Source organism: Georgenia soli (genome assembly GCF_002563695.1).
Taxonomy (GTDB): Bacteria; Actinomycetota; Actinomycetes; order Actinomycetales; family Actinomycetaceae; genus Georgenia; species Georgenia soli.
The window spans coordinates 572,128-629,239 of record NZ_PDJI01000004.1 but is presented as its reverse complement, the minus strand read 5'-3'; the positions used below and the strand labels follow the sequence as shown (position 1 = coordinate 629,239).

Here is a 57,112-nt window from a genome sequence, read left to right as displayed (position 1 = left end):
GCTCGGCCAGGCCGACCTGCTGCGCCGCGCGATGGGCAAGAAGAAGAAGGCGGAGCTGGACAAGCAGTTCGCCGGCTTCGAGGCGGGCATGCTCGAGCGTGGCTTCTCCAAGGAAGCCGTCAGGACGCTGTGGGACATCCTCCTGCCATTCTCGGACTACGCGTTCAACAAGGCGCACTCCGCGGCGTACGGGGTGGTGTCCTTCTGGACCGCCTACCTCAAGGCGAACTACCCGGTCGAGTACATGGCGGCCCTGCTCACCTCGACGCAGGACAACAAGGACAAGCTGGGGCTCTACCTCGGCGAGTGCCGCCACATGGGGATCACCGTCCTGCCGCCCGACGTGAACACCTCCGCGGCGAACTTCACCCCGGTCGGGAAGGACATCCGCTTCGGCCTGGCCGGTATCCGCAACGTCGGCGCCCACGTCGTCCGGGCGATCATCGAGACCCGCGAGGAGAAGGGCGACTACACGTCCTTCACCGACTTCCTCGACAAGGTGCCCGCGATCGTGTGCAACAAGCGCACCATCGAGTCCCTCATCAAGGCCGGGGCGTTCGACTCGCTGGGCCACACCCGGCGCGCCCTGGTGGCGGCCCATGAGGACGCCATCGACGCGGTCGTGGACGTCAAGCGCAACGAGGCCGTCGGCCAGTTCGACCTCTTCGCCGGCCTGGGCGGCGACGACGGCGCGACGGCCGGCTTCGCGCCGGACATCCCCGACCTGCCCGAGTGGGACAAGAAGGCCAAGCTGACCTTCGAGCGCCAGATGCTCGGCCTGTACGTCTCCGACCACCCGCTCGCCGGCCTGGAGCACGTCCTCCAGCGTGCGGCGGACACCCAGGTGGCCTCCCTGCTCGAGGACGACGCGAAGCCCGACGGCTCCTCGGTCCACGTGGCGGGGCTGGTGACGTCCCTGCAGCGCAAGATGACCAAGAACGGCAACCCGTGGGCGATCGCCACGGTCGAGGACCTCACCGGCTCCATCGAGGTGCTGTTCTTCCCGCAGACCTTCGCGACCGTCTCCACCGCGCTGGCGGAGGACACCATCGTCACCGTGCGGGGCCGGCTCAACCGCCGCGACGACATCCCCACCATCTACGCGCAGGAGATGACCCTCCCGGACGTCTCGAACGCCGAGGACGGGCCGGTCAGCCTCACCCTGCCGGCGAACCGGTGCACCGGGCCGGTGGTCGAGCAGCTGCGCGGCATCCTCACCAACCACCCGGGGCAGTCGGAGGTCCGGCTGCGGCTGACCAGCCCGGGGCGGCACACCGTGATGAAGCTGGCGGACAACCTGCGCGTCCAGCCCACGCCGGCGCTCTTCGGCGACCTCAAGGCGCTGCTCGGGCCGAGCTGCCTGGTGCACTGAAGTGATGAGCTGACGCACGGAGACACCCTTCGCGTTTAACCGTTGCGTTATTTAACGCAACGTGCGAGCATCTGCTTGTGCACGCGATGGACGCGCTGGGTGACCCGGTTCGCCGACGGATCGTCGAGGAGCTGGCCGCCGGGGACCGCCCGGCGGGCGAGCTCGCCCGGGTGGTGGGCCTGGAGTTCGGGATCAGTCAGCCGGCGGTCTCGCGGCACCTGCGGGTCCTCAAGGAAGCCGGCGTGGTGGCGAGCGAGGTCGACGCCCAACGTCGCCGGTACTCCCTGCGCGCCGAGGCGGTCGAGGACCTCATGGCCTGGACCGACGGCCTTGCGCAGTTCTGGAACCAGCGGCTCGACGCCCTCGAGACCGAGATCGTCCGCGGGCGGGCAGCCCGTCGAAAGGGCTCCTCATGACCGGCACGGACCGCCCGATGAGTCCCCTCGCCGTTCTCGTGCCCGACCGCGGCACCGTGCGCGCTGTCGTCGAGCGCAGCTACCGGGCCGGGCGCGAGGAGATGTGGACGGCCCTGACCCGGCCCGAACGACTGTGCGGCTGGCTCGGGGTTCTCACCGGCGAGATGGCACCCGGCGGGACGTACCGGCTGGCGTTCGGCGACGGTGACGACGAGGTGGTCACAGGCACCGTGCTCACGTGCGAGCCACCTGCCCGGTTGGTGGTGACCTGGGTCCTGCCGGACGGGCACGAGACCGAGGTCGAGGTGGCGCTCGAGGAGGATGCCGACGGCACGACACTGCGGCTGGAGCACCGAGGCCTGCCCGGGGAGTCCGCGCACGGGTACGCCGCGGGATGGCACGTGCACCTCGACGACCTCCGGTCCATGCTCGCCGGCGCCGAACCCGCCGGGACCTGGGCCGAACGGTTCGCCGAGCTGTTGCCGGCGTACCGCAACGCCTCGACGTCGTCCGGCACCGCGAGCCGAAGCACGAGCTGACCCGGACCGGCGACGACGACGGCGGCACGTGGGACGGCGAGCCCTCCGGGTCTGGGCGTCAGCCCACCCGGGCGGCGACCCGGCCGGTCGGCAGATCGACCTCGACCAGCACGCCCTTCGCCAGCTGACGGCCGCGCCGGGTCTCCACCTCGCCGTCCACGGTGACCTCGCCATCGGCGATGAGCTCCCGTGCCTCGGCACCGGAGTCCACGAGGTTGGCCAGCTTGAGGAACTGACCCAGCCGGATGGTGCCCTCGGTGGGGACCGTGGGGACGTCGTCGACACTCATGGTCCGATCCTGCCAGGCGCCGCCGCGGGGGCTGCGGACGTGGGGGCTGCAGACGTGGGGGCTGCACGGTGGGGAACGGCCCACGCGTCCCGGCCGCCTCCACGCGAGCGGCTGGACGGCGCGCGCGGCGGCACAGACGTCCCGGCAGGGGGTCCCTGCCGCCCACCTAGACTGGGCACCATGCTCAAGCGCACGGACCTGCGAGGTCAGACCCTCACCGCGGCCGAGCTGGCCGCCACCCTGCCGCGTGCGGCGCTGGACGTGGAGGGGGCGCTGGAGCAGATCCGGCCGGTCCTGAAGGACGTGCGCGAGCGCGGGGCTGCCGCCCTGCGCGACCTCGCCGAGCGGTTCGACGGGGTTCGCCCGGAGCACCTGCGGGTCCCCGCCGACGCGATCGCCGCCGCCCTGGCGGACCTCGACCCGGCGGTGCGCGAGGCTCTCGAGATCTCGATCGCCCACAACCGCGCCGGGCACGCCGCCCAGCTCCCGCGGGACACCACCACGGAGATCACCCACGGCGGCTTCGTGCACCAGCGGTGGGTACCGGTGAGAAGGGTGGGCCTCTACGTCCCCGGCGGCCTCGCGGTCTACCCCTCCAGCGTCGTGATGAACGCGGTGGCGGCGCAGGTGGCCGGCGTCGAGCAGCTCGCCGTCGCGTCCCCGCCCCAGAAGGACCACGACGGCCTGCCGCACCCGGTGATCCTCGCCGCCTGCGCGCTGCTCGGCGTCGAGGAGGTCTACGCCGTCGGCGGGGCCCAGGCGGTCGGCATGTTCGCCTACGGGGCCACGGTCGCGGACGACGTCGACCGTGCCGACCTCGCCGCGGCCGGCGCCGCCGGCGAGCTGCTCTGCGAGCCGGTCGACGTCGTCACCGGCCCGGGCAACATCTACGTCGCCGCGGCGAAGCGGGCGGTGATGGGCACCGTCGGCATCGACGCCGAGGCCGGTACCACCGAGATCGCGGTCCTGGCGGACGCCACCGCAGACCCCGCGCACGTCGCCGTGGACCTCATGTCGCAGGCGGAGCACGACCCGGCCGCCGCGTCCGTGCTCATCACGGACTCCCCGCAGCTCGCGGACGCCGTCGACGCCGAGATCGCACGCCGCGTCCCCCTCGCCCGGCACGCGGACCGGATGCGCACCGCCCTGAGCGGGCCGCAGTCCGGCACGGTCCTGGTGAGCGACCTCGAGCAGGGCGTCGCCGTCGCGGACGCCTACGGCGCGGAGCACCTGGAGATCCAGACCGCCGACGCCGGGGGCGTCGCGCAGCGCATCCGCAACGCGGGAGCGATCTTCGTCGGCCCGTACTCGCCGGTGCCGCTGGGGGACTACCTGGCCGGGTCGAACCACGTGCTGCCCACGGGCGGGACCGCCCGGTTCGCCAGCGGCCTCAACGTCATGGCCTTCATCAAGTCGGTCCAGGTCATCGAGTACGGCGAGACGGCGCTGAAGGAGCTCGCCGCCCCGCTGTCCGCGCTGGCCGAGTCGGAGGATCTGCCGGGGCACGCGGAGGCGGTCACCGCCCGCTTCGAGTGATGCGCCACAACCCGCGCTGCCGCTGCTGCGCGCCCGTCGCCCACGTGCGGACGGTCACATGAACGGCTCCGTCCTGCGCGCGCCGGGCATGCCGCTGCTCCTGGCGATGACCGCCCTGGGGTTCGCGGGCTACGCCGCGCTGCTCCCGGTCGCCCCGCTCTGGGTGGTGCGGGGCGGTGCCGATGCCGCAGGTGCCGGCCTCGTCAACGGCGTGCTCATGCTCTTCACCGTGCTCACCCAGCTCGTCGTCCCCGGTGCCCTGCGCCGCCTCGGCTGGGCGCCGGTGCTCGTGGCCGGCATGGTCCTGCTCGGACTTCCCGGGATCGCGCACGTCCTCACGGACGACCTGGCGCCCACGCTGGTCCTGGCGGCGGTGCGCGGCCTCGGGTTCGGGGTGCTCACGGTCACCGGCAGCGCGCTGGTGGCCGAGCTCGTCGAGCCGGCCCGGCGCGGGCAGGCGATCGGCGCCTACGGGCTCGCCATCGCCGGGCCGCAGGTGCTGCTGGTGGCGGGCGCTCCCTGGATCGCGGAGCGGCTCGGCTTCGGGGTCGTCTTCGCGCTGGCGGGACTACCGGTCCTCGGTGTGGTCCCGGCGATCGGGCTGGCCCGGATGCTCCACCACGTCCCCGAGCCGCAGGAGCGCGCGCCCTACCTGCGGCTGCTGCGCCCGATGCTGCTGCTCCTCGGTGTCACGCTGGCGGGCGGTGCGCTGATCACGTTCATGGCGCAGATGAGCAGCAGCGCGCCCCTGACCGTGCTGGCGCTGCTCGTCATGACCACGATGGCGGCGCTGACCCGCTGGCGGGTGGGGCTGCTCGCGGACCGCTACGGACCCCAGCGGTTCATCTGGCCGCTCGTCGTCAACACGGCGGTGGGGATGACGCTCATCGCCTGGGCCGTGCGCGACCCGGAGGCGACCAGCGCGCCGGCCCTCCTCCTCGGGACGGCCGTGGTCGGCGCCAGCTACGGCGCGCTGCAGAACCTCACGCTGCTGGTGACCTTCGCCTCGGTGAGCCGGCCGCACTACGGCTCGGCGAGCGCCGTGTGGAACATCGGCTTCGACGCCGGGACGGGGCTGGGCTCTGTCGTGGTGGGCATGGTGGCCGCGGCGACGTCCTTCAGTGCCGGGATGCTCGCCGCCGGCGCCCTGGCCCTGCTGACCCTCCCTCTGGCGCTGCGCCGCCCGTCCCGCTGACCCCCGCTGCCGGTCCGGCCGGCACCGAGGTCAGCGCTGGGCCAGCACGAAGGGCAGCACCGCCCGTGCGCCGGCGCGGCGGAGCAGCCGGGCGGCCACCGTCAGGGTCCACCCGGAGTCGGTGAGGTCGTCGACGAGGACCACCGACCGCCCGGGCAGTCCCGCCGCGGCCGGCCCGGAGAGGTTGAGGTGCAGACGCCGGTGGACGCCCGCGAGCCGCTGCGCCGAGTTGACGTCGTGGCGACCGGCCGGGACCTGCGGGTCGGGCGCGACGGAGCCGACGACGGGCACGCCGAGAATGGTCGCCACCCCCTGCGCGAGATGCCGCACGAGGTGGGGGCGGGTCGCCGAGTCGACCACGACGACGCCGTCGACCCGCCCGCCGGCGGCGGTGATCTCCTGCGCCCACGTCGTGAGCACCTCCTGGACCGGCCGGCGCAGCGCGGTCGGCAGCAGCCCGTCGCCGCCGTGGAGGGCCTCGCCCTCGGGACCGGGGGAGCCGCCGGGTGCCCTCCCTCCGGCGTCGTCCGCGCCGTCGACGACGCTCGGTGCCTCGACGGGGCCGCCGCCCTGGTCCGTGCCGGACCCGCGCGCCGGCTCGAAGAGCGTGCGCAGCGGGACGGACCAGCCCAGCCCGTCGAGCCGGGCCACCGCCCGGCCGGCCTCGGCGCGTTCGTCCTCAGGGATCTTGCCCCGCAGGTCCACCCCGAGCGCGTCCATCCCGGTGGGCCACTGCCGCCGCGGCGAGATCTCCAGGCCCGGCCGGTCCAGGGCCGCCCGCACCTGCTCCACCGCGCCGGCGTCGACGCCGGCCTCCAGGGACAGGCCGCCGCACAGGTCGCACCGCCCGCACCGCCAGCCGTCAACCAGGTCCGGGTCGTCGAGCTGCCCGCGCAGGAAGGCCATCCGGCAGGCGTCGGGGCCGAGCCGCTGGTAGTCGACCATCGCCTGCTGCTCCTGCTCCCGGGTGGCCTCCACCCGGGCGTACCGCTCGGCGTCGTAGGCCCACTCGGTGCCGGTGGCCTCCCAGCCGCCGCGCACCCGGCGCACCGCGCCGTCGACGTCGAGGACCTTCAGCATCGTCTCGAGCCTGTTCCGCCGGAGGTCCACCTGCGTCTCGAGCCGCGCGGTCGACATCGTGCCGCCCTCAGCCAGCGCGGCGAGCGTCTCGCGCACCGCGGACTCGGGCGGGAAGCCGAGGGAGCCGAAGTAGTTCCAGATGTCCCGGTCCTCCTGGCCCGGAAGGAGGACGACGTCGGCCCGCGCCACACCGCGGCCCGCACGGCCGACCTGCTGGTAGTAGGCGATGGGGGAGGAGGGGGCACCGAGGTGGACGACGAAGGCCAGGTCTGGCTTGTCGAAGCCCATGCCGAGCGCAGACGTGGCCACGAGGGCCTTGACCCGGTTGGCCTTCAGGTCCGCCTCGAGCTGCTCCCGCTCCGCGGTGTCCGTCTGGCCCGTGTAGGCGGCCACCTCGTGGCCGGCCGCGCGCAGCTGCTCGGCCACGCCCTGGGCTGCCGCCACCGTCAGGGTGTAGACGATGCCGGAGCCGTTCCACCGCCCGAGCTGCTCCCCGAGCCAGGCGACCCGGCTCGAGTGGTCCGGCAGGGACAGGACGCCGAGGTGCAGGGAGGGCCGGTCGAGCGAGCCGCGCAGGACCAGCACGTCATCGTCGTGCCGGCCGACACCGAGCTGCTCGGCGACGTCGCGGCTCACCCGGGCGTTCGCCGTCGCGGTCGTGGCGAGGACGGGGATGCCGTCCGGCAGGTCCGTGAGCAGCGTGCGGATGCGCCGGTAGTCGGGGCGGAAGTCGTGGCCCCAGTCGGAGATGCAGTGCGCCTCGTCCACGACGACCAGCCCGGCGCTCGCCGCCAGGCGGGGCAGGACCTCGTCCCGGAAGGCGGGGTTGTTGAGCCGCTCCGGCGAGCACAGGAGCACGTCGACCTCGCCGGCGGCGATCGCCGCGTGGACGTCGTCCCACTCGGTGACGTTCGAGGAGTTGATCGTGACCGCCCGGATGCCGGCGCGGGAGGCGGCGCCGATCTGGTCGCGCATGAGCGCCAGCAGCGGGGAGACGATGACCGTCGGCCCGGCCGGCGGGCGGCCGGCGGCCCCGGCCCGCAGCAGCGCGGTCGCCACGAAGTACACGGCGGACTTGCCCCAACCGGTCCGCTCCACCACCAGGGCCCGGCGGCGCTGGGCCACCAGCGCCTCGACGGCGGTCCACTGGTCCTCCCGCAGTCGGGCGTCATCCCGGCCCACCAGCGCACGCAGCGCGGCCTCGGCCTGGTCGCGCAGCGACGAGGAGCCGGCGGCGCCGGACGACGCCACGGTGGCGCCGGGCGTCCCCGGTGCCGGCACGCCGCGACTCGCTGCGTGCGGGCCCGCCGTCGTCGCGGCTGCGTTCTCAGTCATCGTGCTCCCTCTCCTCGGCCCCTCCACGCTCTCACGAACGGGCCCACCCTCTCCCGGCCCACCCACAACCGCTGCGCGCTGCACGTTGGACGGCAGGCCTGCGCCTGCACGAGCATGGCGCCATGACGCGGCAGGCCGGCACACGCACCACCTGGGACGCCGACGTCTACGAGCGGTTCGCCGCCCACCGCGCCCGGCCCGTCGCGGACCTGCTCGCAAGGGTGGGCGCGGTCGAACCGGAGCTGGTGGTCGACCTCGGCTGCGGCACCGGCGCCTCGACCAGGCCCCTTGCCGCCCGCTGGCCCCGGGCGCGGATCGTCGGGGTGGACTCGTCGCCGCACATGCTGGAGCGCGCCCGCCGCACGGACACGGAAAGGCGCATCGAGTGGGTCGAGGCGGACATCATCGACTGGCGGCTGCCAGGGCGGCCGGACGTCGTCGTCACGAACGCCGTGCTGCAGTGGGTGCCGGGACACCTCGACCTCCTGGCGGGCTGGGTGTCGAGCCTGGCGGCCGGCGGCTGGTTCGCGCTCCAGGTGCCCGGCAACGCCGAGGCGCCGAACCACACGCTGCTGCGGGACCTCGTGGCCGTGCTTCCCGAGGGCCCCGAGCTGACGAGCCTCCTGCTCGGCAAGGGCGGCGCGGCGGACCCGGCCGGGTACGCGGCGGCACTTCACGCCGCGGGCTGCGAGGTGGACGCCTGGGAGACCACCTACCTGCACCTGCTGGACCCGGCCGGCGAGCTGGACAACCCGGTGCTCGAGTGGATGCGCGGCACCGGGCTGCGACCGCTGCTCGGTCGCCTCGAGCCCGCCCGGGAGGCACAGCTGCTGCACCGCTACGCGAGCGCGCTCGCGGACGCCTACCCCCGCTCCGCCATGGGGGTCCCGATGCCCTTCCGGCGGGTCTTCGCCGTCGGCCGGCGCCGGACCTGACGCGGGACGTCGAAGCGCCACGCCGCGTGACACCGGCCACGGCCGTCTCCCGGGCCGGACCACACGCCGGGCGCCGGGCCGGTGCAGCCTAGACTTCCTCCGTGACCACCCCCGCAGAGACCCCCACCGCGGACGTCCGTCTGCCGCTGCGCCCGGGGCTCGAGGGCCTCGAGCCCTACGGCGCCCCGCAGCTGGACGTGCCGGTCCTGCTCAACGTCAACGAGAACCCCTACCCGCCCTCGGAGGCGGTCGTCGCGGACATCGCGGACGCGGTGGCCAGGGCCGCGCACGGGCTCAACCGCTACCCGGACCGCGACTTCCTCGAGCTGCGCACCGAGCTGGCGGAGTACCTGCGCGTGGAGTCCGGCGTCGACGTCGGCGCCGAGCAGGTCTGGGCGGCGAACGGCTCCAACGAGGTCATGCTTCACCTGCTGCAGGCGTTCGGCGGACCGGGGCGGAACGTGCTGTCCTTCGCGCCGACGTACTCGATGTACCCCGAGTACGCCCGCGACACCCTCACCGCCTGGGTCGCCGGGCGCCGCGAGGCGGACTTCACCCTCGACCTGACGCACGTCCGTGAGCAGATCGCGGAGCACCGGCCCGCCGTCGTCCTTCTCGCCAGCCCGAACAACCCCACCGGCACGGCGCTGCCGCTCGAGACCGTGGAAGCGATCTGCGAGGCGGCCGTCGACGCCGGCCCGACCGGTCCCGACGGCGCCCCCACGGCCGCCGTCGTCGTCGTGGACGAGGCCTACGGCGAGTTCCGCCGGGAGGGGGTGCCCAGCGCTCTCACGCTGCTCGGTCGTCACCCGCACCTCGCGGTGTCGCGGACGATGTCGAAGGCGTTCGGCATGGCCGGGCTGAGGCTGGGCTACCTCGCGGCGACGCCGGCCCTGGTGGACCACCTGCGCGTCGTGCGCCTGCCCTACCACCTCTCGGCGGTGACCCAGGCGGCGGCGCTCGCGGCCCTGCGCCACCGCGGCGAGCTCATGGCGCAGGTCGCCTCGCTGCGCGCCGAGCGCGACGCCCTGGTCGGCTGGCTGCGCGACCACGGGCTGGAGGTGGCCGAGTCGGACGCCAACTTCGTGCTCTTCGGTCTTTTCCCGGACCGGCACGAGGTGTGGAATGGTCTGCTGGAGCGTGGCGTCCTGATCCGTGAGGTCGGACCCGAGGGCTGGTTGCGCGTGTCCGTCGGGACGCCGCAGGAGACGGCCGCCTTCAAGGCGGCCCTGGAGGAGGTGCTGGGCTGGTGACCGAGGTGCTCGCGGGAACGCGGACCGCGCGGGTGACGCGCACGACGTCGGAGTCCGACGTCGTCGTCGAGCTCGACCTGGACGGGACGGGGAGGACCGACATCTCGACGTCGGTGCCGTTCTACGACCACATGCTGACCGCGCTGGGCAAGCACTCGCTCATCGACCTCACCGTCCAGGCCACCGGTGACACCCACATCGACGCCCACCACACCGTCGAGGACGTCGCCATCTGCCTCGGACAGGCCCTGCGCCAGGCCCTCGGCGAGAAGAAGGGCATCGCCCGCTTCGGCGACGCGCTCGTCCCGCTCGACGAGGCGCTCGCCCAGGCCGTCGTGGACGTCTCCGGGCGGCCCTACCTCGTGCACTCCGGCGAGCCCGCGGGGCAGGAGTACCACCTCATCGGCGGTCACTTCACCGGCTCGCTGACCCGGCACGTGTTCGAGTCCCTCGCGCACCACGCGAACATCTGCCTCCACGTGCGCGTGCTGGGCGGCCGCGACCCGCACCACATCGTCGAGGCCCAGTTCAAGGCCCTCGCGCGCGCCCTGCGCGCGGCCGTCGCGGTCGACCCGCGCGTCGAGGGTGTGCCCTCCACGAAGGGAGCGTTGTGACCGAACCCGGTGACCCACGCGGTGACGACACCCCGCTGACGGCGGACGACGTCGAGCGGATGCTGCGCGCCCTCGACGACGTCCCGGAGGCGCCCGAGGCCCCGACCGGTCACGCGACCCGCCGCGCCGACGAGGCCGCTGCCGACGACACGGCCGCGGACGACACCGCCCCCGCGGACGACGCCGCAGCCCCTGCGGGTGCGTCCGGCAGCCCGGCCAAGCTCGCCCTGGTCCTCACCCCCGTCGCGTCGGCGCCCGCCCTGGCGGGGCTGTGCGCGATGGCGGGGATCGACGTCGACGTCGTGCCGTCCTCCTCCGGGGCGGTCGCGGCGCTCGAGATCGCGGCCAAGGCCCCCGTCGACGACTGGGACATCTCCCAGCTCCTCGGCGGCGAGGACGGCGGCTTCCCGCCGGAGGCCGAGGAGGTCGCGAAGAACCTCTCGCGGCTCTCGCGGGCCGGCGTGGTGCTGCTCGTGGCGGACCTCGCCACCGACGTCGGTATCGAGTCCGGGCTGTCCGGCCAGATCAGCGCCCGGCGCTACACCTCCGGCGAGCCGGAGGACGACGTGCCGGCCGGGCTCATCCTCGCCGGAGCCGACCAGGTGATCGAGGACCTCATCCTCGGCCGGACCCGGCCCGACCAGGTCAAGGGGCACCAGCGCTCCGGCACCCTCCCGCGGTGGAAGGCGGCCCGCATGTTCGGGCGCGGCCTCCGCCGGAGGAAGCCGTGAGCCGGCGCGTCGTCGTCCTCGACTACGGCTCGGGGAACGTCCGCTCCGCCGTGCGCGCCCTCGAGCGCGTCGGCGCGGACGTCGAGCTCACGGCCGACCCGAAGGCCGTGGCCGAGGCCGACGGGCTCGTCGTACCCGGCGTGGGCGCCTTCGCCGCCGTCATGGAGCAGCTGCGCGCGGTGCGCGGCGACCAGCTGATCGAGCGCCGCCTCGCGGGCGGACGTCCGGTGCTGGGCATCTGCGTCGGCCTGCAGGTGCTGTTCACGGCCGGCGACGAGCACGGCGTGCGCACCCCCGGCCTGGACCAGTGGCCCGGCGAGGTCACGAAGCTCGACGCGCCGGTCGTGCCCCACATGGGCTGGTCCCCGGTCCGCGCCCCCGAGGGCTCCGTCCTCTTCGACGGCGTGGCCGACGAGCGGTTCTACTTCGTCCACTCCTACGCCGTGCAGAGCGACCCGGCCGCGGACCTGACGAGCGACACCCCGCTCGAGCCGCCCCTGGTCACCTGGGCCGAGCACGGCGTGCCCTTCGTCGCCGCCGTCGAGAACGGGGCGCTGAGCGCCACGCAGTTCCACCCCGAGAAGTCCGGCGACGCAGGCGCCCAGCTGCTGCGCAACTGGGTCACGTCCCTGGGCCGCTGAGAAAGAGAGACACATGAGCGCACCGCGCCTGCAGCTGCTGCCCGCCGTCGACGTCGTGGAGGGGCAGGCCGTCCGCCTCTTCCAGGGCGAGGCCGGCTCCGAGACCACCTACGGCGACCCGGCGGAGGCCGCCGCCGCGTGGGTCGAGGACGGTGCGGAGTGGATCCACCTCGTCGACCTCGACGCCGCCTTCGGGCGCGGCTCGAACCACGAGCTGCTCGCGCGGATCGTCGACGAGCTGGACGTGCAGGTCGAGCTCTCCGGCGGCATCCGCGACGACGCCTCCCTCGAGCGCGCCCTCGACTCGGGCGCCCGCCGCGTCAACCTCGGCACCGCCGCGCTGGAGAACCCGGAGTGGACGTCGAAGGTCATCGCCAGGCACGGCGACCGCGTCGCCGTCGGCCTGGACGTGCGCGGCACCACGCTCGCGGCCCGCGGCTGGACGCAGGAGGGCGGTGACCTCTGGGAGGTGCTCGACCGCCTCGAGGCCGACGGGTGCGCCCGCTACGTCGTCACCGACGTGACCAAGGACGGCACCCTGCGCGGCCCGAACCTCGAGCTGCTCCGGCAGGTCTGCGCCCGTACGAAGGCCCCCGTCGTGGCCTCGGGCGGCGTGGCGAACCTGGCCGACATCGAGGCCCTGCGCGGCCTGACCGACGTCGGGCTCGAGGGAGCCATCGTCGGCAAGGCCCTCTACGCCGGCGCGTTCACCCTCCCGGAGGCCCTCGACGTCGCGGGACGGCCGTGACCACCCACCCGGGCGTCCCGTCCGGCCACGCGCCGCACGGCGGCCACGGACCTCACGAGCACGGCCACGACCTCCCGCTCACCGACTCCGCCGGCCAGCCCTGGGCCGGCCGGATGCTGAGGCCGAACCCCTTCTCCGGCGACGACGGGACGGTCCAGCCCGCCATGGCGGCCGCCCTCGCCCGCGAGGACGACGGCGAACGCGTGGTCGCCGTCGTCGAGGCCATGCGCACGGGCCGGGTCATCGTGCCGGTGGTCGCGCACGAGCACCCCGGCACCGACGCGGACGGCAACGTCGCGCCCCACGCGGCCGAGAAGTTCCGGTCCGGCGACCGCAGCGGCGACGCCATGGCGTCCGCCGCCATGGTCTCCGTGCGCACCCCGGACGGCCGGTCGGCGCTGCCGGTCTTCTCCTCCGTCGCGGCGATGCAGACCTGGAACGCCGGCTCGCGGCCCGTGCCCGTCGAGGCCACCCGCGCCGCCCTCTCCGCCGTCCAGGAGAGCGACTCCCTCCTCGTGCTCGACCCCGGCAACGAGGTCACCGTGCTGGTGCCCCGCCCCGCCGTGTGGGCGCTCGCCCAGCAGCAGCCCTGGACCCCGTCCTGGGCCGACCCCGAGCTTCCCGGCGTCGCGGTGGACGCGCTGCGCGGCATCACGGAGCTCGTCGGCGTCCGGCTCGAGCGGGGCGGCACCGCGGAGCTGCGCGTCGTGGTGGCCGTGCGGGCCGGGCTCGACAAGGACCAGCTGCGCGACGTCGTCGGGCGCACCAGCCGCGCGCTGTCGGACCACCCCGTGCTGCGCGAGCGCGTCGACTCCCTCGAGCTGGCACCGACGCAGGTCGCCTGAGCCCCCGACGAGCGCCCCACCGCCCGGCCCTGCCAGACTCGGGCGCATGACGTCCGAGAGCACCCCCAACTTCCACTCCGCGTACGAGCACGGCTTCCTGAGAGCGGCCGCGGTGACCGTCCCCGTCGCCCTGGCCGACCCCCGGCGCAACGCCGAGATCGTCGTCGAGCAGGCACGCTCCTGTCACGACGACGGTGTCGGGCTCGCGGTCTTCCCCGAGCTGTGCCTGTCCGGCTACAGCGCCGAGGACCTCTTCCTCCAGGACTCGGTGCTCGACGGCGTCGAGGAGGCCGTCGACGTGGTCGCGCGGGCGTCGGCGGACCTGCTCCCGGTGCTCGTGGTCGGCGCGCCGCTGCGCCACCGCAACCGCCTGTACAACACGGCCGTCGTCATCCACCGCGGCGAGGTGCTCGGCGTCGTCCCGAAGTCGCTCGTGCCCACGTACCGCGAGTTCTACGAGCGCCGGCACTTCGCGCCCGGCGACGACGTGCGCGGGCAGACGCTCACCCTCGGCGGCAGGCCGGTGCCCTTCGGCACGGACCTGCTGTTCGAGGCGGTCGACGTGCCGGGGATGGTCGTCCATGTCGAGGTGTGCGAGGACATGTGGGTCCCCATCCCGCCGAGCGCCGAGGCGGCGCTCGCCGGCGCCACCGTGCTGGTGAACCTCTCCGGCAGCCCCATCACGGTCGGGCGTGCCGAGGACCGGCACCTGCTGTGCCGGTCCGCGTCCTCCCGGTGCCTCGCCGCCTACGTCTACGCCGCCGCCGGGCAGGGGGAGTCGAGCAACGACCTGTCCTGGGACGGGCAGACGATGATCTACGAGAACGGCGTCCTGCTCGCCGAGTCCGAGCGTTTCCCCGACGGCCCGCGCGCGTCGGTGGCCGACGTCGACCTGGACCTGCTGCGCCAGGAGCGGCTGCGCATGGGCACCTTCGACGACAACCGCCGCACCCACGCCTTGCGCACCGACTCGTTCCGGACGGTGCGGCTCGCGCTGCAGCCGCCCCGTGAGGACCTCGGGCTGCGCCGCCAGGTCGACCGGTTCCCCTTCGTGCCGGACGACCCCGCCCGGTTGGCCCAGGACTGCTACGAGGCGTTCAACATCCAGGTCTCCGCGCTCGAGCAGCGGATGGCCTACATCGGCGAGCCGAAGCTCGTCATCGGCGTCTCCGGCGGGCTCGACTCCACCCACGCGCTCCTCGTCGCCGCACGCGCGATGGACCGCCTCGGACGCCCGCGCACCGACATCCTCGGCTACACCCTCCCCGGCTTCGCCACCAGCGAGCACACGAAGGCCAACGCCTACGCGCTCGCCGAGGCCCTCGGCATCACGTTCGAGGAGATCGACATCCGGCCCGCCGCGAAGGAGATGCTGGAGAAGATGGGCCACCCCTTCGCCCAGGGGGAGCCGGTCTACGACGTCACCTTCGAGAACGTCCAGGCGGGCCTGCGGACCGACTACCTCTTCCGGCTCGCGAACGCGGCCGGCGGTATCGTCGTCGGCACCGGCGACCTCTCGGAGATGGCGCTGGGGTGGTGCACCTACGGCGTCGGCGACCAGATGTCCCACTACGCCGTGAACACCGGCGTGCCCAAGACGCTCATCCAGCACCTCGTCCGCTGGGTCATCTCCTCCGGCGAGGTGGACGAGCGTGCCGCGCGGGTGCTGCAGTCGGTGCTCGACACGAAGATCAGCCCCGAGCTCGTGCCTGCCGGCGAGGACGAGGAGGTCCAGAGCACCGAGGCCTCGATCGGCCCGTACAACCTCCACGACTTCACGCTGTTCTACGTGCTGCGTCACGGCTTCCGGCCGAGCAAGATCGCGTTCCTCGCCCACCACGCCTGGCGCGACGCCGACGCGGGGGAGTGGCCGCCCGGGTTCCCGGAGGACGCGCACTTCGCCTACGACCTCGACGAGATCCGCCGGTGGCTGGAGGTCTTCGTCAAGCGGTTCTTCGGCTTCAGCCAGTTCAAGCGGTCGGCGCTGCCCAACGGCCCGAAGGTCATGGCCGGCGGCGCCCTGTCCCCGCGGGGGGAGTGGCGGGCGCCGTCGGACAGCAAGGCGCACGTCTGGCTGGAGGAGCTGGAGCGGGCCCTTCCCGCGAGGGTCGAGGTCTGACCGGGGCGCGGGCCGGGGCGCTCGGGCGCCTGTGTCCCGCACCACGGCCGCCCGCACATGCGTGGCGAGCGGTCCGTGCTAGCCTAGACAACTGACCGACCAGGGAGCAGTCCCTGGTGCGCAAGCGGAGATTCTCCCACCTAGGTCTCGACCCGCCGCAAGGCGGAACAGAGGCCGGGTCCTGGTCGCCGAGGGTTCGCCCCCGGCAGTGCCCGCACGGGCCGCTCCGGCGTCCGTGCACGGCACAGACCTCGAGGCCTCCGCGTGCGACCGCACGACGGAGGCCTTCTTCGTTCTACGGCGGTCGCGACAGACGACGTAGAGGAGCACAGCATCAGCGAGCCCCGCATCAACGAGCGGATCCGCGTGCCCGAGGTCCGGCTGGTAGGCCCGGCCGGCGAGCAGGTCGGCGTGGTCCGGGTCGAGGACGCCCTGCGCCTGGCGAAGGAGGCGGACCTGGACCTGGTCGAGGTCGCCCCTGACGCGCGCCCGCCCGTAGCCAAGCTCATGGACTTCGGAAAGTTCAAGTACGAGTCCGCGATGAAGGCGCGCGACGCGCGCCGCAACCAGGCCAACACCGTTCTCAAGGAGATCCGGTTCCGCCTGAAGATCGATGCGCACGACTACGCGACCAAGAAGGGCCACGTCGAGCGCTTCCTCAAGGGCGGCGACAAGGTCAAGGTCATGATCATGTTCCGCGGTCGCGAGCAGTCGCGCCCCGAGATGGGCATGCGCCTGCTGCAGCGGCTCGCGGACGACGTCGCCGAGCTCGGCTCCGTCGAGTCGTCGCCGCGGCTCGACGGCCGCAACATGACGATGGTCATCGGCCCGCACCGGAAGAAGGCCGAGGCCAAGAGCGAGCAGCGTCGCAAGCGCGACGAGGAGCGGGCCACGAAGCGGTCCACCAAGCACGGCCACGCCGGGGACGCCCCGGACGAGGCCGCGCCGGCGGAGACCGCGGGAGAGGCGCCCCAGGGCGGGACCGCCCCCGGAGAGGCCGCTCAGAGCGAGACCGCCTCCTAGGCGGACGACGAACCTGGAGGACGCCCTGGGCCGAATGGTCCAGGGCAGGACACATCTGCGCCGGTCGGCGGTGCGGACGGACAAGGGACGAACATGCCGAAGAACAAGACGCACTCCGGTGCCAAGAAGCGCTTCCGGGTCACCGGCAGCGGGAAGCTCATGCGGGAGCAGGCCAACAAGCGTCACCTGCTCGAGCACAAGCCGAGCAGGCGCACCCGCCGCCTCGCCATGGACCAGGCGGTCGCCCCGGCCGACGTGAAGAAGATCAAGAAGCTGCTCGGCAAGTAACCGCCGCCCCAACTGTTAGGAGACTGACGTGGCACGCGTCAAGCGGGCGGTCAACGCCCAGAAGAAGCGCCGTACGACACTCGAGCTCGCCAGCGGCTACCGCGGCCAGCGCTCGCGCCTCTACCGCAAGGCCAAGGAGCAGGTCACTCACTCGATGACCTACTCCTACCGCGACCGTCGCGCCCGCAAGGGTGACTTCCGGCGGCTGTGGATCCAGCGCATCAACGCTGCGGTCCGTGCGGAGGGCATGACCTACAACCGCTTCGTCCAGGGCCTCAAGGCCGCTGGGGTCGAGGTGGACCGCCGCATGCTCGCCGAGCTGGCCGTGACCGACATCGCCGCGTTCAACGCGCTCGTCGCCACCGCCCGCGAGGCTCTGCCGGCGGACGTCAACGCCCCGGCCGCCTGAGCGGACCCGGCGCGCACCTGCCGCAGCACGGCAGGATGACCGACATGACCGAGCGCCTGGACACCGAGCTGACCAACCCCCGCGCCGAGCGGGTGCGAAGGGTCGGCCGGCTGTCCGGGCGCTCGGCTCGTTCCCGGCACCAGCAGTTCCTCGTCGAGGGGCCCCAGGGGGTGCGCGAGGCCGTCCGGCACGTGCCCGCCCAGGTCCGCGACGTCTACCTCACGCGCGACGCCGCGGCCCGCCACCCGGAGATCGTCGAGGCTGCCCGTGCGGGCGGCCGCTACGTGCACACCGCGAGCCCCGAGGTGCTCCACGCCATGAGCCCGGACGCCCAGGGCGTCCTCGCCGTCCTGGACGAGCGCGGCCCGACGACGACTCCGGCCCTTGCGGACCTCGCCGCCCTGAACGACGGCGCCGGTCCCCGGCTCGTCGCGGTCCTGGCCCGGGTGAACGACCCCGGCAACGCCGGCGCCGTCATCCGCGCGGCCGACGCCGCCGGGGCGGACGCCGTCGTCCTCGCGGCCGGCAGCGTCGAGCTGCTCAACCCCAAGGTGGTCCGCTCGACCGCCGGATCGCTCTTCCACCTCCCCGTCGTGACCGGCCATGACCTGGGTGACGTGCTCTCTGCCCTGCGGAAGATGTCCCGCCCCGTCGTCCTGGCCGCCGACGGCGCGGGGGAGTGGGACCTCGACGACCTCCAGGACCGCTCCGACCTCCCGGGCCTGCCCGCCGACCCCGACGAGCTCACCGCCACCGCTCTCGTCGCCCCCGACCTGACCGGCCCCACCGTCTGGGTGTTCGGCAACGAGGCGCACGGACTTGCCGAGGAGGAGCGGTCCCTGTGCGACGCCGCGGTACGGGTGCCGATCCACGGGCTCGCCGAGTCTCTCAACCTGGCCACCGCCGCGACGGTCTGTCTCTACGCCTCGGCCCGGGCCCAACGCCGCGCATGAACGCGACGACGCTGCTCGCCGGGCCGGACGACGTGTCGGCCCTCGTGGACCGCGTCCACATGGTGCGCCGCCAGGGCGGCCCCGACCGCCGGGGCCGGGCGCTGATCGGCGTGGTCGGCGCCCCAGGCGCGGGCAAGTCGACGCTGACCGCGCTGCTCGCGGCCGCGCTCCAGGAGGCGGGCACCGACGCGGTGGTGGTCGGCATGGACGGGTTCCACCTGGCCCAGGCCGAGCTCGAGCGGCTGGGACGGGCGGACCGCAAGGGAGCGCCCGACACCTTCGACGCAGAGGGGTACGTCTCCCTGGTGCGGCGCGTCCGCGTCCAGCGCGAGGATTCCCCGACGGTCTACGCCCCGCTCTTCGACCGGCACCTCGAGGAGCCCATCGGCAGCGCGGTGCCCGTCCCCGCCGGTACCCCGGTGGTGCTGACCGAGGGCAACTACCTCCTGCTCCCCACCGATCCCTGGCAGCGCCTGCGCCGCCTGCTCGACGAGACCTGGTTCGTGGAGGTCGACGACGACGCACGGCGGTCCCGGCTGCTCGCCCGGCACCTCGCGCACGGGCGTCCGCCGGAGGTTGCGACCGCGTTCGCCGAGGGCTCCGACCAGCGCAACGCCGAGCTGGTGGCGAGCACCCGAGCGCGCGCGGACGTCGTCGTGCGCTGGCACGACGGCTGAGCGGCCCGGTCAGTCCCGCTGCGGGAGCCCGCTGCGGGAGCTGCGGGCGACGACGGCCAGGCACAGCGCGGCGAGCACCGTGAGCGCAGAGAGCATCGCCACGTAGTCGAACCACCCCGCCAGCGCGGCCATCACCGTGGGCAGGAGGAAGCCCAGGTAGCCGAGGGCGTAGAAGATCCCGGTGAGGGCGCCGAGGTCGCGGGGCCCGGCGATGCGCTGGACCTCCTGCAGCCCGGAGACGAGGTTGATGCCGTAGCTGGAACCGAGCACCACCGAGCCCGCCATGCCGATCCAGGGGTTCAGGCTCGCCGCCGTCAGGGTCGTCACGCCCAGGCCGAGGATCACCACGCCGAGGGCCACCAGCAGCGCGCGGGCGCTCCCGGGGTCGTCGAGGCGCCGGGCGAGCGGCTGCACCGCCAGCCCCGCGCCGAAGGTGAGGGCGATCAGCAGGGTGGCGTAGGCGAGGCCGTGCCCGGCGACGGCCGAGGAGAGGACGAGCGGGACGACGGCGATGGAGACCGCGTTGACCCCGAACACCCACGGCGCCGCGGGGGTCACCACGCGCAGGAATCGCGGACGGTGCACCGAGGGCGCGGCCGGCCCGCCGTGGACGCTCCGGCGCGGGCTCAGCCGCGACGGCTCCGGGAGCGCGCGCACGGCCAGCAGGGCGGGCAGCGTGACGGCGAGGTGGAGGAGATAGGGCAGCACCTCCGGAGCCGGGGCCCACTCCGCCATCGCCGAGGTGAGTACCGGACCGAAGCCGAACCCGGCGGTCAGCCCGACCGACGCGCGGCGGGCACCCGCGCCCGCGGCGGCGTGGTCGAACGGCGGGCTGGAGAGCTCCTTGACCCAGCTGGTGGCCGCGGCCATGGCCAGCCCGACGGAGACGCCCGTGATGAACCGGCCGGGGAACAGCAGCCAGGCGCCGAGCGGTGCCGCCGCCATGACGGCCGAGCCGAGGAGGGCGGCGAGCACCGCCCACGTGGTCACCGGCCGCCGCCCGATCCGGTCGGAGGCAGGTCCGCCGAGGAGCAGGGCGGGGATGAGACCGAGCACGTAGACGCCCAGCACGGCGTTGACCGTCACCGAGGACAGCCCGAGCGTGTCGCGGTAGAGCAGCATCAGCGGCGTGAACTGGTTGCCGCCCCAGCCGACGACGGTGAGCACGAGCGTGGCCGGGACCCACGGCGCGACGCCGCGGCGTCCGCGCGACGCAAGGTGCGGCGTCTCCGACGTCGTCGGACCGCCGGGAGAGGTGCTCATGACGGGGACGCTAGTCGCCCGCGCGGAGGCGGCCGACGCGGTCTTGCAGGTCGGCCGCCCAGCCCATCGCGCCGGCGTGCCCGACCGACAGGCTCGCCACCTCGACGCCCCGGGCGAGGGCGTCGGCCCACGCCGCGCCCGAGGCGAGCGCCGCGGTGACTGCGCCGTGCAGCACGTCGCCCGCACCGAGCGTGTCGACGACCTCGACGGCGGGGACCGGCAGCTCGAGGAACGCGCCCTCGTGCAGCACGGACACGGGGGACCCGCCGTGCGACCGGGCGACGAGGCGCGGCCCGCGGCCGGCCACCGCCGTGAGGACCTCGGCGTCGCGCCGCTCGGTGCCCGCGTCGCTGTCGAGCCACGGCGGCAGGAAGTCGGCGGAGAGGACGGCCAGGTCCACGTGCGGCAGCAGGTCGTCCAACCCGTCCTTCCACGAACCGCCGTCCAGCACGACGGTCGTGCCCCGCGCGCGGGCAGCGCCGGCCAGGGCGGTCTGGGCCGCGAGGAGGTGCCCGTCGACGAGGAGGACGGCGGCGCCGTCGAGGACCTCAGGCGCGGGAGTCGCGACCGCGCGCCCGACGGCGTTGGTCGAGACGACGGCACGCTCGCCCGTGCCCCGGGTGACCAGGACGGTGGAGACGGGCGGGTCGCCGTCGTCCGCCAGGTCGACGACGGCCACGCCGGCGGCCACGAGCTCGTCGCGCGCGAGGCCGGCGAGCGGGCCCGACCCCAGGGCCGTCACGAGCGTCGTCGACCTCCCCAGGGTGGCAGCCGTGCGCGCCGCGTTGGCGGCCGGCCCGCCCACCTCCACGGCGAGGGAGTGCGCCACGACCTTCTCGTCGGCCCCGGGCACCCGGTCGACGACCTGGGTGACGTCGAGCGTCGTCAGGCCGCAGCACACCACGCTCGTCGCTCCCACGGGCACGATCGTGCCACGCTCGAGCGCGGCCTCACCTGGCCGCCCGGCGTCAGTACGGTGCCGGACGCCCCTGCTGGACGTAGTCGACGAGCTGGTCCCGCTCGTCCTGGAGCTCGTCCAGCCGCTGCTTGACGATGTCGCCGATGCTGACGATGCCCGCCAGCCGGCCGTCCACGACGACGGGCAGGTGGCGGACGCGCCGGTCGGTCATCGTGCGAGCGAGGCTCTCGGTGTCGTCGTCGGGGCTGCAGACGGTGACCTCGGTCGTCATGATGGCGCCGACCTTCTCGTCCAGGGGCGGGACGGTGGCGCGCCGCAGATGGACGATCACGTCCCGTTCGCTGACGATGCCGTCCACCTGACCGTCCTTGTCGGAGACGACCACCGCTCCGATGCGGTGGCTCACCAGGAGGTCGAGGAGGTCGGCGACCGTCGCGTCGCGGCGGATGGTGACGACGTCGTCACCCTTGCGTCGTAGCACGTCGGAGATTCGCATACCCGACGGTACTGCCTTTCCATGATGTGATCCAGGGCACAGGCGGCCGCCGGCCCAGCGGGCACTCCGCCCTCGTGGCGGGGCTGGGCCGTGCCATCGTGCGCCACCGGTCCGGGCCGCTCGTTGACGCGGCACCGGACCGGGGGGATCATCCGGAGATGAGCGTCGTCCCGGTGCCTCCGCACACCCGCTGGGTCCCCGACCCACGTGGGGGCTGGCGCGGGGTGCGGGTCTCCGCGCACCCGGAGGCCGGCGTCGTCGTCGTGAGCGTGTGGCGGTCGGACGAGTGCGTCGCCACCGCCCGGCTCCGCCCGGGCGAGGCGGCCGACCTCGCCTCGGCGCTGACCGCGTCGCTCGCCGAGCTCGCCGAGGCGGCAGAGACCGCCGAGACCGGGCCGGTCGCCCGCCAACGGGCCGGCTGAGGTCGATGAGGCTCTTCGTCTCCCTGCCCCTGCCTCCGGACGTTCAGGAGCACCTCGATCTGGCGGTGCGCTCGGTGACCGCGCTCGACCCGGTGCCCGCTCCCCGCAGCGGGCGGCCGACGTTGCGCTGGGTGCCCGAGGAGCAGCGGCACATCACCCTCGCCTTCTTCGGCGAGGTCCCCGACGGCGCGGTGGACGACCTCACGACCGACCTGCGCGCCGTGACCGCGGGGTTCCCGCCGCTCCGCCTGCAGCTGCGCGGTGCCGGGGTGTTCTCACGGCAGACGCTGTGGGTCGGTGTCCACGAGGAGGTGCGGGCCGGGGGCGGGCGCTGGCTCTGGGACGAGGCCGGCGGCGAGGGGCAGGGCGGCAGGCTGGTCGAGCTGATGGCCGCCTGCGAGGACGCCGGCGCCCGGTACGCCTCCTTCGAGCGCCGTGACCGGCGCCGCGCGCACGTCACGATCGCTCGTTCGCGGAACCGGCGCCCTGACGACGGCGACCTCTCCGCCCGCGCGCACGCGCTCTCGGTCTACGCCGGTCCGCCCTGGACGGCGACGCACGCGCGGCTGCAGGTCTCCCATCTCGGCGCCGGCAGGAGTGGTACACCCCTGCACGAGTCCCTCGCGGACCTGGCGCTCGCAGCCGGGTAGTCGCGTCCACAACACCTGAGGTGCCTTCTTCGTCCACACCGACCGCCCCGATGTCAGTGGTCGAATGTACGTTCGATACATGGACGGAGACGTTGCACTCATGGAGCGGCCGGCTGGTCGACGACGGCAGCCACCCACCATCACGGTGAGCATGCAGGACGGTGAACCCCTGCTCGCCCTGAGCCTCGAGTACGACGACCACGACACTCCCCAGGCCGACATCGCGGTCGAGGTCGTCGAGCTGGCGAAGGCAGCCCCGTGGATCCTTCCCCAGCCGCACCTCACCACCCCGTCGCCGGAGGAGGCGGAGGAGCCCTCGCCGCACCGGCTCCGCTCGCCCGCCGCCGCGCTGCTCGAGGCGCACCGGCCGGGCCCGGAGCTGGCGCGGAAGCTCGAGCGCACCGCGCTGGCCGACGCGGACGACGCCACGCTCGTCGAGGTGGTCGCGGCATGGGAGCGCGAGGTCGCCTGGGCCGCCGCCCAGCAGGCGCGGGCGATCGCCGAGCTCGGCCGACGGCGGTCGGCAGGTGGACCCAGATCCGCCCGGTCGACGGTTTTCGAGGTGGAGGCACGGCTGAGCGTCACGAGGTACGCGGCGGAGGCACGGGTCACCACCGCGGAGGCGCTGGAGGAGTTCCCCGCGGTCGCGGACGCACTGGCGGCGGGGCGCATCGACCTCCGGAAGGCCAACGTGCTGCTCCTCGAGGAGTGGCTGTCCCCGGACGAGCGTCGCGTGGTGCACGACAAGCTGCTGCCGGACGCTGACCTGTACACCGCCCCACAGCTGCGGGACATGATGCGCCGAGAGGCCCTCACCGCGAACCCTGCGGCCGCTGCGAAGCGGCACGCCAAGGCCTGTGCGGACCGTGAGGTGCGCATCGAGCCGGCGCCGGACTCGATGGCCTGGGTGAGCGCGTACCTGCGGGCGGACGACGCCGAGAGGGTGCGGGTAGTCGTCGATGCGATGGCCCAGGGCGCGAAGGCGCCGGGAGACGGCCGCACGCTCCCGCAGCTGCGGGCCGACGTCTTCAGCGACGTCTTCAGGCGGATGGCGGACAGCGGCAAGGATCTGGCGGGCCGAGACCTACCCAGGCTCCAGAGGCGGAGCCCGCACCTCCAGGTGACCGTCGCGGGCGGCACGCTCCTCGGGATCGACGACGAGCCGGCGATCCTCGGTGGCTACGGGCCGATCCCCGCCGACCTCGCCCGGGAGATCGCTCAGGACGCCACCTGGCGCGCGTTGTTCACGGACGCGGCGACCGGGGAGTTCGTCGCACTGTCGTCCAAGGCGTACCGGCCGGGCGCGGACCTGACCCGCACGATCGTCGCCAGGGACGTCACGTGCGTGTTCCCCGGCTGTCGGATACCGGCATGGGCCTGCGAGATCGACCATATCGACTCCTACGACGAGGCGAGGAAGGAGCTGGTTGCGCAGACCGACAAGCACCGGTGCGACGCCAAGTGCCACGGGCACCACGACGTCAAGACCGTCGGGCTGTGGGACTCCAGCCGCGACCCCACCACCGGAGAAGTGACCTGGACGGCGCCCACCGGGCACCAGTACGTCCGAAAGCCCGTCAGACCGCCGGGGCCACCGCCGCGACCAACCGACAAGGACGACGACCCTCCGCCGTTCTGACAAGACACTCGCCGTGGCGTGCCACCACGCACCCTCGAATGCTGACCGACGGGCGCGTTACGATCGGCAGGTGCCTTCTGCGCTGCTGCTCGTCCGCCGAGCCGGACGATTTACCGGGCCCGCCCTGGGCCTGGTCTGAGCTGCGCCTCGAGACCGATCCGCGCCCGGGCGGGCGTGCCACCTAGACTGTCCCGCTGGCAGCGATGCGCGTCGTCGTCCGCGTCGTCCGCCGGCCCCGATCCGCCCGGAAGGTTAGGCATGACTTTGACCAACGAGTCCCTCCACCCGCTGGACGAGGCCGCAGTCTCGGCCGCGGTCGAAGAGGGACTGGCCGCCGTCGCGGCAGCGTCCACACTCGACGAGCTCAAGGCCGCACGGCTCGCGCACACCGGTGACCGCAGCCCCCTCGCCCTCGCGAACCGCGCCATCGGCGGGCTCGACCCCAAGGACAAGGCCGTCGCTGGCAAGCTCGTGGGCCAGGCGCGCGGGCGCCTGAACAAGGCGATCGCGGCCCGTCAGGCCGAGCTCGAGGCGGAGCGCGACGAGCAGGTGCTCCGCACGGAGACGGTCGACGTCACCCTGCCCAGCGCCCGTACCCCCCGCGGCGCCCGTCACCCCCTCGAGACACTGATGGAGGACGTCTCGGACTTCTTCGTCGCCATGGGGTGGGAGATCGCCGAGGGGCCCGAGGTCGAGCACGAGTGGTTCAACTTCGACGCCCTCAACTTCGGGCCCGACCACCCGGCCCGCCAGATGCAGGACACGTTCTACGTCGAGCCTCCCGCCGGGGCCGGGGGAGACCCGAACCTGGTGCTGCGCACGCACACCTCGCCGGTGCAGTCGCGCACCATGCTCTCGCGCGACGTCCCCATCTACATCGCCTGCCCCGGCAAGGTCTTCCGCACGGACGCCCTCGACGCCACCCACACCCCGGTGTTCCACCAGGTCGAGGGGCTCGCCGTCGACAAGGGCCTCACCATGGCGCACCTGAAGGGCACCCTGGACCACTTCGCCCGGGCGATGTTCGGCCCCGAGGCCCGCACCCGCCTCCGCCCGAGCTTCTTCCCGTTCACCGAGCCCAGCGCCGAGATGGACCTGTGGTTCCCGCAGAAGAAGGGGGGACCGGGCTGGATCGAGTGGGGCGGCTGCGGGATGGTCAACCCGAACGTCCTGATCGCCGCCGGGATCGACCCGGACGTCTACTCCGGCTTCGCCTTCGGAATGGGCATCGAGCGGACGCTCATGCTGCGCCACGGCATCGCCGACATGCACGACATGGTCGAGGGCGACGTGCGTTTCTCCCAGCAGTTCGGCACCACCGGAAGGGGCAACTGACATGCCGCACGTCCCGCTGACCTGGCTCGCCGAGCACGTCGAGGTCCCCGCCGGCACCACCGCGGCCCAGCTCGCCGCCGACCTCGTGCGGGTCGGCCTCGAGGAGGAGTCGATCGTCCCGCCCACCGTCACCGGCCCCCTCGTGGTCGGCAAGGTGCTCTCCGTCTCGAAGGAGGAGCAGAAGAACGGCAAGACGATCAACTACTGCCGCGTCGACGTCGGGGAGCACAACGACGCCCCGGGGACCGGCAAGGAACCCGCGGACGTGCCCAGCCGCGGCATCATCTGCGGTGCCCACAACTTCGCCGCGGGCGACCACGTCGTCGTCGCCCTGCCGGGCGCGGTCCTGCCCGGGCCGTTCCCCATCGCCTCGCGCAAGACCTACGGCCACGTCTCCGACGGCATGATCTGCTCCGCCCGTGAGCTCGGGCTCGGCGAGGACCACAGCGGCATCATCGTCCTCGAGGAGTTCCTCAGCGCGGACGCCGTGCCCGCCGCCGGCACGGACGCCGTCGCACTCCTCGGCCTCGGCGCCGAGGTCCTCGAGATCAACGTGACCCCGGACCGCGGGTACTGCTTCTCCATGCGTGGCGTCGCCCGCGAGTACGCCCACTCCACCGGGGCCCGCTTCACCGACCCCGGTCTGCCGGAGAACCTCCCGACGCCGCCCCCGGCCGCGACCGCCGACGGGTTCGCCGTCGAGGTGGACGACCCCACGCCGGTCGACGGACCGGGCTGCGACCGTTTCGTCACCCGCATCGTCCGCGGCATCGACCCCTCGGCCCCCACCCCGGCGTGGATGGTCGAGCGGCTCAGCCAGGCCGGCATGCGGCCGATCTCGCTCGCCGTCGACGTGACCAACTACGTCATGCTCGACCTCGGCCAGCCGCTGCACGCCTACGACCTCGCCACGCTCGCCGCCCCGATCGTCGTGCGGCGCGCCGCGGCAGGGGAGCGGCTGACCACGCTCGACGACGTCGAACGTCGCCTCGACCCCGAGGACCTCCTCATCACCGACTCGCCCGGCGGCGCCCGCGGCAGCCGCATCCTCGGCCTCGCCGGCGTCATGGGAGGGGCGGAGACCGAGGTCGCCGACGCCACCACCGACGTTCTCGTCGAGGCCGCGCACTTCGACCCCGTGTCCGTCGCACGGACGGCGCGCCGCCACAAGCTCCCGAGCGAGGCGGCGAAGCGGTTCGAGCGTGGCGTCGACACGCGTCTGCAAGCGGTCGCCGCGCAGCGGGTGGTCGACCTGCTGGTCGAGCACGGCGGCGGTACCGCCGACGCGGCCGTCAGCGATCTCGACACCACGACGGCGCCCGCGCCCATCGCCTTCGACCCCTCCGCCGCCTCGCGGCTGGTGGGCGTCGACTACCCGCGCGAGCAGGTCCTGGCGATCCTCGAGCAGATCGGCTGCACGGTGAGGCCCGCCGCGGACGCCGAGACCACGGTCGCCGGCGACGGCGCGGACGACGCCGCGCCCGGCGTGGTCGTCACCCCGCCCACGTGGCGGCCGGACCTGGTCGGTCCCGCCCACCTCGTCGAGGAGGTCGCCCGGCTGGCCGGGTACGACGAGATCCCCTCGGTCCTGCCGCCCGCCCCGGCCGGCCGCGGCCTGACCGTCGCGCAGCGCCAGCGCCGCGACGTCGCCCGCGCCCTCGCCGAGCGCGGCCTGACCCAGGTGCTGTCCTACCCGTTCGTGGGGGACGTGCACGACAAGCTCGGCCTGCCCGCCGACGACCCGCGCCGCGCCACCCTGCGGCTGCTCAACCCCATCGCCGACGACGCACCCGCCCTGCGGACCTCTCTCCTGGACACCCTGTTCGACACGGCTCGCCGCAACGTCTCGCGCGGCGCCTCGGAGCTCGGCGTCTTCGAGATCGGCCTCGTCACCAGGCCCGAGGGCGTCCGGGCGGGCGCCGCGCCGGGAACCGACCGCCGGCCCACCGCGGAGGAGATCGCCACGCTGATGGCGGCCGTGCCCGCCCAGCCGCGGCACGTCGCCGGCGTCCTCGCCGGGCAGCTCGTCCCCGACGGCGTGTGGGGACCGGGGCGCCGGGTCGACTGGGCCGACGCCGTCGACGCCGCCCGCACGGTCGCGACGACCGTCGGCACCGAGCTCACCGTCCGGGCCGGGAGCACCGCACCCTGGCACCCCGGCCGCTGCGCCGAGCTCGTCGTGGGTGACGCCGTCGTCGGCCACGCCGGCGAGCTGCACCCCAAGGCGACCGCGGCGCTGGAGCTGCCGCCGCGCACGGTGGCGTTCGAGCTCGACCTCGACGCCGTCCTCGCCGCCAGCCCCGCCGAGCCGGTCCAGGTGGACCCGGTCTCGACCTTCCCGCTCGCGAAGGAGGACGTCGCCCTCGTCGTCGACGACTCGGTGCCCGCCGCCGACGTGCTCGCCGCCGTCGTCGAGGGAGCCGGGGACCTGGCCGAGGAGGTGCGCCTCTTCGACGTCTACACCGGCGACCAGCTGGGCGAGGGCAAGAAGTCCCTCGCGTTCGCCCTGCGGCTGCGTGCCGCGGACCGCACGCTCACCGCGGAGGAGACCGCGGGTGTGCGCAAGCGCATCGTCAAGGTCGCGGGAAAGCGCGTCGGGGCGGTGCTCCGTGCCTGAGACCTCGGCGGGCGGGGCGCAGCTCCCGGCGCGTGACCTGCGGGCCGACGCCACGGCGGCGGCCGTGCCGCCCGCCCGCACGGCGCTCGTGACCGGCGCCTCCCGCGGCATCGGGCGGTCGCTGGCCGTCGGGCTCGCCCGAGCCGGTCTCGACGTCGGCGTGCTCGCCCGCGACGGCGACCGGCTCGCCGAGGTTGCCCGGGAGATCGAGGGCCTCGGTCGCCGAGCCGTGGCCGTGGTCGCCGACGTCACGGACGCCGCGGCGGTGGACACCGCGGTGGCCGACGTCGAGGAGCGGCTCGGCCCGATCGACCTGCTGGTCAACAACGCCGGGCGTATCGACACCGAGGTCCCGCTGTGGGAGGCCGACCGCGAGGAGTGGTGGTCGGTGATGGAGACCAACGTTCGTGGCCCCTTCCTCCTCGCACGCGCCGTCGTCCCGGGCATGCTCGCGCGCGGCGGCGGCCGGGTGGTCAACCTGAACTCCGGGGCCGGAACACGGGACAGCGCCGACGCCACCGCCTACTACGCCTCGAAGACCGCGCTGTTCCGCATCGGTGGGGCGCTGCACGAGGCCGGCTTCGACCGGGGACTGAGGGCGTTCGAGCTCGCCCCGGGCGTCGTCGTCACGGACATGACCCGCTCCATGCGGTCCCACGAGAACCGCACCGAGTGGACCGACGTCGCGGAGGTCGTCGAGCTGGCCGTCATGATCGCGCGCGGCGGGCTCGACGAGCTCTCCGGGCGTTACCTCAGGGCCGGTACGGACACCCCCGCGTCGTTGCGCTTCCAGCTCGGGCTGGGCGAGCCCGACGACGCGGTCAGACGGCTGCGCGTGGCCGACTGGCCCGGGTGACGGTCGCCCGGCCTCACGCCCGCCGGACGGGCCGTTGAAGCCGGCCCCGCCGGGTGACTGACCCGGTCCACCCTCCCCCTCCGGTGCCGTGCCGCTCTATCGTTCGACGATGAGCGTGCACGTGGTGCTCGCGACGCTCGGGAGCGCCGGCGACGTGCTGCCCTTCGTGGCGGTGGGGTCGGAGCTGAGGGCACGCGGGCACCGTGTCTCCGTCCTGGCGACCCCGGCCTTCCGCGATCTGGTGGCGCCCGCAGGCCTTGAGCTGGTGGCGATGGGGACGGTCGCCGACTTCGAGCGCGTGGCCGCGGACCCGCGGCTGTGGAGCCCGACGCGGTCCTTCCGCACGGTCGTCGAGCAGGCCGTGCTCCCGGCGATGCGTCCCGTCCACGAGTTCGTGGCCGGGCTCGACCCCGCCCGCACCGTGGTGGCGGCCTCGGTGCTGGCGCTCGGCGCCCGCATCGCCCACGACAGCCACGGTCACCCGCTCGTCGGCGTGCACCTCCAGCCTGCGGCGTTCCTCAGCGCCTACGACAACGCGGAGCTCGGCCCGGTCCGCGCGCCGTCCTGGCTGCCGCGGCAGGTCCATGCCGCGCGCCTCGCCGCGGTGGACCGCTGGGCGTCCGACCCGTTGCTCGCCCCGCCGGTCAACGCGTTTCGTGCCGGCCTCGGCCTGCCGCCGGTCACCCGCGTCCTCGGCCGGTGGGCGCCGTCCCCGCAGACGAACCTCGGCCTGTTCCCGGACTGGTTCGCGCCCGTGCGCCCGGACTGGCCGGTCAACATTCGGCTGGCCGGGTTCGTCCCCGCCGGCGACGAGGGGAGCGGGGCACCGGGGAGCGGGCTCCCGACGGCGCTCGAGGCGTTCCTCGAAGGGGGCGCACCGCCCGTCGTGGTGACCTTCGGCTCCTCGATGCGTCACGCCCGTCGGCTCTTCGCGGCCGCGGTGGAGGCCGACCGACGACGCGGACGTCGCACCGTGGTGCTCACCCGGTTCCGGGACCAGGTGCCCGACCCGCTCCCTGCGGGCGCCGTCCACGTGGAGTGGGTGGCGATGGCCAGGCTGCTGCCCCGGGTGGCCGCCGTCGTGCACCACGGCGGCATCGGGACCGTCGCGCAGGTGCTCCGGGCCGGGGTGCCGCAGCTTGTGGTGCCCTTCGCGCACGACCAGCCGGACAACGCGAACCGGTTGCTCCGCCTCGGGGTCGCCGAACGGCTCGACCCGAGACGGTTCACCCCGGAGACCGCTGGCGCCGCCCTCGACAGGCTCCTCGGTCCCGGCGTACGGCGCCGGTGCGCGGGCTACGCCGCGCGCACCGACCCCGTGGCCGCCGTCCGCGTCGCCGCCGACGTGATCGAGGCAGCCGCCCCCGCGGGCTGAGGCGGGCTGCCGGCGGGATGCTGACGGGGCGTCCGCATCCGAGGACAAAGGTCCCCCGAACCGTCCGCCCCGCGGCTGCACAGTGGAGCAATGAGGATCCTGGTCGTCGTCGCGTCCAAGCATCAGGCCACCGCGGAGATCGGTGACGCCATCGTCGAGGAGCTGCGTGCCGCCAGGCACGAGGCCAAGAGGGTCACGCCCCAGGACGTGCGCGGCCTGGACGGGGTCGACGCCGTCGTGCTCGGGTCCGCCGTCTACATGACCCAGTGGATGGAGTCGATGCGCAACCTCGTCGGCCGGCTCGGCGACGAGCTCCGCAGACGGCCCGTGTGGGCGTTCTCCTGCGGTCTCGCCGGCGTCGCCGCCTCCGGCCGCGTGCAGGACCCGGTGCGGGCCTCGTCCGTGATCCGTCAGCTCGACCCGATCGGGTACACCACCTTCGCCGGGCGGCTCGACCCCGCGGCGCTCGTGCTGCGTGAGCGCTCCGTCGTCCGCCTCTCGGGGGCTCCCGAGGGCGACTACCGGGACTGGGACGAGATCCGGTCGTGGGCGCGCGGGATCGCCCGTCAGCTCGACGCCCACCTCGCGCAGGCCGGCTGAGCGGTTGCAGGCGCGCTGAGGGTCAGGGGACCAGCAGCACCTTGCCGGTGGTGGCCCGCCCCTCGAGCGCCTCGTGCGCGGCGCGGGCCTCGGCGAGCGGGAAGGTCGCGCCGATCCGCACCTTCAGGGTCCCGGCCGCGGCCGCGGCGAAGATCTCGCCCGCCCGCCACAGCAGCTCCTCGCGGTCGGCCGTGTAGTGGCCCAGCGTCGGCCGGGTGGTGAACAAGGAGCCCGCCCGGTTGAGGCGCTGGAGGTCAAAGGGCGGCACCTGTCCGCTCGCGCCGCCGAAGAGGACGAGCATGCCGCGGCGCCGCACCGACGCGAGCGAGGCGTCGAACGTGTCCTTGCCGACGCCGTCGTACGCCACGTCCACGCCCACGCCGTCGGTCAGGTCCCGCACGATGCGGGGCACCTCCGTCGTGAGGTCGTCGAGCTCGGTGTACCGGATGATCTCGGACGCCCCGGCCTCGCGCGCGAGCGCCTCCTTCTCCGCCGAGCCGACCATCCCGATCACCCGGGCGCCGCGCGCCACGGCGAGCTGGGTCAGCAGGAGCCCGACACCGCCGGCGGCGGCCGTCAGCAGCGCCGTCTGGCCGGGGTGGAGCGGGAACGTCGAGGCGACCAGGTAGTGCGCGGTCATGCCCTGCAGGGGCAGGGCCGCGGCCGTCTGCAGGTCCAGGGCGTCCGGCACGGGCAGCGCGACGTCCGCCGGCACGACCACCCTCTCGGCGTAGGAGCCGGGGGCGTCCGCCCAGGCGATGCGGTCGCCGACGGCAAGGTCGGTCACCCCCTCGCCGACGGCGACGACCGTGCCCGCTCCCTCGGCGCCCGGGACGTGCGGGAAGTCCATCGGGTAGACCCCGCCGCGCTTGTACGTGTCGATGAAGTTGACACCCGCCGCCGCGACCTCGGCGACGACCTCGCCGGGCCCGGCTGCCGGGTCGGCGAGCTCGACGGCGGACAGGACCTCGGGGCCACCGGCCTGGGTGGCGTGGATCGCGCGCATGCGCCCAGCATGGCCGCCGCTCGCCCACGGGACAAAGTTGCCCCGGTTTTATGTCCGGTACCCGCCGGTGCCGGCAACGTGGCGCGCCCGGTCACACTCCCCTGGTACGCGCCGGCCCCGGCGACGCCCCGCGTCCGGGGCAGACTCTCCGGGCGACGGCTGGTCCGACAATCCCACCGGTCCCGGCAACGGTGAGGATTCGGTGCCTGTGCGGCATCGAATCCTCACCATTGTGCGAACGGACGCCCGGTCCCGGTCACGCACAGGCGACGGGCGGCGCGACCGCGGTCCGGATGGCGGGACAGAGGGTGGAACCTGGCGACAACGCATACGGACGTCTGTATGGTTATGCAGGTGTCCTTCTCCGTCGCCGTCGCAGGCGCCTCCGGGTACGCCGGGGGCGAGGTCCTGCGCCTGCTCCTGAACCATCCCGACGCCGAGATCGGCGCCCTGACCGCGCACTCGAGCGCCGGGCAGCGCCTGGGCGCGCACCACCCACACCTGCGGCCGCTCGCCGAGCGGGTCCTGCAGCCCACGTCCGCCGAGGTGCTCGCGGGCCACGACGTCGTCGTCCTGGCCCTGCCGCACGGCGCGTCGGGGGACATCGCGGCCGCGCTCGAGGACGCCGGTTCCGACGCCCTCGTCCTGGACTGCGGGGCCGACCACCGCCTCACCGACGCCGCCGCCTGGCAGCAGTTCTACGGCAGCGACCACGCCGGGTCGTGGCCGTACGGTCTGCCCGAGCTCATCCTGGCCGACGAGGGTGAGCGGCAGCGCGAGAAGCTGCGCGCGGCCCGCCGCGTCGCGGTGCCGGGCTGCAACGTCACCGCCGTGACGCTGGCCCTCCAGCCGGGCGTGGCGACGGGCCTGGTCGACCCGGCCGACGTCGTCGCCGTCCTCGCCGTGGGCTACTCCGGCGCCGGCAAGGCCGCCAAGCCGCACCTGCTCGCGGCCGAGGGCCTCGGCTCGCTCGCCCCCTACGCGGTCGGCGGCACCCACCGGCACGTCCCGGAGATCGAGCAGAACCTCCGTGCCGCCGGCGCGGACACGGTCCGGCTCTCGTTCACCCCGGTCCTCGCGCCCGTCTCGCGGGGCATCCTCGCCACGGTGACGGCGCCGCTCAAGGCCCACGTCACCGCGGAGACCGTCCGGGCGGCCTGGCAGCAGTACTACGGCGACGAGCCGTTCGTGCAGCTGCTGCCCGAGGGGACCTGGCCCACCACCGCGATGGTCACCGGCGCCAACACCGCCCTGGTGCAGGTGGCGGTCGACGAGCGGGCCGGCCGCGTCGTGGCCGTCTGCGCCATCGACAACCTCGTCAAGGGCACCGCCGGCGCCGCCGTGCAGTCGATGAACCTCGCGCTCGGCCTGCCCGAGACCACCGGCCTCACCACCGTGGGGGTCGCGCCGTGAGCATCACCGCACCCGCCGGGTTCCGCGCCGCCGGCGTCACCGCGGGCCTCAAGGCGTCCGGCAGCCCGGACGTCGCCCTTGTGGTCAACGACGGCCCGGACCACGTGGTCGCCGGCGTCTTCACCTCGAACCGGGTCGTGGCGGCGCCCGTGACCTGGTCGCGCACCGTCGTCGGTGACGGCGTCGCCCACGCCGTCGTGCTCAACTCCGGCGGCGCCAACGCCTGCACGGGCCCGGAGGGCTTCGCCGACACCCACCGCACCGCCGAGCACGTCGCCGAGGTCCTCGGGATCTCCGCGGGCGACGTCGTCGTCTGCTCCACCGGCCTGATCGGTGAGCGGCTCGACCTGCCGGCCCTGCTCGGCGGCGTGGACGCCGCGGCCGCCGCGCTCTCCGCCGACGGCGGCCCCGACGCGGCCCGCGCCATCATGACCACCGACACCCGGCCCAAGCAGGCGCTCGTCACGCGCGGGGCCGACCGCGCAGCCGCGGCCGCCGGGACCTGGTCCGTCGGCGGCATGGCCAAGGGCGCCGGCATGCTCGCGCCCGGGCTGGCCACCATGCTCTGCGTCCTCACCACGGACGCCGCCGTCGACGCCGGGGACGCCGACGCCGCCCTGCGGACCGCCACCGCCGTGACGTTCGACCGGGTCGACTCCGACGGGTGCATGTCCACCAACGACACCGTCGTGCTCCTCGCCTCGGGCGCCTCGGGCGTCACCGTCTCACGGGAGGAGCTGGTCGAGGCCGTCACCGCCGTGTGCGCGGACCTCGCACGCCAGCTCGTCGCCGACGCCGAGGGCGCCAGCCACGACATCGCCGTGACCGTCACCGGCGCCACCACCGAGGACGCTGCCGTCGCGGTCGCCCGGGCGGTGACCCGGTCCAACCTCTTCAAGGCGGCCGTCTTCGGCAACGACCCCAACTGGGGCCGGGTGCTCTCCGCCGTCGGCACGGTGCCGGTGGAGGTGGCCCCGTTCGAGGCCGACGCGGTCGACGTGACCATCAACGGCGTCACCGTGTGCCGGGGCGGCGGGGTGGGGGAGGACCGCACCCTGGTCGACCTCGCCGCGGCCCGCGAGGTGAGCGTCGTCGTCGACCTCCACGCGGGCGACGCCACCGCCACCGTCTGGACCAACGACCTCACGCACGACTACGTCCACGAGAACAGCGCGTACTCCACATGAGCGAGCAGACCACCGACTTCCCCGCGGGCCCCGAGGGCCTCGACGTCGAGCACCACCTGTACCCGGTGCACAAGGCCGAGGTGCTCATCCAGGCGCTGCCCTGGCTGCGCCGGTTCTCCGGCGCCCGCGTCGTCGTCAAGTACGGCGGCAACGCCATGGTCGACGAGGAGCTCAAGCGCGCCTTCGCCAAGGACGTGCTCTTCCTCCACCAGGTCGGCCTACGCCCCGTCGTCGTGCACGGCGGAGGTCCCCAGATCTCCACGATGCTCGAGCGCGTCGGCCTGGAGTCGGAGTTCCGCGGCGGGCTGCGCGTCACCACCCCGGACGTCATGGACATCGTCCGCATGGTGCTCACCGGGCACGTCCAGCGCGAGCTGGTCTCCCTGCTCAACGCCGACGTCGCCCACGCAGTGGGCCTGTCCGGCGAGGACGGCCGCCTCCTGCAGGCGGTGCGTCGTCCCGCGCTCGTCGACGGTGAGCCCACGGACGTCGGCCTCGTCGGCGACGTGGTGGCGGTGGACCCCCAGGCCGTGGAGGACCTCCTGGCCGCCGGACGCATCCCGGTCGTCTCCACGGTGGCCGTGGACGCGGACGAGCCGACCCAGGTGCTCAACGTGAATGCCGACACCGCTGCGGCGGCGCTCGCCGTGGCCCTCGGTGCCACGAAGCTGGTAGTGCTCACCGACGTCGAGGGGCTCTACCGCAGCTGGCCGGACCGGTCCTCACTCGTCTCCCACATCGGGGCGTCGGAGCTGGCGGGCATGCTGGGGTCGCTGCAGTCGGGGATGGTGCCCAAGATGGAGGCGTGCCTGCGCGCGGTCCGCGGCGGCGTGCCCCAGGCGCACGTCATCGACGGCCGGCAGCCCCACTCGATGCTGCTGGAGATCTTCACCGACGAGGGCGTGGGCACCCTCGTGGAGCCCGACGAGGAGGACGCATGAGCGAGCGGACGAACACCGAGCCCGGCCCGGCCGGCGCGGGATGGACCGAGCGGTACCGCGGCTCGGTCATGAACACGTTCGGCGACCCCCAGCGCGTGCTCGTGCGCGGCGAGGGCGCGTGGGTGTGGGACGCCGACGGCAACCGCTACCTCGACCTGCTCGGCGGCATCGCCGTCAACGCGCTCGGTCACGCGCACCCGGCCCTGGTGGAGGCGGTCACCGGCCAGCTCGGCAAGCTCGGCCACGTGTCGAACTTCTTCACCACCCCGGCGCAGGTCACGCTCGCCGAGCGTCTGCTCCAGATCGTCACGCCCGGCGGTGCGCCGGCAGGTTCGCGCGTCTTCCTCGCCAACTCCGGCACGGAGGCCAACGAGGCCGCCCTCAAGCTCACCCGGCGCCACGGCGGCCCCGCCCGCCCGCGCGTGCTCGCCCTGGAGGGCGCCTTCCACGGGCGCACCATGGGCGCGCTGTCCCTGACCCACAAGGCCGCCTACCGCGAGCCCTTCGAGCCGCTGCCCGCCGGGGTGGAGTTCCTGCCCTTCGGCGACCTCGCCGCCCTCGAGCAGGCCATGGCCGACGACGTCGCGGCCCTCTTCCTCGAGCCGGTCCAGGGGGAGGCCGGGGTCCGTCCGCTGCCGGACGGCTACCTCGCCGTCGCCCGCCGCCTCACCCGCGACGCCGGTGCCCTCCTCGTCCTCGACGAGGTCCAGTCCGGCATGGGACGCACCGGTGCCTGGATGGCCCACCACCAGCTCGACGGCGGAGCCGTCGTCCCCGACGTCGTCACGCTGGCCAAGGGGCTGGGCGGCGGCATGCCGATCGGCGCCGTCGTCGCCCTCGGCGAGCACGCCGCCACGCTGCTCGGACCCGGCCAGCACGGCACCACGTTCGGCGGGAACCCCGTCGCCGCGGCCGCCGCGCTCGCCGTCATCGGCACCGTCGAGGCCGAGGGACTGCTCGCCCACGTCACCGAGACCGGCGCCGCCTGGCGTGCCGCCCTCGAGTGCGTCGACGGCGTCACCGAGGTGCGCGGCGCCGGGCTTCTCCTCGCCGTCCAGCTCGACGCGCCGGTGGCGAAGGACGCCGCCGCGGCGCTGCTCGCGGCAGGCTTCATCGTCAACCCCGTGCGGGAGGACGCGATCCGGCTCGCTCCGCCGCTGGTCCTGACCGCAGAGCAGGCGGCCACGTTCGTCGACGCGCTGCCGGCGGCGCTGACCGTGGCGCGGCAGGCGGTGTCCGCGTGAGCGCCGAGGAGACCGCCGTCGCACCGACGGACAGCGCCGTCGCGCCGACGAAGGCCGCGCGGCACGCGATGATCGCCCAGATCCTCACCCGCCACGCCGTGCGCTCGCAGTCCGAGCTGCGCGAGGCCCTCGCCGCGCGGGGTGTCCACACGACCCAGGCCACGCTCTCCCGCGACCTCGACGAGCTGCGCGCCCAGAAGGTCCGCGGCCAGGGCGGGGAGCAGGTCTACGCCCTCCCGGTCGAGGGCGGGGCCCGGTCCGCCGTCGCGGCGGAGGACTCCGAGCAGATCGCCGCACGGCTGCAGCGCTGGTGCGCCGAGGTGCTCGTCAGCGCCGACACGACGGCCAACCAGGTGGTGCTGCGTACCCCGCCCGGCGCCGCCCAGCTGCTGGCGTCCGCGATCGACCACTCGGTGCTGCCCGGCGTGCTCGGCTGCATCGCCGGGGACGACACCGTCCTGGTGATCGTCCGGGACACCCCGGGCGCGCAGGCGCTGACCGCCCGGCTGCTCGACCTCGCCACCCGGGGGCGAAGCCGGCCCGGAACCGGACCGGGCCACCCAGACCAGATCTGACCAGCGCGGGGCGCCCCCGCACCACCAGCCACGCGGCACGTCCCGCGACAGAACCACCAGGAGAGACCCATGAGCGAGAACACCACCACCACGTCCGGCAAGGAGCGGATCGTCCTGGCCTACTCGGGCGGGCTCGACACCTCCGTCGCGATCGGCTGGATCGGCGAGCGCACCGGCGCCGAGGTCATCGCCGTCGCCGTGGACGTCGGCCAGGGCGGGGAGGACCTCGAGGTCATCCGCCAGCGCGCCCTCGACTGCGGTGCCGTCGAGGCCTACGTGGCCGACGCCCGCGAGGAGTTCGCCACCGAGTACTGCATGCCGGCGCTCAAGGCGAACGCCATGTACATGGACGCCTACCCGCTGGTCTCGGCGCTCTCCCGCCCCGTGATCGTCAAGCACCTCGTGCGAGCGGCGCGCCAGTTCGGCGCCACCACCGTGGCCCACGGCTGCACCGGCAAGGGCAACGACCAGGTCCGCTTCGAGGTGGGCATCACCTCGCTCGCGCCCGACCTGAAGTGCCTGGCCCCCGTCCGGGACCTCGCGCTGACCCGCGACGTCGCCATCGAGTACGCCGAGACCCACAAGCTGCCCATCGAGACGACGAAGCACAACCCGTTCTCCATCGACCAGAACGTCTGGGGCCGCGCCATCGAGACCGGCTTCCTCGAGGACATCTGGAACGAGCCGACGAAGGACGTCTACAGCTACACGGACGACCCGACGTACCCGCCGCTGCCCGACGAGGTCGTCATCACGTTCAAGGAGGGCGTGCCGGTGGCCATCGACGGTCACGCCGTCACCCCGCTGCAGGCGATCCAGGAGATGAATCGCCGCGCCGGCGCCCAGGGCATCGGCCGCATCGACATCGTCGAGGACCGGCTGGTGGGCATCAAGTCCCGCGAGGTCTACGAGGCCCCCGGCGCGATGGCGCTGCTCGCCGCGCACAAGGAGCTCGAGAACGTCACGGTCGAGCGGGAGCAGGCCCGGTTCAAGCGGGGCGTCGGCCAGCGCTGGACCGAGCTGGTCTACGACGGCCAGTGGTTCTCGCCGCTGAAGCACTCCCTCGACGTCTTCATCGACGACACCCAGCGTTACGTCTCCGGCGACATCCGCATGGTGCTGCACGGCGGCCGCGCCACCGTGACCGGGCGCCGGTCGGAGCAGAGCCTCTACGACTTCAACCTCGCCACCTACGACACCGGCGACGCGTTCGACCAGTCGCACTCCAAGGGCTTCATCGAGATCTACGGCATGACGTCGAAGCTGGCGGCCGCCCGGGACGTCTCCTTCGGCAACGGCGTGGACCTCAGCGCGCCGGCCAACCTCAGCGCCTGAGCGAGGCCGGAAGGGCCTGACGGAGATCCGCGGGATCTGACAGAACCGAGGATCGGGGCGGCGGCACCTCCGGGTGCCGCCGCCCCGATCTGCACGCCCCAGAAGCCCCCTCCCGGTGAGAGGTCAAGTCCTCCGTGAGTTGTCAACTCCTCCCTGAGACGTCACGTTCTCACCTGGACCGGCCAATGACTCGGGTCCAGGCGTCGTCGCGACTCGGCGAGAAGTTGACCTGTCGGGGAGAAGTTGACGTCTCGCGCGCCAGGGAGGGCCGGCGGGTCAGCCCAGGGTGGCGACGAGGACGGCCTTGATCGTGTGCATCCGGTTCTCGGCCTGGTCGAAGACCACGGAGGCCGCCGACTCGAAGACCTCGTCGGTGACCTCGAGCGCGTCCATGCCGGTGCGCTCGTAGATCTCACGGCCGACGGCGGTGCCGAGGTCGTGGAAGGCCGGTAGGCAGTGCATGAACCGGACGTCGGGATTCCCGGTGGCGGCCATGAGGTCGGCGTTGACCTGGTAGTCGCGCAGGAGCGCGATCCGCTCGTCCCAGGCCTCCTTCTTCTCACCCATGGAAACCCACACGTCCGTCGAGACGAAGTCGGCGCCACGGACCCCGGCGGCGACGTCGTCGGTCACCATGATGCGGGCCCCGGTGCGCCCGGCGACGTCCTCCGCCTGCGCCACCACCTGCGGGTCCGGCTGGAGCCCGGCCGGGGCGACCAGCCGCACGTCCATGCCGAGCAGGGCCCCGGACACGAGGATCGAGTGGGCGGTGTTGTTGCGGGCGTCGCCGACGTAGGCGTGCACGATCTCCGTCTCCGGCTTCCTCCGGCCGCCCACGACCGGCGCGTGCTCGCGCATCGTCAGGCCGTCGGCGAGCATCTGCGTGGGGTGCCACTCGTCGGTCAGCCCGTTGAAGACCGGCACGCCGGCGTACTCGGCGAGGGTCTCCACGTCCGCCTGGCGGGAGCCCCGGTACTCGATGCCGTCGAAGAACCGGCCGAGCACGCGGGCGGTGTCCTTGAACGACTCCTTGTGCCCGATCTGCGAGCCCGCGGGGTCCAGGTACGTCACGTGGGCGCCCTGGTCGTGGGCCGCCACCTCGAAGGCGGTGCGCGTCCGCGTCGACGTCTTCTCGAAGATGAGCGCGATGTTGCGGCCGGTCAGCCGCCGGGTCTCCGTGCGGGCCTTCTTCTCGGCCTTGAGCTGCGCGGCGAGGTCGAGCAGGTGACGCCACTCCTCGCTGGTGAGGTCCAGCTCCTTGAGGAAGCTACGTCCGCGCAGGTCGATGGTCACGCACTCACCCTTTCGTCCGGGGGACCGCCCCGCCGCCCGGCTCCGTCCGCGGAACGCCGTCAGATCCCGTCCCGGATCGTAGGGCAGGTCAGGCAGCGGGGGCCGCCGCGTCCGCGACCCAGCTCGGCGCCCGGCATGGTGAGCACCTCGATGCCGGAGTCACGCAGGTAGGTGTTCGACGTCGTCGTGCGGTCGTAGGTGATGACCACCCCGGGCGCGACGGCGAGGGCGTTGCAGCCGTCGTCCCACTGCTCGCGGGCCGCGGAGTGGACGTCCTGCTCGGCGGTCAGGATCCGGACGTCGCCGATCCCGAGGGTGTCGGCGAGGGCGTGGTGCATCCGCTCGGCCGGGTGGTCGGCGATCTGCAGGTCGGTCGGGTCCGCGCCCGGGGTGATCGTGTACGAGGGCAGCATGCCCAGCCCCGCGTACTTGAGGAAGGAGCGTTCGTCCACCATCGTCATGACCGTGTCCAGGTGCATGAAGACGCGCGCCTTGGGCATGGCCAGCGCGAGCACGCGGTCGGCGGACCCGGACGCGAACAGGCGTGTCGCGAGGCGCTCGACGCCCTGCGGGGTGGTCCGCTCGGACATGCCCACCAGGACGGCGCCGTCCCCGAGGACCAGGACGTCGCCCCCCTCGACGGTCGCTGCGCCGTCGTCCAGGCCGTCCGACCACCGGTGGTGGCCGCCGACGGCGAAGCGCGGGTGCCAGCGGTAGATCGCCTCATACGTCACGGACTCCCGCATGCGCACCGGCATGCGCATCGAGTTCACCGCCACCCCGTCGTAGATCCAGCTCGAGGTGTCCCGGGTGAAGAGGTGGTTCGGGAGGGGGGCCAGCACGAGGTCGTCCGCGCCGAACGTGTGCATCACGAGAGAGTGCGGCTCGTCGGTCCGCTCGAGCAGCTCCCGCTTGGTCAGGCCGCCGATCAGCAGCTCCGTGAGGTCGGCGGCGTCGAGCGCCTCGGCGGACGCCCGCAGCAGGGGAGCGGCCGCCGGGCCGTGGACCCGTTCGTCGAAGACGTGGTCCAGCACGTACCCGCGGGCCTCGGGGACGGCGAGGGTCTCGCGAAGCAGGTCCGCCAGCTGCAGCACCTCCGCGCCCGCTCCGGTGAGGAGCGCGCACAGCTCGTCGTGCTCCTCCTGGGCCCGCCGGACCCAGACGAGGTCGTCGAAGAGCAGGTCGTCCATGTTCTCGGGCGTCAGGCGCAGCAGCTCGATGCCGGGGCGGTGCACGATCACCTCGCGGAGACGTCCCACCTCGGAGCCGACGTAGGGCGCGGTCCATCGCTGCATCGGCACACGGTACCGACCGGCGGGCGGACCGGTGTGCATCGCACCGCCGCGGCACGGCAAGATCGCTCCCATGGAGACCACCGCCCCCGACGACGTCACGCCCGAGTCCCACCTCAGCCTGTGGGGCGGCCGTTTCGCGGGCGGACCGGCCGACGCGCTGGCGGCGCTGAGCCGGTCCACCCACTTCGACTGGCGCCTGGCCAGGTACGACGTCGCCGGCTCCCGGGCGCACAGCCGCGTGCTGCACCGCGCCGGGCTCCTCGACGACGACGAGCTCGCCGGCATGCTGGCCGCCCTCGACCGGCTCGACGCCGACGTCGCCTCGGGCGCGTTCGCACCGGGCGCGGACGACGAGGACGTCCACACGGCGCTCGAACGGGGCCTGATCGAGCGCGCCGGCGCCCACCTCGGCGGCAAGCTCCGCGCGGGACGCTCCCGCAACGACCAGATCGCGACGCTCGTGCGCATGTACCTGCGCGACTCCGCCCGCGAGCTCGCGAACGGCGTGCTGGACGTGGTCGACGCCCTGATCACCCAGGCGGCCGACCACCCCGACGCCGTCATGCCCGGGCGCACCCACCTCCAGCACGCGCAGCCGGTGCTGCTGGCGCACCACCTGCTCGCGCACGCCTGGCCGCTCATGCGCGACGTCCAGCGCTGGGTCGACTGGGACAGCCGGGCCGCCGTGTCGCCCTACGGCTCCGGCGCGCTGGCCGGCTCGTCCCTGGGCCTGGACCCCGACGCCGTAGCCGCGGACCTCGGCTTCGACGCGAGCGTGGAGAACTCGATCGACGGCACGGCGTCCCGCGACGTCGTCGCCGAGTTCGCCTTCGTCGTCGCCATGACCGGGGTCGACCTCTCCCGCCTGAGCGAGGAGGTCATCCTCTGGGCCACCAAGGAGTTCGGCTTCGTCCGCCTCGACGACGCCTACTCCACCGGGTCATCGATCATGCCCCAGAAGAAGAATCCCGACGTCGCCGAGCTCGCGCGCGGCAAGGCCGGCCGGCTGATCGGCGACCTGTCGGGCCTCCTCGCCACGCTCAAGGGACTCCCGCTGGCCTACAACCGCGACCTGCAGGAGGACAAGGAGCCCGTCTTCGACGGCGTCGACACCCTCGAGCTGCTGCTGCCCGCCGTGGCGGGCATGGTCGCCACGCTCACCTTCGACACCGGGCGCATGGCGGCGCTCGCCCCGCAGGGCTTCTCCCTGGCCACCGACATCGCGGAGTGGCTGGTGCGCGAGGGGGTGCCATTCCGCGTCGCCCACGAGGTGGCCGGCTCGTGCGTGCGCGTGTGCGAGGAGCAGGGCAAGGAGCTGTGGGACCTGACCGACGACGAGCTCGCCGGCATCAGCGAGCACCTCACCCCCGCGGTGCGCGAGGTGCTCAGCGTGGAGGGCTCCATCGCCTCCCGCGACGGCCACGGCGGCACGGCCCCGGTCCGGGTCGTCGAGCAGCTCGCCCGCGCCGGCGCGCTCTCGGCCGACCTGCGCCGCTGGGCGGAGGGGGATGTGCCCGACGACGGAGCCGAGGACGGCGGCGACGAGGTCCCGGCGGGTCAGGCCGCCGCACCCGCGCGCCCCGACGAGGCCTGACCCGGTGGCCTCCGGCGACGGCGGGGCTCTGCCGCGGGGGCGGACCGGGGCCCCCGCTGCGGCGCCCTGGCACGAGCTGCTCTCCCGTCCCGCGGTGGAGGCCGCCCCGCTCGTCCTCGGGTCCGTGCTCACCGTCCGCACGCCCGACGGCGGGACCGACGTCGCGCCCGGGACCGTCTCGGTCCGTCTCACCGAGGTCGAGGCCTACAGCGGCGAGTCCGACCCCGGCTCCCACGCCTACCGGGGGCTGACCGACCGCACCGCGCCGATGTTCGAGGCGGGCGGACGGCTGTACGTCTACTTCACCTACGGCATGCACTGGTGCGCGAACCTCGTCTGCGGCACCGCCGGCACGGCGTCGGCCCTGCTGCTGCGCGGCGCAGAGGTCGTCTCCGGCGTCGAGGTGGCCCGCTCCAGGCGCCCCGCCGCCCGACTGGACCGCGACCTCGCTCGGGGTCCCGCACGGCTCGCGCAGGCGCTCGGGCTGACGGGGGCTGACAGCGGTCTCGAGCTCGCCGTCGGCGGCCGGGCCGAGCTGGTGCCCGGGGAGCCGGTCGACCCCGCCCTGGTGCGCACCGGCCCCCGGGTCGGCGTGGCCGGCGCGGGAGGTGACGGGGCGCGGTACCCCTGGCGGTTCTGGGTCGACGGCGAACCCACGGTCTCGGTTTACCGGCCGGCCGTGCCCAGGCGGCGCTGACATCCCCCTCACCGGGCTGCCTGGCGCGAGCCCTCAGCCGCCGACGCGGCGGGGCGGGACCTCACGAGACGCGGCGGGGCGGGACCTCACGAGACGCCGCGGGGCGGAACCCCACGAACGGGTGGGTGCGGACAAACTCACGGGCTGCGCCGTCGTCGCGGAGGTCGCCCCAGCCCAGGACGGTCTGGAAGAAGCGCACGCGGTAGGGGTGCTCGAGGCGGAAACGTGCGACGACGGCGAACGCCTCCTCGTCGCTGAGGAAACGGTGCTCCGGCCGGAACGACGCTCGTCCGATCCGGACGTTCACGGCGGGACCCACGCGCAGGTTCCTCACCCAGTCGGTGTCCGGGCCCCAGCCCGCGCAGATGACGGCCTCGCGGGCGGCCCGGTCGATGTGCAGCACCATCGCCACGGTGGCGTAGGGGCGACCTGATCGACGGCCGACATGCGTGAACTGCAGGAACGTGTGGCCGAGGAGCCAGCCGGCATCGTGGCGGTAGGCGTTCAGCGGCATCCGGAAGACGGTGAGCGCGAGCCGACCGGGCTTGCGGCGGAGCCCCAGCAAGGGGCGTCCGGTCGTGCGCCGTCCCGGGGTCGCAGCAGGCGTGACCATGGGGATCGGACCTCCTCCACCCCGGTGCGTCGTTGCGTCACCACCAGGGAACTGCGCCGGGCCCTCGTTCCGCAAGGGGTCCCTGGCGCCGGGGGAACGGGCGTGGCCGCACGGCAGGGGGACGTCTGGTCGGGCCGGCGCTCCGCCGTGGCTGCCCGGCGTGCGGCCGGTGGCGCACAGGCTCCGCCGGGCACGGCACACTGGTACCCGTGCCTGGCGAGGCGTCAGGCCGGAGAACGAGAGGCGGAAGAGTGACGGACATCCTCGACGATCTGAAGTGGCGCGGGCTGCTGGCCCAGTCCACCGACATCGAAGCGCTGCGCGCGGCGCTGTCCGAGGGGCCGGTCACCTATTACTGCGGCTTCGACCCGACGGCGCCGAGCCTTCACCACGGCCACCTCGTGCAGCTGGTCCTCATGCGGCACCTGCAGCTGGCCGGGCACCGTCCCATCGCCCTCGTCGGCGGCGCCACGGGCATGATCGGCGACCCGCGCATGTCGGGGGAGCGCGTGCTCAACAGCAAGGAGACGGTGGCCGGCTGGACCGACCGGCTGCGGGGCCAGATCGAGCGGTTCCTCGACTTCGCGGGCGAGAACGCAGCCCGCATGGTCAACAACCTCGACTGGACCGGCCAGCTGAGCGCGATCGACTTCCTGCGGGACATCGGCAAGCACTTCCGGCTGTCCAACATGCTGGCCAAGGACACGGTCGCCCGACGGCTGGCGAGCGAGGAGGGCATCTCCTTCACCGAGTTCAGCTACCAGATCCTCCAGGGGATGGACTACCTCGAGCTCTTCCGCCGCTACGGCTGCACCTTGCAGACCGGCGGGAACGACCAGTGGGGCAACCTCACCGCCGGTGTCGACCTCATCCGGAAGGCGGAGGGCGCCGGGGTGCACGTCCTGACGACCCCGCTGATCACCAAGGCGGACGGCACGAAGTTCGGCAAGTCCGAGGGCGGGGCCATCTGGCTCGACGGCGAGATGCTGAGCCCGTACGCCTTCTACCAGTTCTGGCTCAACACCGACGACGCCGACGTGGTCCGCTACCTCAAGGTGTTCACCTTCCGTACGAGGGAGGAGATCGCCGAGCTGGGGGAGGCCGTCGCTGAGCGCCCGCAGGCTCGCGAGGCGCAGCGGGCCCTGGCGGAGGACGTCACCACGCTCGTGCACGGCGCCGAGGCGACCGAGCGCGTGCAGCGGGCCTCCCAGGCGCTGTTCGGGCGCGACGATCTTCGGGAACTCGACGGTCGGACGCTCCGGGACGCCGTCGCGGAGCTGCCGCGCGGCGAGGCGACCGTCGGGGAGTCGACGGTCGTCGACCTTCTTCTGGCGAGCGGGCTGGAGAAGGGCCGCTCGGCGGCGAGGCGGACGATCGCGAGCGGCGGCGCCTACCTGAACAACGAGAAGATCGACGACGAGGACCATGTCCTCTCCTCCGGCGATCTGCTCGCCGGTGGGTACGCCCTTCTGCGCAAGGGACGCAAGAACCTCGCCGTCATCGCCACGAACCACGCGTAGCGGGTGGCGGCAGAAGGGCGGGGCACCGGTCGGTGCCCCGCCTTTCGCATATCTGCCCCGTGTCGATGGGCGTTCGCGTCCGCCCGGTCGACAGCGACCAGTTCTGGCCGGGACCGAAGAAGGCCTCCAGGTCGGCCGTAAGCGAGGCGCAGCCATGGACGCAAGGAGACGCGCGTGTGAACCTCTGTGGGTCAGGTCTCAAGAGCTTCCGGCGCCTGCTGAGGAGCGCTGAGGGGGCCGCTCGCCGACAAAACCGCAGGTCAGAGCCCTGACGGGCAAGTCCGGGCACTGTCGAACAACGAAGTTGACGACGCCTGAGGGGGGACGTAATGTACTTCCTGCTGCACCGGCCGGGAGGCGCGGACGAGAGCGACCGAGAGGTGCTCGAGGCCGATCCCCGCGGGGCAGAATCCTTGGACATCGAACCGGTGACACAGTCATCGGCTGCTGATCGTCCCGGGAGGCCAGGAACGACGAGCTGGCCGGCGGAGCGCGGGGAACCGCGCGAAGTTGACAAGCTGGTCGCGAGTGGTTAGGTTTGAGAGGTTGCCCCGGTGGGGGTTCGGGACTGAGGGTTCCGGGTTTCCGCGGTGTGTGTCTGTTCTTTGAGAACTCAACAGTGTGCCAAGTTTTTGATGCCATTTGAATTCTGGGTGTCATGGCTGGTCCGTCGTCTGGCGGGTCTGGTTGTGGTGTCTGGGGTTTTGTTTTGTTTTGGTTTGCGTGCCTGGTCCTGCTCCGTCGGGTCTGGGTGCGTTGGCCTGGATTGGCCCCTTGTCCTGCTTTTTGGGTGGGTGGGGGGTTCTCCGTATGGATTGTCGGGGCGCGCCTTCGGGTGTGGTTCGGCGTTTGTTTTTAACGGAGAGTTTGATCCTGGCTCAGGACGAACGCTGGCGGCGTGCTTAACACATGCAAGTCGAACGATGATGGCCCGGGCTTGCCCGGGTCTGATTAGTGGCGAACGGGTGAGTAACACGTGAGTAACCTGCCCCTGACTTCGGGATAACCGCGAGAAATCGTGGCTAATACCGGATATGACGCCTTGCCGCATGGTGGGGTGTGGAAAGACTGTGTCGGTTGGGGATGGGCTCGCGGCCTATCAGCTTGTTGGTGGGGTGATGGCCTACCAAGGCGACGACGGGTAGCCGGCCTGAGAGGGTGACCGGCCACACTGGGACTGAGACACGGCCCAGACTCCTACGGGAGGCAGCAGTGGGGAATATTGCACAATGGGCGCAAGCCTGATGCAGCGACGCCGCGTGAGGGATGACGGCCTTCGGGTTGTAAACCTCTTTCAGTAGGGAAGAAGCTCTTCGGGGTGACGGTACCTGCAGAAGAAGCGCCGGCTAACTACGTGCCAGCAGCCGCGGTAATACGTAGGGCGCAAGCGTTGTCCGGAATTATTGGGCGTAAAGAGCTCGTAGGCGGTCTGTCGCGTCTGCTGTGAAAACGCGGGGCTCAACCCCGCGCCTGCAGTGGGTACGGGCAGACTAGAGTGCGGTAGGGGAGACTGGAATTCCTGGTGTAGCGGTGGAATGCGCAGATATCAGGAGGAACACCGGTGGCGAAGGCGGGTCTCTGGGCCGTTACTGACGCTGAGGAGCGAAAGCATGGGGAGCGAACAGGATTAGATACCCTGGTAGTCCATGCCGTAAACGTTGGGCACTAGGTGTGGGACCCATTCCACGGGTTCCGTGCCGCAGCTAACGCATTAAGTGCCCCGCCTGGGGAGTACGGCCGCAAGGCTAAAACTCAAAGGAATTGACGGGGGCCCGCACAAGCGGCGGAGCATGCGGATTAATTCGATGCAACGCGAAGAACCTTACCAAGGCTTGACATACACCGGAAACGCCCAGAGATGGGCGCCCCGCAAGGTCGGTGTACAGGTGGTGCATGGTTGTCGTCAGCTCGTGTCGTGAGATGTTGGGTTAAGTCCCGCAACGAGCGCAACCCTTGTCCTGTGTTGCCAGCGGGTTATGCCGGGGACTCATGGGAGACTGCCGGGGTCAACTCGGAGGAAGGTGGGGATGACGTCAAATCATCATGCCCCTTATGTCTTGGGCTTCACGCATGCTACAATGGCCGGTACAAAGGGCTGCGATGCCGTAAGGTGGAGCGAATCCCAAAAAGCCGGTCTCAGTTCGGATTGGGGTCTGCAACTCGACCCCATGAAGTCGGAGTCGCTAGTAATCGCAGATCAGCAACGCTGCGGTGAATACGTTCTCGGGCCTTGTACACACCGCCCGTCACGTCACGAAAGTCGGTAACACCCGAAGCCGGTGGCCCAACCCTTGTGGGGGGAGCCGTCGAAGGTGGGACTGGCGATTGGGACGAAGTCGTAACAAGGTAGCCGTACCGGAAGGTGCGGCTGGATCACCTCCTTTCTAAGGAGCTCACTCACACCGCCCCCTCCTTCGTGGGGATCAGCTGGTGGTGTGCAGGTGGCCGCGCCCGGGCCGAACGTGTCCGGGGTGGTTCGCTCACGGGTGGAACGTCAAGGACTTGTGCATGCTGTTGGGTCCTGAGGGAACAGGCCCCCGCCGCCGGTCTTCGTGCCGGCGGGTCGGGGAACCGGTTCTGCTCTGGTGGCCGCTTCCTGGCCCTCCCGCCGAGTTGTTCGGTGGGGTGGGCGGGAGAGTCGGTGCGTAGCTTGAGAACTGTACAGTGGACGCGAGCATCTTTGATCTTTTGTGGTCAAGTTTTTAAGAGCATTCGGTGGATGCCTTGGCACCAGGAGCCGAAGAAGGACGTTGTAGCCTGCGATAAGCCTCGGGGAGCTGGCAAACGAGCTGTGATCCGAGGGTGTCCGAATGGGGAAACCCGGCCAGAGTCATGTCTGGTTACCCGCGCCTGAATATATAGGGCGTGTGGGGGGAACGCGGGGAAGTGAAACATCTCAGTACCCGCAGGAAGAGATATTCCGTGAGTAGTGGCGAGCGAAAGCGGATGAGGCTAAACCGGGGGTGTGTGATAGCCGGCGGGCGTTGCACCTTCGGGGTCGTGGGACCTGCTGACCAGTTCTGCCGGGCTGGTGAGGAGTGAGAAAGTCGCGGTGTAGTCGAACGGTCTGGGAAGGCCGGGCAGAGTGGGTGAGACCCCCGTAGACGAAACGTCGTGGCCTCCTTGCAGGTATCCCGAGTAGCACGGGGCCCGTGAAATCCCGTGTGAATCTGCCAAGACCACTTGGTAAGCCTAAATACTACCTGGTGACCGATAGCGGACAAGTACCGTGAGGGAAAGGTGAAAAGTACCCCGGGAGGGGAGTGAAATAGTACCTGAAACCGGATGCTTACAATCCGTCGGAGCCTCCACAGCTGGGGTGACGGCGTGCCTTTTGAAGAATGAGCCTGCGAGTTAGTGGCATGTGGCGAGGTTAACCCGGGTGGGGAAGCCGTAGCGAAAGCGAGTCCGAACAGGGCGATTCAGTCGCGTGCTCTAGACCCGAAGCGGAGTGATCTACCCATGGGCAGGTTGAAGCACGTGTAAGAGCGTGTGGAGGACCGAACCCACTTAGGTTGAAAACTGAGGGGATGACCTGTGGGTAGGGGTGAAAGGCCAATCAAACTCCGTGATAGCTGGTTCTCCCCGAAATGCATTTAGGTGCAGCGTCATGTGTTTCTTGCCGGAGGTAGAGCTACTGGATGGCCGATGGGCCCTACAAGGTTACTGACGTCAACCAAACTCCGAATGCCGGTAAGTGAGAGCATGGCAGTGAGACTGCGGGCGATAAGGTTCGTAGTCGAGAGGGAAACAGCCCAGACCACCGGCTAAGGCCCCTAAGCGTGTGCTAAGTGGGAAAGGATGTGGAGTTGCACAGACAACCAGGAGGTTGGCTTAGAAGCAGCCACCCTTGAAAGAGTGCGTAATAGCTCACTGGTCAAGTGATTCTGCGCCGACAATTCAGCGGGGCTCAAGCACACCGCCGAAGCCGTGGCATCCGCGCATACCCCAGCGTCCCCTCGAGGGACGTTCAGGGGCGCGGGTGGGTAGGGGAGCGTCGTGTGGGAGGTGAAGCTGCGGGGTGACCCAGTGGTGGATCCCACACGAGTGAGAATGCAGGCATGAGTAGCGAATGACGGGTGAGAAACCCGTCCGCCGAATGACCAAGGGTTCCAGGGCCAGGTTAATCCGCCCTGGGTAAGTCGGGACCTAAGGCGAGGCCGACAGGCGTAGTCGATGGACAACGGGTTGATATTCCCGTACCGGCGAAGGACCGACCATGCCGAGGCCGGTGATGCTAACCACCCAAACCCGTCCTCCCTCCTTCGGGAGGGATCTCGGGGGCGCGTGGGACCCGATCCGGTAGTAGGTAAGCGTGTTAACAGGGGTGACGCAGACAGGTAGCCACCGCGTGCTTAATGGCAATGCACGTCTAAGGATGCAGGGCGGGGTGCAGGCAAATCCGCACCCCATCAAGCCTCAGGTCCGACAGTGACCCCGTATGGGGGAAGCAGGGTGATCCTATGCTGCCGAGAAAAGCCTCGACGCGAGGGACTAGCCGCCCGTACCCGAAACCGACTCAGGTGGTCAGGTAGAGAATACCAAGGCGATCGAGAGAATCGTGGTTAAGGAACTCGGCAAAATGCCCCCGTAACTTCGGGAGAAGGGGGGCCTGAGAGGTGAGGCCACTTGCTGGCTAGCCTTTTCGGGCCGCAGAGACCAGGGAGAAGCGACTGTTTACTAAAAACACAGGTCCGTGCGAAGTCGCAAGACGATGTATACGGACTGACGCCTGCCCGGTGCTGGAAGGTTAAGAGGACGGGTCAGCCGCAAGGCGAAGCTCAGAATTTAAGCCCCAGTAAACGGCGGTGGTAACTATAACCATCCTAAGGTAGCGAAATTCCTTGTCGGGTAAGTTCCGACCTGCACGAATGGCGTAACGACTTCTCCGCTGTCTCGACCGCGAACTCGGCGAAATTGCACTACGAGTAAAGATGCTCGTTTCGCGCAGCAGGACGGAAAGACCCCGGGACCTTTACTATAGCTTGGTATTGGTGTTCGGTACGGCTTGTGTAGGATAGGTGGGAGACTGTGAAGCATTCACGCCAGTGAGTGTGGAGTCATCGTTGAAATACCACTCTGGTCGTACTGCACATCTAACCTCGGTCCGTGATCCGGACCAGGGACAGTGCCTGGTGGGTAGTTTAACTGGGGCGGTTGCCTCCTAAAATGTAACGGAGGCGCTCAAAGGTTCCCTCAGCCTGGTTGGCAATCAGGTGTCGAGTGCAAGTGCACAAGGGAGCTTGACTGTGAGACTGACAGGTCGAGCAGGGACGAAAGTCGGAACTAGTGATCCGGCGGTGGCTTGTGGAAGCGCCGTCGCTCAACGGATAAAAGGTACCCCGGGGATAACAGGCTGATCTTGCCCAAGAGTCCATATCGACGGCATGGTTTGGCACCTCGATGTCGGCTCGTCGCATCCTGGGGCTGGAGTAGGTCCCAAGGGTTGGGCTGTTCGCCCATTAAAGCGGTACGCGAGCTGGGTTTAGAACGTCGTGAGACAGTTCGGTCCCTATCCGCTGCGCGCGCAGGAAACTTGAGAAGGGCTGTCCCTAGTACGAGAGGACCGGGACGGACGAACCTCTGGTGTGCCAGTTGTTCCGCCAGGAGCATGGCTGGTTGGCTACGTTCGGAAGGGATAACCGCTGAAAGCATCTAAGCGGGAAGCCTGCTTCAAGATGAGGTTTCCACCACCCACGGGTGGGAAGGCCCCCAGCAGACCACTGGGTTGATAGGCCGGACGTGGAAGCGCGGTAACGCGTGGAGCTGACCGGTACTAATTGGCCGACAACTTGCCACAACACCAACACGTGTTGGAAGAAACGAAGTATTGCTACGCGTCCACTGTGCGGTTCCCGAGATACGCACCACCCGTCGTCCTCGGCGGGGGCTGATATCTCCATAGAGTTACGGCGGTCATAGCGAGGGGGAAACGCCCGGTCCCATTCCGAACCCGGAAGCTAAGCCCCTCAGCGCCGATGGTACTGCACGGGAGACTGTGTGGGAGAGTAGGACACCGCCGAACACCCATTCCAAGGAGGCCGCAACTTCTCAGTTGCGGCCTCCTTGTGTTTTTCGAGCAGTCGCCGCGAATACGTGGTGAGAAAGTCCGTGAGGGAATTGATGTCGACGTCAGGTAATAGCCAGGACGACGCGAACCGTTCTAAGGGTTCGGACCCGGAGCGACGTGGCGCCGGCCGCCGTGCTGAGAACACTGACCGGACGCGACAGGGCCGCCCGACGGGCGACCGGACAGACCGCTCGGCGTCTGCAGGCGGCTCCCAAGGACGGGGCGACCGCCAGGATCGCTACGGCGGAACTGGCCGCCGCGACGAGAGGCAGGACCGCCGCGACGGTGGAGTGTCTGGGCAGCGTCGTGGCGATGACGACAAGCGCGGGCGCAGCTGGGGTGCCGACTCCCGTCCACGCAGAGGTGACGACGGCCCCGCGCGCGGCCCGCGCCGCGAGGGCGGGTACGGACCCAGGCGAGAGTCCGGTGCGGAGCGTGGCCCGCGTCGTGACGAGGGGCGCCAGTTCGGTGGCCGTCGTGAGGGCGGCTACGACCGTGACTCGCGACGCGAGGGCGATCGTCGTGAGGGTGGGTACGCACCGCGACGAGACTTTGGGTCCGACCGAGGCCCGCGTGCAGAGTCTGGTGCGGAGCGTGGTCCGCGTCGTGAGGGCGGCTATGACCGTGACGCGCGTCGTGACGGCGATCGCCGCGAGTACGGGCCTCGGCGCGATTTCGGTTCTGAGCGTGGTCCGCGCCGTGAGGGTGGACCGCGTGGGTCCGACGGTTCGCGTCGTGACGAGGGCCGCCAGTTCGGTGGCCGTCGTGAGGGCGGCTATGACCGTGACGCGCGTCGTGACGGCGATCGCCGTGAGTACGGTCCGCGACGCGATTTCGGTGCTGACCGCGGGCCGCGCCGTGAGGGTGGGTACGGACCCAGGCGAGAGTCCGGTTCGGAGCGTGGTCCGCGTCGTGACGGGGGTTCCGAGCGTGGGCCGCGCCGTGGCGAGGGGCGCCAGTTCGGTGACCGCCGTGAGGGCGGGTACGCGCCGCGTCGTGACGGCGATCGCCGCGAGTACGGTCCCCGTCGTGACTTCGGTTCTGAGCGTGGTCCGCGCCGTGAGGGCGGCTTCGACCGTGACGCGCGTCGTGACGGTGACCGCCGTGAGGGCGGGTACGCCGCGCGTCGTGACTTCGGTTCTGAGCGTGGTCCGCGCCGTGAGGGTGGACCGCGTGGGTCCGGTCCGCGTCGTGACGAGGGGCGCCAGTTCGGTGGCCGTGGTGAGGGCGGCTACGACCGCGACGCACGACGCGACGGCGGTCACCGCGAGGGTGGCTACGGTCAGCGTCGGGAGTCGGGGCACGGTCGTGGCCCTGACCGCGACACCGGCCACACTGCCCGTCCGGACCGGTACGAGCGAGTGTCCGAACCGTTCGTGCCCGACGAGATCGAACCGCAGATGCTCGATCGCGAGGCCCGCGCGCGACTGCGCACGCTGAGCAAGAACAACGCGGATCTCGTGGCACGTCATCTGGTGATGGCCGGGCGCCTGATCGACGAGGACCCCGCCGCTGCGTACGAGCACGCGCAGGCCGCGATGCGGAGGGCAGGACGCGTCGACGTCGTGCGGGAGGCGCTGGCCGTGACGGCGTACGCCACCGGGAACTACGCCGAGGCGCTGCGCGAGCTGCGCACGGTCCGTCGGCTCTCCGGCATTGATGCGCACCGCCCCATGGAGGCCGACTGCGAACGCGGTCTCGGCCGTCCCGAGCGCGCCCTCACGATCGTCGCCGAGTCCGACCCCAAGAAGCTCTCCGAGCACGACCGGGTCGAGCTGGCGATCGTGGCGAGTGGTGCCCGGGCCGATCTCGGCGAGAACGAGGCAGGGCTCCTCGTCCTGGAGTCGTCGCTGGTCGGCAAGGTGACGCAGCCGGAGCTCCAGCGCAGGCTCGACCTCGTCAGGGCGGACCGGCTGGAGGAGCTCGGCCGGACGGACGAGGCCGCCGCCCTCCGAGAGGCTGCGGGGCCGGAGCCCGAGCTCGAGGAGGAGATCGTCGTCATCGACCTCGAGGACGGTGCGGCCGAGGCTGCTGCCTCTGAGGACGTCGAGCCCGCCGAGCCCGAGAGCGCTGCGGTGAGCGACGCGGAGCAGGCGGGCACCGAGCCGGCGGACGCCGCCGGGTCCGGTGACGCCGACTCGCAGAGCGTCGTCGAGGAGGTCGCGACGGAGTCACCCGACGCCGGGCACGCCGATGACGCGGCCGACGAGGAATCCGACGTGGCCGACGTGGCCTCCGCGGAGGCCGACGAGGAGCTCGACGAGGCCGCGGAGCAGCCCGAAGCCGAGCCGGACGAGGCCGAGGATCCGAACGACCCGTTCGAGCAGGGCGAGCTCGACCTCGAGTCGGGGGAGGAGCGCCGGTGACGTCGGTTCCCGGGAGGCTCCTGGAGAGCCGCCACCCGCTGGCCAGCGTGTACGACGTCGCCCTGATGGACCTCGACGGCGTCTGCTACCGCGGCACAGACCCCGTCGACCACGCGGACGAGGGCGTGGCAAGCGCACGCGCCCTCGGCCAGCGCATGATGTTCGTGACCAACAACGCGGCACGCGAGCCCCAGACGGTGGCCGACCAGCTCACCAGCCTGGGGATCCCGACCCAGGCCCACGAGGTGATGACGTCCTCGCAGGCGGCGGCGGCGATCCTCGCCGCCGAGCTGCCGCAGGGCTCGCTCGTCCTGCCGGTGGGGGGTGCCGGCCTGCGCGCGGCGCTGCTCGAGGCGGGCTTCCGGCTCGCCGAGAGTGCCGATGACAAACCGGTCGCGGTCGTCCAGGGGTTCGCGCCCGACCTCGGCTGGCGCGACCTGACGGAGGCCGCCTTCGCGATCAACGCCGGCGCCCGTTTCGTCGCGACGAACCTCGACGCCACGCTGCCGACGGAACGCGGCATGGCCGTGGGCAACGGCTCCCTCGTCGCTGCCGTCACCAACGCGACCGGTGTCGTCCCGGTCTCGGCCGGGAAGCCGCAGCCCGAGATCTTCCGGCAGGCGACGGCGAAGGCGGGCGGCACCCGGCCCATCGCCGTCGGGGACCGGCTCAACACCGACCTCGCCGGCGCTCGGGCGGCCGGCATCCATGGGCTCCACGTGCTCACCGGCGTCAGCGACGCGAGGGACGTCATCCTCGCCGCGCCCGAGGAACGACCCAGCTACCTCGCCGTGGACCTGCGCGACCTCAGCGAGCCGCACCCCGTCCCGGTCCAGGGCTCCGAGGGCTGGTGGCACTGCGGCGCTGCGGCGGCGCGCCTGGTCGGGCCCGCCCTCGAGCTGCGCGTCGGCACCCGCACGGTCAACCTGGACCTCGACGACCAACCCGTCACCGTCTCGCTCGACGCGTGGCGGTGCCTGACCGCCGCGGCCTGGGCCGCGGTGGACGACGGCGCGGTGCTCACAGGTGACCAGGTGCCTGTGCTCGAGGTCGTCGCGCCGCGATAACCTTCCCTGAGCCAGGCACAGCGAGACACGAGGAGGGACCGATGGGGCAGACACCCGCCGACCGTCAGGCGCAGGGCCTGCCCGACGGCGACGTGCCTGCTGACGCGGACCTGCCCACCGGGCACGACCCCTCCGAGAGCGCGACGGGTACCGACCCGCTCGCCCGGCTCGAGAACATCGGCGACGTCCCGCTGGCCGACCAGGTCGCGGTGTTCGACGCCGTCCACGCCCACCTGTCGGCGCGGCTGACGAGCGCCGAGAGCTGATGGCGCGACTGGTACGCGTCGACGCGGAGCTGGTGCGGCGGGGGCTGGCCCGGTCGCGCCAGCACGCCGCCGAGCTCATCGCCGCCGGGCACGTGCTGCTCGACGGCCAGGCGGTCACCAAGCCGGCACGCCAGGTCAACCCGGCGCAGGCCCTCCGCGTGGACGTCCCCGCCGGCGACGACTACGTCTCCCGCGGCGCCCACAAGCTCGCCGGTGCGCTCGACGCCCTCGGTGCCGACGCACCCGTCGTCGCCGGGCGTCGGTGCCTCGACGCCGGCGCCTCCACCGGCGGCTTCACGGACGTGCTCCTGCGGCGCGGCGCGGCGGAGGTGGTGGCCGTCGACGTCGGGTACGGCCAGCTCGCCTGGTCGCTGCAGTCCGACCCGCGCGTGACGGTGCTGGACCGCACCAACGTCCGCACCCTCACGCCCGAGCAGGTCGCCCCCGCCCCCGGGCTCGTGGTCGGCGACCTGTCGTTCATCTCCCTCACGCTGGTCCTGCCGGCGCTCGCCCGTGCCGCCGCGCCGGACGCCGACCTGCTGCTGATGGTCAAGCCCCAGTTCGAGGTCGGCAAGGAACGCCTCGGCCACGGCGGCGTCGTCCGTGACACCGCGCAGCACGTCGAGTCGGTGCTGAAGGTCGCGGCCGCCGCCGCGGAGGAGGGGCTGGACACCTGGGCGGTGGTCCCGAGCCCGTTGCCGGGCCCCTCCGGGAACGTCGAGTACTTCGTGGCGCTGCGCCGCAACCACCCGCGGGCGCTGCACGGCACCGCACTGACCGCCGCGGCGGAGCGCGCCGTGCAGACCGGTCCGGCCGGCGCCGCCCCACCCGCCGAGGGCGGGACCCAGACATCGCAGGAGGAACCATGAGTCGCCGCATCCTCGTCGTGACGCACGAGGGCAGACCCGAGGCCGTCCGCGCGGCGGACCGGGTCTGCGACGACCTGGCGCGTCACGGCATCGAGGTCGTGCGGGACGGCAGCGCCGACGGCGCCGAGCTCGTCATGGTCCTCGGCGGCGACGGCACGATCCTGCGCGCCGCCGAGCTGGCGCGCGAGCACGACGTGCCCCTGCTGGGCATCAACCTCGGGCACGTCGGGTTCCTCGCCGAGGCCGAGCCGGAGGCCCTGCCCGACGTCGTGGAGCGAGCCGTCGCCAGGGACTACCACGTCGAGGAGCGCATGACGATCGACGTCGTCGCCACCGCGCCGGACGGGACCCGCCAGCACGGCTGGGCGATCAACGAGGCGGCCGTCGAGAAGGGCGAGCGGGCCCGCATGGTGGAGGCCACCATCGGCGTGGACGGCCGGGGACTGTCGAGCTTCGGGTGCGACGGCATCGTGCTCGCCACCCCGACCGGCTCCACCGCCTACGCCTTCTCCGGCGGCGGCCCGGTGGTCTGGCCCGACGTCGAGGCGCTGCTGGTCGTGCCCATCGCCGCCCACGCCCTCTTCGCACGTC

50 protein-coding genes and 3 rRNA genes (2 of these 53 running past the window's edge) are annotated in these 57,112 nt (G+C 72.4%); 43 read left to right on the top strand and 10 right to left on the bottom strand.

The features are described from left to right. From dnaE to ATJ97_RS04230, 3 genes are all read left to right on the top strand, one after another. Window positions 1–1,372, top strand: partial view of a DNA polymerase III subunit alpha gene (gene dnaE / locus ATJ97_RS04240; RefSeq protein ID WP_098482672.1) — the end only. 2,177 nt of this gene lie to the left of the window's left edge; 1,372 of the gene's 3,549 nt are visible here — the last part of the coding sequence; its start codon lies off the left edge, out of view; it ends in the stop codon at window positions 1,370–1,372. 86 nt (window positions 1,373–1,458) lie between these two features. Beyond that, window positions 1,459–1,788 (top strand): ArsR/SmtB family transcription factor, encoded by a 330-nt coding sequence (locus ATJ97_RS04235; RefSeq protein ID WP_098482671.1) that lies wholly within the window; start codon window positions 1,459–1,461, stop codon window positions 1,786–1,788. Further along, on the top strand, window positions 1,785–2,327 hold the full coding sequence (locus ATJ97_RS04230) for an SRPBCC family protein (protein WP_098482670.1): 543 nt from the start codon (window positions 1,785–1,787) through the stop codon (window positions 2,325–2,327). The genes ATJ97_RS04235 and ATJ97_RS04230 overlap by 4 nt, the downstream gene beginning before the upstream one ends. Window positions 2,328–2,385: 58 nt before the next feature. Here the strand turns inward: ATJ97_RS04230 and ATJ97_RS04225 are convergent, their stop codons facing one another. Then, the gene (locus ATJ97_RS04225; protein WP_098482669.1) at window positions 2,386–2,616 is read right to left on the bottom strand and encodes an RNA-binding S4 domain-containing protein; all 231 of its coding nucleotides are present in this window, start codon (window positions 2,614–2,616) and stop codon (window positions 2,386–2,388) included. 180 nt (window positions 2,617–2,796) lie between these two features. Between ATJ97_RS04225 and hisD the strand changes: the two genes are divergently transcribed. Continuing rightward, window positions 2,797–4,152 (top strand): histidinol dehydrogenase, encoded by a 1,356-nt coding sequence (gene hisD, locus ATJ97_RS04220; protein WP_098482668.1) that lies wholly within the window; start codon window positions 2,797–2,799, stop codon window positions 4,150–4,152. Window positions 4,153–4,210: 58 nt separating this feature from the next. Continuing rightward, a complete protein-coding gene (locus tag ATJ97_RS04215) occupies window positions 4,211–5,347 on the top strand; it encodes an MFS transporter (RefSeq protein ID WP_245862109.1) in 1,137 nt (378 codons plus the stop codon). Between the two features lie 30 nt (window positions 5,348–5,377). Here the strand turns inward: ATJ97_RS04215 and ATJ97_RS04210 are convergent, their stop codons facing one another. Next, the gene (locus ATJ97_RS04210; protein WP_098482667.1) at window positions 5,378–7,762 is read right to left on the bottom strand and encodes a RecQ family ATP-dependent DNA helicase; all 2,385 of its coding nucleotides are present in this window, start codon (window positions 7,760–7,762) and stop codon (window positions 5,378–5,380) included. A gap of 122 nt (window positions 7,763–7,884) precedes the next feature. Here ATJ97_RS04210 and ATJ97_RS04205 point away from each other — a divergent pair, with 122 nt between their 5' ends. The 13 genes from ATJ97_RS04205 (at window position 7,885) to ATJ97_RS04145 (ending at window position 18,998) form a co-directional block, all read left to right on the top strand. Beyond that, window positions 7,885–8,697 (top strand): methyltransferase domain-containing protein, encoded by an 813-nt coding sequence (locus ATJ97_RS04205; protein ID WP_098482666.1) that lies wholly within the window; start codon window positions 7,885–7,887, stop codon window positions 8,695–8,697. A gap of 101 nt (window positions 8,698–8,798) precedes the next feature. After that, on the top strand, window positions 8,799–9,950 hold the full coding sequence (locus ATJ97_RS04200) for a histidinol-phosphate transaminase (protein ID WP_098482665.1): 1,152 nt from the start codon (window positions 8,799–8,801) through the stop codon (window positions 9,948–9,950). Further along, window positions 9,947–10,564: an imidazoleglycerol-phosphate dehydratase HisB gene (hisB, locus tag ATJ97_RS04195; RefSeq protein WP_098482664.1), complete on the top strand. Its 618-nt coding sequence runs from the start codon at window positions 9,947–9,949 to the stop codon at window positions 10,562–10,564. The genes ATJ97_RS04200 and hisB overlap by 4 nt, the downstream gene beginning before the upstream one ends. Continuing rightward, entirely contained in the window at window positions 10,561–11,295 is a 735-nt protein-coding gene (locus ATJ97_RS04190; protein WP_098482663.1) for a hypothetical protein, read from the top strand. The genes hisB and ATJ97_RS04190 overlap by 4 nt, the downstream gene beginning before the upstream one ends. Then, window positions 11,292–11,936, top strand: a complete 645-nt coding sequence (gene hisH, locus ATJ97_RS04185) for an imidazole glycerol phosphate synthase subunit HisH (protein WP_098482662.1) — start codon at window positions 11,292–11,294, stop codon at window positions 11,934–11,936. The genes ATJ97_RS04190 and hisH overlap by 4 nt, the downstream gene beginning before the upstream one ends. Before the next feature lie 13 nt (window positions 11,937–11,949). Next, complete coding sequence (priA, locus tag ATJ97_RS04180) at window positions 11,950–12,684, top strand: bifunctional 1-(5-phosphoribosyl)-5-((5-phosphoribosylamino)methylideneamino)imidazole-4-carboxamide isomerase/phosphoribosylanthranilate isomerase PriA (RefSeq protein WP_098482661.1); 735 nt, start codon at window positions 11,950–11,952, stop codon at window positions 12,682–12,684. After that, on the top strand, window positions 12,681–13,529 hold the full coding sequence (locus ATJ97_RS04175; RefSeq protein ID WP_098482660.1) for an SseB family protein: 849 nt from the start codon (window positions 12,681–12,683) through the stop codon (window positions 13,527–13,529). The genes priA and ATJ97_RS04175 overlap by 4 nt, the downstream gene beginning before the upstream one ends. A 46-nt stretch (window positions 13,530–13,575) precedes the next feature. Beyond that, on the top strand, window positions 13,576–15,648 hold the full coding sequence (locus tag ATJ97_RS04170) for an NAD(+) synthase (protein WP_098482659.1): 2,073 nt from the start codon (window positions 13,576–13,578) through the stop codon (window positions 15,646–15,648). 333 nt (window positions 15,649–15,981) lie between these two features. Then, window positions 15,982–16,671: a translation initiation factor IF-3 gene (infC, locus tag ATJ97_RS04165; protein ID WP_098485216.1), complete on the top strand. Its 690-nt coding sequence runs from the start codon at window positions 15,982–15,984 to the stop codon at window positions 16,669–16,671. A 93-nt stretch (window positions 16,672–16,764) separates the two neighbouring features. After that, window positions 16,765–16,959, top strand: a complete 195-nt coding sequence (gene rpmI / locus ATJ97_RS04160; protein ID WP_098482658.1) for a 50S ribosomal protein L35 — start codon at window positions 16,765–16,767, stop codon at window positions 16,957–16,959. 28 nt (window positions 16,960–16,987) lie between these two features. Beyond that, window positions 16,988–17,368: a 50S ribosomal protein L20 gene (gene rplT / locus ATJ97_RS04155; protein ID WP_098482657.1), complete on the top strand. Its 381-nt coding sequence runs from the start codon at window positions 16,988–16,990 to the stop codon at window positions 17,366–17,368. 44 nt (window positions 17,369–17,412) lie between these two features. Then, complete coding sequence (locus ATJ97_RS04150; RefSeq protein ID WP_098485215.1) at window positions 17,413–18,321, top strand: TrmH family RNA methyltransferase; 909 nt, start codon at window positions 17,413–17,415, stop codon at window positions 18,319–18,321. Between the two features lie 59 nt (window positions 18,322–18,380). Continuing rightward, window positions 18,381–18,998 carry a nucleoside/nucleotide kinase family protein gene (locus ATJ97_RS04145; protein ID WP_098485214.1) on the top strand — a complete coding sequence of 206 codons (618 nt, stop codon included), beginning with the start codon at window positions 18,381–18,383 and terminating at the stop codon, window positions 18,996–18,998. Window positions 18,999–19,007: 9 nt separating this feature from the next. Here ATJ97_RS04145 and ATJ97_RS04140 read toward each other — a convergent pair whose 3' ends face one another. The 3 genes from ATJ97_RS04140 to ATJ97_RS04130 are packed head-to-tail and all read right to left on the bottom strand — an operon-like array spanning window position 19,008 to window position 21,676. After that, entirely contained in the window at window positions 19,008–20,261 is a 1,254-nt protein-coding gene (locus tag ATJ97_RS04140; RefSeq protein WP_098482656.1) for an MFS transporter, read from the bottom strand. A gap of 10 nt (window positions 20,262–20,271) precedes the next feature. After that, complete coding sequence (locus tag ATJ97_RS04135; protein ID WP_245862104.1) at window positions 20,272–21,180, bottom strand: PfkB family carbohydrate kinase; 909 nt, start codon at window positions 21,178–21,180, stop codon at window positions 20,272–20,274. A gap of 49 nt (window positions 21,181–21,229) precedes the next feature. Beyond that, window positions 21,230–21,676, bottom strand: coding sequence for a CBS domain-containing protein (locus tag ATJ97_RS04130; RefSeq protein ID WP_098482655.1), 447 nt, complete (start codon window positions 21,674–21,676; stop codon window positions 21,230–21,232). A 158-nt stretch (window positions 21,677–21,834) separates the two neighbouring features. Between ATJ97_RS04130 and ATJ97_RS04125 the strand changes: the two genes are divergently transcribed. The 8 genes from ATJ97_RS04125 (at window position 21,835) to ATJ97_RS04090 (ending at window position 31,170) form a co-directional block, all read left to right on the top strand. Next, window positions 21,835–22,098: a hypothetical protein gene (locus tag ATJ97_RS04125; RefSeq protein ID WP_143426872.1), complete on the top strand. Its 264-nt coding sequence runs from the start codon at window positions 21,835–21,837 to the stop codon at window positions 22,096–22,098. 5 nt (window positions 22,099–22,103) lie between these two features. Then, window positions 22,104–22,748, top strand: coding sequence for a 2'-5' RNA ligase family protein (locus tag ATJ97_RS04120; protein ID WP_098482653.1), 645 nt, complete (start codon window positions 22,104–22,106; stop codon window positions 22,746–22,748). Between the two features lie 79 nt (window positions 22,749–22,827). Next, complete coding sequence (locus ATJ97_RS04115) at window positions 22,828–24,387, top strand: HNH endonuclease signature motif containing protein (protein WP_170037118.1); 1,560 nt, start codon at window positions 22,828–22,830, stop codon at window positions 24,385–24,387. Window positions 24,388–24,645: 258 nt separating this feature from the next. Beyond that, the gene (gene pheS / locus ATJ97_RS04110; protein ID WP_098482651.1) at window positions 24,646–25,722 is read left to right on the top strand and encodes a phenylalanine--tRNA ligase subunit alpha; all 1,077 of its coding nucleotides are present in this window, start codon (window positions 24,646–24,648) and stop codon (window positions 25,720–25,722) included. A gap of 1 nt (window position 25,723) precedes the next feature. Then, window positions 25,724–28,339, top strand: a complete 2,616-nt coding sequence (gene pheT / locus ATJ97_RS04105; RefSeq protein WP_098482650.1) for a phenylalanine--tRNA ligase subunit beta — start codon at window positions 25,724–25,726, stop codon at window positions 28,337–28,339. Further along, window positions 28,332–29,195 carry an SDR family NAD(P)-dependent oxidoreductase gene (locus tag ATJ97_RS04100; protein WP_245862101.1) on the top strand — a complete coding sequence of 288 codons (864 nt, stop codon included), beginning with the start codon at window positions 28,332–28,334 and terminating at the stop codon, window positions 29,193–29,195. Before pheT ends, ATJ97_RS04100 begins: the two co-directional genes overlap by 8 nt. 109 nt (window positions 29,196–29,304) lie before the next feature. Continuing rightward, window positions 29,305–30,570 (top strand): glycosyltransferase, encoded by a 1,266-nt coding sequence (locus ATJ97_RS04095; protein ID WP_098482649.1) that lies wholly within the window; start codon window positions 29,305–29,307, stop codon window positions 30,568–30,570. Between the two features lie 90 nt (window positions 30,571–30,660). Continuing rightward, complete coding sequence (locus ATJ97_RS04090; protein ID WP_098482648.1) at window positions 30,661–31,170, top strand: flavodoxin domain-containing protein; 510 nt, start codon at window positions 30,661–30,663, stop codon at window positions 31,168–31,170. 22 nt (window positions 31,171–31,192) lie between these two features. Here ATJ97_RS04090 and ATJ97_RS04085 read toward each other — a convergent pair whose 3' ends face one another. Further along, the gene (locus tag ATJ97_RS04085; protein WP_098482647.1) at window positions 31,193–32,176 is read right to left on the bottom strand and encodes a quinone oxidoreductase family protein; all 984 of its coding nucleotides are present in this window, start codon (window positions 32,174–32,176) and stop codon (window positions 31,193–31,195) included. A 342-nt stretch (window positions 32,177–32,518) separates the two neighbouring features. Here ATJ97_RS04085 and argC point away from each other — a divergent pair, with 342 nt between their 5' ends. The 6 genes from argC (at window position 32,519) to ATJ97_RS04055 (ending at window position 38,871) form a co-directional block, all read left to right on the top strand. Continuing rightward, window positions 32,519–33,589, top strand: a complete 1,071-nt coding sequence (gene argC, locus ATJ97_RS04080) for an N-acetyl-gamma-glutamyl-phosphate reductase (RefSeq protein ID WP_098482646.1) — start codon at window positions 32,519–32,521, stop codon at window positions 33,587–33,589. Continuing rightward, the gene (gene argJ, locus ATJ97_RS04075; protein ID WP_098482645.1) at window positions 33,586–34,776 is read left to right on the top strand and encodes a bifunctional glutamate N-acetyltransferase/amino-acid acetyltransferase ArgJ; all 1,191 of its coding nucleotides are present in this window, start codon (window positions 33,586–33,588) and stop codon (window positions 34,774–34,776) included. Before argC ends, argJ begins: the two co-directional genes overlap by 4 nt. Next, window positions 34,773–35,717, top strand: coding sequence for an acetylglutamate kinase (argB, locus tag ATJ97_RS04070; RefSeq protein WP_098482644.1), 945 nt, complete (start codon window positions 34,773–34,775; stop codon window positions 35,715–35,717). Before argJ ends, argB begins: the two co-directional genes overlap by 4 nt. After that, window positions 35,714–36,961, top strand: coding sequence for an acetylornithine transaminase (locus tag ATJ97_RS04065; RefSeq protein WP_098482643.1), 1,248 nt, complete (start codon window positions 35,714–35,716; stop codon window positions 36,959–36,961). The genes argB and ATJ97_RS04065 overlap by 4 nt, the downstream gene beginning before the upstream one ends. 68 nt (window positions 36,962–37,029) lie before the next feature. After that, a complete protein-coding gene (gene argR / locus ATJ97_RS04060; protein WP_098485211.1) occupies window positions 37,030–37,536 on the top strand; it encodes an arginine repressor in 507 nt (168 codons plus the stop codon). 69 nt (window positions 37,537–37,605) lie between these two features. Further along, window positions 37,606–38,871 (top strand): argininosuccinate synthase, encoded by a 1,266-nt coding sequence (locus ATJ97_RS04055; RefSeq protein WP_098482642.1) that lies wholly within the window; start codon window positions 37,606–37,608, stop codon window positions 38,869–38,871. A gap of 276 nt (window positions 38,872–39,147) precedes the next feature. Here ATJ97_RS04055 and argF read toward each other — a convergent pair whose 3' ends face one another. Then, window positions 39,148–40,164, bottom strand: a complete 1,017-nt coding sequence (gene argF / locus ATJ97_RS04050; protein WP_098482641.1) for an ornithine carbamoyltransferase — start codon at window positions 40,162–40,164, stop codon at window positions 39,148–39,150. Between the two features lie 59 nt (window positions 40,165–40,223). Then, entirely contained in the window at window positions 40,224–41,459 is a 1,236-nt protein-coding gene (locus tag ATJ97_RS04045; protein ID WP_098482640.1) for an arginine deiminase, read from the bottom strand. A 70-nt stretch (window positions 41,460–41,529) separates the two neighbouring features. Here ATJ97_RS04045 and argH point away from each other — a divergent pair, with 70 nt between their 5' ends. Continuing rightward, window positions 41,530–43,053 (top strand): argininosuccinate lyase, encoded by a 1,524-nt coding sequence (argH, locus tag ATJ97_RS04040; protein WP_098485210.1) that lies wholly within the window; start codon window positions 41,530–41,532, stop codon window positions 43,051–43,053. A 28-nt stretch (window positions 43,054–43,081) separates the two neighbouring features. Next, window positions 43,082–43,750 (top strand): DNA-3-methyladenine glycosylase, encoded by a 669-nt coding sequence (locus tag ATJ97_RS04035; protein ID WP_483866841.1) that lies wholly within the window; start codon window positions 43,082–43,084, stop codon window positions 43,748–43,750. 61 nt (window positions 43,751–43,811) lie between these two features. Here the strand turns inward: ATJ97_RS04035 and ATJ97_RS04030 are convergent, their stop codons facing one another. Then, window positions 43,812–44,363: a nitroreductase family deazaflavin-dependent oxidoreductase gene (locus ATJ97_RS04030; RefSeq protein WP_098482638.1), complete on the bottom strand. Its 552-nt coding sequence runs from the start codon at window positions 44,361–44,363 to the stop codon at window positions 43,812–43,814. Between the two features lie 251 nt (window positions 44,364–44,614). Between ATJ97_RS04030 and tyrS the strand changes: the two genes are divergently transcribed. The 4 genes from tyrS to rrf all read left to right on the top strand — a co-directional run bounded on the left by tyrS (window position 44,615) and on the right by rrf (window position 51,908). Then, the gene (gene tyrS, locus ATJ97_RS04025; protein ID WP_098482637.1) at window positions 44,615–45,883 is read left to right on the top strand and encodes a tyrosine--tRNA ligase; all 1,269 of its coding nucleotides are present in this window, start codon (window positions 44,615–44,617) and stop codon (window positions 45,881–45,883) included. Between the two features lie 855 nt (window positions 45,884–46,738). Continuing rightward, a 16S ribosomal RNA gene (locus tag ATJ97_RS04020) occupies window positions 46,739–48,267 on the top strand. Window positions 48,268–48,575: 308 nt separating this feature from the next. Further along, window positions 48,576–51,683 (top strand): 23S ribosomal RNA (locus ATJ97_RS04015). Window positions 51,684–51,791: 108 nt separating this feature from the next. Continuing rightward, a 5S ribosomal RNA gene (rrf, locus tag ATJ97_RS04010) occupies window positions 51,792–51,908 on the top strand. Together the 16S, 23S and 5S rRNA genes form the textbook arrangement of a ribosomal RNA operon. A gap of 107 nt (window positions 51,909–52,015) precedes the next feature. Here rrf and ATJ97_RS19390 read toward each other — a convergent pair. Next, a complete protein-coding gene (locus tag ATJ97_RS19390; protein ID WP_143426871.1) occupies window positions 52,016–53,218 on the bottom strand; it encodes a hypothetical protein in 1,203 nt (400 codons plus the stop codon). A 96-nt stretch (window positions 53,219–53,314) separates the two neighbouring features. Between ATJ97_RS19390 and ATJ97_RS04000 the strand changes: the two genes are divergently transcribed. The 5 genes in view from ATJ97_RS04000 to ATJ97_RS03980 are tightly spaced (at most 41 nt apart) and all read left to right on the top strand, a layout consistent with a single transcriptional unit that may run on beyond the window. Then, window positions 53,315–54,319 carry a prolipoprotein diacylglyceryl transferase gene (locus tag ATJ97_RS04000; protein WP_143426870.1) on the top strand — a complete coding sequence of 335 codons (1,005 nt, stop codon included), beginning with the start codon at window positions 53,315–53,317 and terminating at the stop codon, window positions 54,317–54,319. Next, entirely contained in the window at window positions 54,316–55,386 is a 1,071-nt protein-coding gene (locus ATJ97_RS03995; RefSeq protein WP_245862097.1) for an HAD-IIA family hydrolase, read from the top strand. Before ATJ97_RS04000 ends, ATJ97_RS03995 begins: the two co-directional genes overlap by 4 nt. Before the next feature lie 41 nt (window positions 55,387–55,427). Beyond that, complete coding sequence (locus tag ATJ97_RS03990; RefSeq protein ID WP_098482634.1) at window positions 55,428–55,652, top strand: hypothetical protein; 225 nt, start codon at window positions 55,428–55,430, stop codon at window positions 55,650–55,652. Continuing rightward, window positions 55,652–56,521: a TlyA family RNA methyltransferase gene (locus ATJ97_RS03985; RefSeq protein WP_098482633.1), complete on the top strand. Its 870-nt coding sequence runs from the start codon at window positions 55,652–55,654 to the stop codon at window positions 56,519–56,521. The genes ATJ97_RS03990 and ATJ97_RS03985 overlap by 1 nt, the downstream gene beginning before the upstream one ends. Further along, on the top strand, window positions 56,518–57,112 hold the 5' portion of the coding sequence (locus ATJ97_RS03980) for an NAD kinase (protein ID WP_098482632.1). The gene runs 245 nt beyond the window's last position; the window shows 595 of its 840 coding nt (coding positions 1–595); the start codon lies at window positions 56,518–56,520; its stop codon lies beyond the right edge, outside the window. Before ATJ97_RS03985 ends, ATJ97_RS03980 begins: the two co-directional genes overlap by 4 nt.

Excerpts from the sequence above, each read along its gene's own strand:
- ATJ97_RS04235 (WP_098482671.1), top strand. The coding sequence starts at position 1,459 with ATGGACGCGCTGGGTGACCCGGTTCGCCGACGGATCGTCGAGGAGCTG.
- ATJ97_RS04230 (WP_098482670.1), top strand. The coding sequence starts at position 1,785 with ATGACCGGCACGGACCGCCCGATGAGTCCCCTCGCCGTTCTCGTGCCC.
- ATJ97_RS04225 (WP_098482669.1), bottom strand. The coding sequence starts at position 2,616 with ATGAGTGTCGACGACGTCCCCACGGTCCCCACCGAGGGCACCATCCGG.
- hisD (WP_098482668.1), top strand. The coding sequence starts at position 2,797 with ATGCTCAAGCGCACGGACCTGCGAGGTCAGACCCTCACCGCGGCCGAG.
- ATJ97_RS04215 (WP_245862109.1), top strand. The coding sequence starts at position 4,211 with ATGAACGGCTCCGTCCTGCGCGCGCCGGGCATGCCGCTGCTCCTGGCG.
- ATJ97_RS04210 (WP_098482667.1), bottom strand. The coding sequence starts at position 7,762 with ATGACTGAGAACGCAGCCGCGACGACGGCGGGCCCGCACGCAGCGAGT.
- ATJ97_RS04205 (WP_098482666.1), top strand. The coding sequence starts at position 7,885 with ATGACGCGGCAGGCCGGCACACGCACCACCTGGGACGCCGACGTCTAC.
- priA (WP_098482661.1), top strand. The coding sequence starts at position 11,950 with ATGAGCGCACCGCGCCTGCAGCTGCTGCCCGCCGTCGACGTCGTGGAG.
- ATJ97_RS04170 (WP_098482659.1), top strand. The coding sequence starts at position 13,576 with ATGACGTCCGAGAGCACCCCCAACTTCCACTCCGCGTACGAGCACGGC.
- rpmI (WP_098482658.1), top strand. The coding sequence starts at position 16,765 with ATGCCGAAGAACAAGACGCACTCCGGTGCCAAGAAGCGCTTCCGGGTC.
- ATJ97_RS04150 (WP_098485215.1), top strand. The coding sequence starts at position 17,413 with ATGACCGAGCGCCTGGACACCGAGCTGACCAACCCCCGCGCCGAGCGG.
- ATJ97_RS04145 (WP_098485214.1), top strand. The coding sequence starts at position 18,381 with ATGGTGCGCCGCCAGGGCGGCCCCGACCGCCGGGGCCGGGCGCTGATC.
- ATJ97_RS04140 (WP_098482656.1), bottom strand. The coding sequence starts at position 20,261 with ATGAGCACCTCTCCCGGCGGTCCGACGACGTCGGAGACGCCGCACCTT.
- ATJ97_RS04130 (WP_098482655.1), bottom strand. The coding sequence starts at position 21,676 with ATGCGAATCTCCGACGTGCTACGACGCAAGGGTGACGACGTCGTCACC.
- ATJ97_RS04125 (WP_143426872.1), top strand. The coding sequence starts at position 21,835 with ATGAGCGTCGTCCCGGTGCCTCCGCACACCCGCTGGGTCCCCGACCCA.
- ATJ97_RS04120 (WP_098482653.1), top strand. The coding sequence starts at position 22,104 with ATGAGGCTCTTCGTCTCCCTGCCCCTGCCTCCGGACGTTCAGGAGCAC.
- ATJ97_RS04115 (WP_170037118.1), top strand. The coding sequence starts at position 22,828 with ATGGACGGAGACGTTGCACTCATGGAGCGGCCGGCTGGTCGACGACGG.
- pheS (WP_098482651.1), top strand. The coding sequence starts at position 24,646 with ATGACTTTGACCAACGAGTCCCTCCACCCGCTGGACGAGGCCGCAGTC.
- pheT (WP_098482650.1), top strand. The coding sequence starts at position 25,724 with ATGCCGCACGTCCCGCTGACCTGGCTCGCCGAGCACGTCGAGGTCCCC.
- ATJ97_RS04095 (WP_098482649.1), top strand. The coding sequence starts at position 29,305 with ATGAGCGTGCACGTGGTGCTCGCGACGCTCGGGAGCGCCGGCGACGTG.
- ATJ97_RS04090 (WP_098482648.1), top strand. The coding sequence starts at position 30,661 with ATGAGGATCCTGGTCGTCGTCGCGTCCAAGCATCAGGCCACCGCGGAG.
- ATJ97_RS04085 (WP_098482647.1), bottom strand. The coding sequence starts at position 32,176 with ATGCGCGCGATCCACGCCACCCAGGCCGGTGGCCCCGAGGTCCTGTCC.
- argC (WP_098482646.1), top strand. The coding sequence starts at position 32,519 with ATGGTTATGCAGGTGTCCTTCTCCGTCGCCGTCGCAGGCGCCTCCGGG.
- argB (WP_098482644.1), top strand. The coding sequence starts at position 34,773 with ATGAGCGAGCAGACCACCGACTTCCCCGCGGGCCCCGAGGGCCTCGAC.
- ATJ97_RS04065 (WP_098482643.1), top strand. The coding sequence starts at position 35,714 with ATGAGCGAGCGGACGAACACCGAGCCCGGCCCGGCCGGCGCGGGATGG.
- argR (WP_098485211.1), top strand. The coding sequence starts at position 37,030 with ATGATCGCCCAGATCCTCACCCGCCACGCCGTGCGCTCGCAGTCCGAG.
- ATJ97_RS04055 (WP_098482642.1), top strand. The coding sequence starts at position 37,606 with ATGAGCGAGAACACCACCACCACGTCCGGCAAGGAGCGGATCGTCCTG.
- ATJ97_RS04045 (WP_098482640.1), bottom strand. The coding sequence starts at position 41,459 with ATGCAGCGATGGACCGCGCCCTACGTCGGCTCCGAGGTGGGACGTCTC.
- argH (WP_098485210.1), top strand. The coding sequence starts at position 41,530 with ATGGAGACCACCGCCCCCGACGACGTCACGCCCGAGTCCCACCTCAGC.
- ATJ97_RS04030 (WP_098482638.1), bottom strand. The coding sequence starts at position 44,363 with ATGGTCACGCCTGCTGCGACCCCGGGACGGCGCACGACCGGACGCCCC.
- ATJ97_RS03990 (WP_098482634.1), top strand. The coding sequence starts at position 55,428 with ATGGGGCAGACACCCGCCGACCGTCAGGCGCAGGGCCTGCCCGACGGC.
- ATJ97_RS03985 (WP_098482633.1), top strand. The coding sequence starts at position 55,652 with ATGGCGCGACTGGTACGCGTCGACGCGGAGCTGGTGCGGCGGGGGCTG.